Source organism: Pseudomonas luteola NBRC 103146, from assembly GCF_002091675.1.
Lineage (GTDB): Bacteria > Pseudomonadota > Gammaproteobacteria > Pseudomonadales > Pseudomonadaceae > Chryseomonas > Chryseomonas luteola.
Map to the genome: position 1 here is coordinate 1 of NZ_BDAE01000024.1, position 57671 is coordinate 57671.

A 57671-nucleotide genomic window follows, 5' to 3' on the forward strand; every position below is an offset into this window, starting at 1 on the left:
GCTTCGGCGCCCTGCAGGATTCCATATAGGAATCCGCTCGCTTTTTTCAAGTGGTACGCCCGATGAACGGTAACTGAACTGGACTATGCAACCGAAGGAATTGAGGGCTGTAAGCCAAGCAGCGTATCGATCCGCTCGCATTCTGTCTCACGGCGTATTTCGCCAAACAACGTCAGCGCCTCCTCATAATTACGGGAAAGCATACCCAACCACTGCTTGAAACGTCCCGGCGCATAGCGTGGCGCCATCTTCTGGCGCGCTTTGAGCCAGAAAATCTGTAGCAGCGCGAACAGCTCTTCCCACTGCATAGGCTCAACATGCTCACCCTTGACGCTGGCCACTATCTGTCGCGCCAGGTCAGGCCGGGAAACCAATCCACGCCCCAACATAACTTCCGCGATACCGCACACCTCACGGCACCGCCAGTAATCCTCCAGCGTCCAGATCTCGCCGTTAGCCAGTACAGGAACGTCGACGACTTCCGCAACCCTGGCAATCCACTCCCAGTGAGCGGGCGGTTTATAGCCATCTTTTTTGGTACGGGCATGCACAACCAACTGTTGCGCCCCGCCAGAAACCAACGCTTGAGCGCACTCCAGCGCGCCTTCAGGGCTGTCATAGCCCAACCGCATCTTGGCTGTCACCGGGATAGACGAAGGCACGGCACGACGAACATGCGAGACAATCGAGTGCAACAGCTCTGGCTCGTTAAGGAGAATGGCACCGCCCTTGGAGTTGTTAACAGTCTTGGCAGGACAACCAAAATTCAGATCAATGACCGGAGCACCCAGCGTACAGGCGTACGCCGCATTCTCTGCCAGACAGACAGGATCCGACCCTAGGAACTGGACTCGCATGGGTACTCCCGCTCGCGTCATCGAGCCGCTTGCCAACTCCGGAGCGTATTTTTCATACGTTGCTAGAGGCAATAGCCGGTTGGTAATGCGAATAAATTCCGTGACACACCAGTCGATGCCACCTACCTGCGTTAGCAGATCACGCAGAATCTCATCAACCAGCCCCTCCATGGGCGCCAAAGCGATTTGCATGTAGACCTCTGGAACACTTAAAGCGAATCAGGCAGCGCCTGACCGTAACCCTGAATGAAAGCCTCAGGCATACGCCGCGGCTTGCCTGACGAGAGCTCTATACATACGAAAGTCGTGACTGCACGCAGCAAGGTCATACCATCGGACGGGCGCATCAGTTGAAAACGACGTGTCATACGTAGCCGCCTGTCCCAATCAGTCAGCCATGTTCCCAGCAGCAACTGATCACCTTCGAAAGCACTTGCGAGATAGTCGATCTCGTGCCGAACTACCGCCATGGCGCGGTCCAACCGGTGAAACTCGTCAACACCAAGTCCTAAACTACTTGAATGCTGCCAGGCACATTGTTCTAGCCAGGCGACGTAAACAGCATTATTGGCATGCCCAAGCGCATCGATGTCAGTCATTGATACCTGCAACGATATGACGAACGGATTTTCAAGTTCCCAGTTCATATAGCCTCGCCGGAACATGTCTGCGTAAGTTTTTCAGGGCACAAAAACAAAGGGCTTGCATTTCTGCAAGCCCTTTGGGGTATGGCGCGCTCGAGAGGATTCGAACCTCTGACCGCTCGGTTCGTAGCCGAGTACTCTATCCAGCTGAGCTACGAGCGCGCAACTTGGTGCTTTTATATCCAGATCACCACTGGTAAAACCGGGTGCTTGTTAAACACCCTTCAAAATGGCGCGCTCGAGAGGATTCGAACCTCTGACCGCTCGGTTCGTAGCCGAGTACTCTATCCAGCTGAGCTACGAGCGCGCTGAGGGTGCACATTATAGGCTCATATCTTTTTGAGTCAAGCGAATTTCTTAATAGAATCAGAGGGATAGAACTCTGAATCGCTTTTCCCGGAGCCTGTAACGTAAATGGCGGTGAGGGAGGGATTCGAACCCTCGACACCCTTTTGAGGTGTACTCCCTTAGCAGGGGAGCGCCTTCGGCCTCTCGGCCACCTCACCGCGACGGGGCGTAATATACGCGATTTTTTCCCGTATGCAAGCAAAAAGTTAAATAAAAATCAGATGTTAGGTTCTTGGTCCTTTTCCTTTTGAATTCGCTGGTAGATTTCCTCACGGTGAACCGCCACTTCTTTAGGAGCATTCACCCCAATGCGCACCTGATTTCCCTTAACTCCCAAGACCGTTACGGTCACTTCATCACCTACCATAAGGGTTTCTCCAACCCGTCGAGTTAGAATAAGCATTCCTTTTCTCCTTTCGTTCAGGACCACAGTCTGCAAAAAAATCAGGATCAATTACGGGAACCCGCGATCCTTACTGATCTATTGACCAATACCGCCAGAAAGAAAGTTCCGGCGGCATGATCAAATCGATGGAAGGCATCCAAAAACGCCCTCCAGAGAGATTGGCTATTCGCTTACCCGAGCAGGCGCATCGAGTTCGAAAGCCGTGTGAAGGGCACGTACAGCCAATTCCAGGTATTTCTCTTCGATAACGACCGACACCTTGATCTCAGACGTCGAAATCATTTGTATGTTGATACTTTCTTTAGCCAGCGCTTCGAACATTTGACTCGCCACCCCGGCATGAGAACGCATACCCACCCCAACGATTGATACCTTGGCGATCTTGGTATCACCGGTTGCCTCACGTGCGCCGATGGTCGCTGCCGTCTGCTTTAGGATTTCAAGCGCATTCTGGTAGTCGTTACGGTGTACCGTAAACGTGAAGTCCGTGGTGTTATCGTGCGAAACATTCTGCACGATCATGTCGACCTCAATATTGGCCGCACTGATGGGACCCAGGATCTTGAATGCAACGCCCGGGGTGTCTGGAACACCGCGGATGGTCAGCTTGGCTTCGTCACGATTAAAGGCGATGCCGGAGATGATCGGCTGTTCCATGGATTCCTCGTCATCAAGAGTAATTAGGGTGCCTGGACCCTCTTTAAAACTATGAAGTACGCGCAGAGGCACGTTGTATTTGCCTGCAAACTCAACCGAGCGAATCTGCAGAACCTTCGAGCCGAGGCTGGCCATTTCCAGCATCTCCTCGAAGGTGATCTTTTCAAGACGACGTGCATGAGGCACTACGCGCGGATCAGTGGTATACACACCGTCCACATCGGTATAGATCTGGCATTCATCTGCCTTGAGCGCAGCTGCAAGCGCGACACCCGTGGTGTCGGAGCCGCCCCGGCCCAAGGTAGTGATATTGCCCTGCTCATCCACGCCTTGGAAACCTGCCACAACCACGACTCGCCCTGCCTTGAGTTCGGCACGGATACGATGTTCGTCAATGCTGACGATACGCGCCTTGGTAAAAGCGCTATCGGTCAGGATCCGGACTTGTCCACCGGTGAAGGACACGGCCGGAACACCCCGCTTGGTCAATGCCATGGCAAGCATGGCGATGGTCACCTGCTCACCTGTTGACACCATTACATCCAACTCGCGCGGGTTTGGCTGCGGCATGATTTGCTTGGCCAGGTCGATCAGACGATTGGTCTCGCCACTCATGGCAGAAACCACTACCACAATATCGTCACCGGCTTCGCGAAACTTCTTGACCTTTTCGGCCACCTGTTCGATGCGCTCGACAGTACCCACCGAGGTGCCGCCGAACTTCTGTACGATCAATGCCATTTGATTGCTGCCTAACGCGAGGGCGCTCATTTAACAATTCAGGTATACACCTGCCAAGGGCTCACAGAGCGCGATGCGAGCCCCATCGCTTATTCAATCACAATCCCGCTTCGGCAAAGCTGCGGGCCAACTCAAGTGCACCTTCCAGCGCAGCCGGATCGGTACCGCCACCCTGAGCCATATCAGGGCGACCACCACCCTTCCCGCCCACATGCGCAGCAGCCTGCCTCATCAGATCGCCCGCCTTTAGTCGACCGGTCAGATCCTGGGTCACGCCCGCGACCAGCACGACCTTACCGTCTTGCTCGCCACCCAGCAGAATCACGGCAGAGCCCAGCTTGTTCTTGAGCTGATCGACCATGGCCATCAGCGCCTTGCTATCCAGCCCATCAAGGCGAGCAGCCAGCACCTTAACGCCCTTGATCTCGACGGCAGACCCCGCCAGGTCATTACCAGCTGCGCTGGCGGCCTTGGCCTTGAGCTGCTCAAGTTCCTTTTCTAGCTGACGGTTACGTTCAAGCACACCGGAGAGCTTATCGAGAACATTTTCACGACTGCCTTTGAGCAGGCCTGCCGCTTCCTTGAGCTGCTCTTCCGCCTTGTTCAGGTATGCCAGCGCACCAGCACCAGTTACCGCCTCGATACGGCGTACACCCGATGCCACACCGCCTTCACTGATGATCTTGAACACACCAATATCACCGGTGCGGGCAACGTGAGTGCCGCCACAAAGCTCAATGGAGAAGCCGTCACCCATAGTCAGTACGCGCACGGTATCGCCATACTTCTCACCGAACAGCGCCATGGCCCCTTTGCGCTTGGCGCTTTCGATGTCCATTAGCTCGATTTGAACCGTCGTGTTCCGGCGAACCTCGGTATTGACGATTTCTTCCAACTCCTTGAGCTGTTCAGGTTTGATAGCCTCGAAGTGACTAAAGTCGAACCGCAGACGCTGACTATCAACCAGGGAGCCCTTTTGCTGGACGTGATCGCCCAGCACCTGACGCAGTGCGGCATGCAGGAGGTGAGTCGCCGAGTGGTTAAGTGCCGTAGCCTGGCGCACAGAGGCGTCGACTTGTGTTTCCAGCGTCTCGCCTACCTTGAGCGTACCAGCGGCAACCAGGCCATGATGCAGGAACGCACCGCCTGCCTTGGTGGTGTCACGCACATCGAAACGCTGGCCGTCAGCGAACAGATAACCGCTGTCACCCACCTGACCGCCCGACTCGGCGTAGAAAGGTGTCTGATCAAGCACCACGACACCCTCGTCACCTTCAACCAGTTGAGGCACCGGGCTGCCTGCCTTGAACAGCGCAACGATCTTGCCACTACCGGCGTGACTGTCATAACCCGTGAAGAGCGTCTCGCCCTCGACTTTGACCAGACTATTGTAGTCCACACCAAACGAGCTGGCCGAGCGGGCCCGCTCACGCTGAGCTTCCATTTCACGCTCAAACCCTTCCTCATCCAGGGTCAGGTTGCGCTCACGTGCGATGTCGTTTGTTAAATCAACGGGGAAGCCGTAGGTGTCATACAGCTTGAACACCACATCACCCGGGATCACGTCGCCTTCAAGGCCAGCCAGATCCTGCTCCAGAATCTTGAGGCCCTGCTCCAAGGTTTTGGCAAATTGCTCTTCCTCGGTACGTAGCACGCGCTCGATATGTGCCTGCTGATCCTTTAGCTCAGGGAATGCCTCGCCCATTTCAGCCACCAGGGCCGCCACGATCTTGTGAAAGAACGTACCCTTGGCGCCGAGCTTATTACCGTGACGGCAGGCACGACGGACGATACGACGTAGTACATAGCCGCGACCTTCGTTGGAAGGCAGTACACCATCGGCAATCAGGAAGCCACAGGAACGAATGTGGTCGGCTACAACCTTGAGCGAAGGCGCGTCATCATTGGCGCAGCCGATTGCCTGCGCAGAAGCCGCCAAAAGATTCTTGAACAGATCAATTTCGTAGTTGGAGTGAACGTGCTGCAGAACGGCACTGATACGCTCAAGCCCCATCCCCGTATCCACACTGGGCGCCGGCAACGGGTGAAGAACCCCGTCAGCCGTACGGTTAAACTGCATGAATACGTTGTTCCAGATCTCGATATAACGATCACCGTCTTCTTCTGGCGAGCCGGGTGGACCGCCCCAGATGCCTTCACCATGGTCGAAGAAGATTTCTGTGCAAGGGCCGCAGGGACCTGTGTCGCCCATTGCCCAGAAATTATCCGAGGCGTAAGGAGCGCCCTTGTTATCACCGATACGAACCATGCGCTCGGCAGGCACGCCAATGTCCTTGGTCCAAATGTCGTAGGCTTCATCGTCGGTGGCGTAGACGGTAACCCAGAGCTTTTCCTGCGGCAGACCCAGCCACTTGGGTGAGGTCAGGAATTCCCACGCATAACTGATGGCGTCACGCTTGAAATAGTCGCCAAAGCTAAAGTTACCCAGCATCTCGAAAAAGGTATGGTGACGTGCTGTATAGCCGACGTTTTCCAGGTCGTTATGTTTACCGCCGGCACGTACGCATTTCTGACTGCTGGTCGCACGGGTATAGGTGCGCTTTTCAAGGCCGAGGAAACAGTCCTTGAACTGGTTCATGCCTGCATTGGTGAACAGCAGGGTTGGGTCGTTCGCGGGGATCAGCGAACTTGAGGCCACTCGAGTGTGCCCCTTCTCTTCAAAGAAGCGGAGGAAGGCTTCACGGATTTCTGCGCTTTTCATAAATTCTTCCAGACAGATACAGGGCTACAGCGCGCCAGCAAAGTCTTGCAGTATATCGGGACGGAGCGCCGGCTGTCGTCAATTTGCGATATAGGCGTTGCCTATTTGATTCAAGTGGATTCAGGCCTTGCGATAGGCGGCGAATGCTTCCAGCACGGTTTCAATGTTTGCGCTGGACACATCCAGATGCGTCACCAACCTTAACCGTGCGGCCGGGCTGACTACAATGCCTCTTTCTCGCAGAAAAGAAGCGAGTCTGGGAGCCTTGTCACCCGCGGCAAGGTAAACCATATTGGTCTGCACCGGCTCGACAGTGTAGCCCAGCTTTTCAAGTCCTTCAGCGAGGCGAGCTGTGTTGGCATGGTCTTCTGCCAGTCGGGTCACGTTGTGCTGAAGCGCGTAAAGTCCTGCTGCCGCCAGGACGCCCGCCTGGCGCATGCCGCCGCCAACGACCTTACGCCAGCGAATGGCCTTATCGATCAATCCCTGGCTGCCACACAGAACCGATCCTACTGGCGCGCCAAGACCTTTTGAGAGGCACACCGATACAGAGTCGAAGTGACGTGTAATGTCTTTTGGTGGAACGCCCAGCTTGACGACTGCATTGTAGAGACGGGCGCCATCCAGATGGAGTGCCAATTCATGCTCGTGGGTAAAGCGGCGTGCATCAGCAAGATAGCTCAGGGGAAGCACCTTGCCGTGCATGGTGTTTTCCAGCGCCAGAAGGCGGGTACGTGCAAAATGAAAATCCCTGGGCTTGATGTAGGACGCTACGCGATCCAGATCCAGGCTTCCGTCAGCCTCCATCTCGACTGGCTGTGGCTGGATCGAGCCCAGAACAGCGGCCCCACCGCCTTCATATTTATAGGTATGCGCCAGCTGCCCTACCAAGTATTCATCACCTCGCTCGCAGTGCCCCATCAGCCCCAGCAGGTTGCTCATGGTCCCACTGGGCACAAACAAACCAGCCTCGAAACCCAGCTCATCTGCCAGATAATGCTGCAACTTGAGAACGGTAGGGTCCTCACCGTAGACGTCGTCCCCCACCTCAGCCTTCGCCATGATGTCGCGCATCGCTGGCGTAGGCTGGGTGACGGTATCACTTCTCAAATCGATGAGGCTCATGCAAACAGCTCCGGAAAGAGAAAATCCCGATGCTAATGCAAAGCCGCCTCGAAAATCACGAATTGTCTAAAGCTTTGGTTGGAACGATCAAAATCCCTGCGCGCAGACCGGGTCTTACGTTGGGATTTGGAAAGATGATCCTGGCGTCCGTTTCAGTGACTATCCACTTTTGAGAACCATCCTCTGCAAGCAGATAGCCTTCGGGCAGTGGACTGAAATTCGCGACATCGTCAGCCAGATGCAGGCGAAACGCTTCACTCTGCTTGATGATTTCTCGCGATACGTGAAACACCTTGAGCCGCTCCAGTGTTTGCGGCAACTCGGGCTCGCACTGCTCAATGATAGCCTTGAGTCGGGACTCGAGCTGACTGACATCGACTCCGGCATTCTGACCGAATGGACGAGCCTTTCCCAACTCAAGCGTAAAGGCTTCAGCCTGATGGGCCGCGTAGCTGTAAGCGCTGAAGGTGATACCAGGCTTGCTCTGCAATAGCACAGCGTCAATACCGGCGGCTTCGAGCCTGGCCATCTCGGCCTGCGAGTGCTCTCGCCCCTCGCTCCAGGGATACAGCGCAAACCGCTCAATGGCCGAACCACGGATCGCCGTATGCAGATCGTAATGCAGTCGAGCCCTGTCCGGCTCGCTGAAAAAGTGTGCGACCAAGCGCTCCAGCTGATCGGCCCGCTGAGCTTCGAATCCTGACGTCAGCACATGCTTACCGTTGAACAGGCGATTCATATCCTGCTCGACAAAGCGAACATTGCGCCGCATGGCTTCAGGATTGCCCAGAAGAAAGAGAATGCGAACACGAGGCTTTATCTCACCTCTCGCAATGCGTTTGAGCAGCCGATCCAGCATTTCGATAGGTGCTGTCTCGTTGCCGTGAATACCGGCTGAAAGCAGGAGGTCGACCCCTGCATCCGTTCCATTGGACGGCTTGACGAGCAAGGCGCCCTCACTCAACCACTGCAAGCGAATACCGCTGGAGGTGACCTGGATTTTTTCGGCTGGCTCTCGGCCAGCCAGTGTGAGTTCAAGCAGTTTGCCCAGAGAAAGACCGTACTGTTCCGTCATGATGATCCTGGCTGGCAAGTAGTGTTAGTCAGTGATCATGCCCACAACCACAATCTGGACCATGCTCATGGTCCTCTTCGACCGGCTCCAGACTGAGCGCCAGTCCAAACTGGTTCACTGCCTGCGGGCGTAACCCCAGTACCGGGGTCTCAGCCTCATCTTCAAAGGACTCGGCATAGATCGTAAGCCCACCCTGTCCGTCTGGCTCCAGCCAGAGGTCACGGCCATTGATTTGAACAGCAACGCGGGCAGCACGCGCTTCGCGGCGCTCGCCTTGGGTGTCTTCGAGAATAAGGGACAAGCTTTCGATCATGTCTGTACTCAATCGATCTGGAATGGATAAACCGAACCCAGCTTTAAGATTTGTGTAAGCTCATCCAGGGCTGTTCGGCACTCGAGTAGTAGCTGCGGATCAGCCAGATCAGATACGTTAAGGCGATCCCGGTAGTGAGTATCTACCCAGGTTACCAGTCGTGTATAGAGCTCGGACGTCATCAGCACACCAGGATTGACAGCTTCAAGCTCTGTCTGCTTCAGCGCTACACGTAGCCGTAGACAGGCTGGCCCCCCACCGTTCTGCATGCTCTGTTTGAGGTCGAATACCTTGACCTCGCGGATAGGCCCATCACTTTTGACGAGCTGATCCAGATATGTCCACACCTGAGCATTCTGGCGGCACTCTTCAGGCACGATCAGTAATGTCTGGCCATCCGGCTTGAGCAGCAATTGGCTATTGAACAGGTAAGACCGTACCGCGTCATTGACGCTTACCTGACTACGGGGTACGCATACGGCGCGCAGCGTTCCGCCACGTCGAGCCAGCTTGTCGGTCAACTCCTTGAGCACGTGATCGCTTTCGAGGAAAGCATCCTCGTGATAGAACAATACTTCAGCATTGCCCACCGCGATCACGTCATTGTGGAAGACCCCCTGGTCGATGACTTCAGGATTCTGCTGAGCATAGACCACACCCTCTTCCGTCAGTCCATGCAGCCGCGCTATGGCCTGGGAGGCTTCCAGGGTTTGACGCGCCGGATAACGCTGCGGCGCCGGGTAGCGGTTGTCGAAAGCACTCCGACCAAACACGAAGAACTCTACGCCAGCCTCGTCATAGTCGCGGCAGAAACGTGTGTGGTTGGCAGCCCCTTCATCACCAAACTGGTTTACGGCCGGCAAGGCCGGATGATGCGCAAAATGCGTTTCATCACGAAACATGGCTGCCAGTACACGGCTGGTCGTAGGGTGCTCGATGCTACGATGAAACTTACTGTTCAGGTTGGCTGCCGTGAAGTGCACCCGTCCATCTGCCGTATCTGCGCTAGGACTGATGGTAGCGGCATTGGCCGTCCACATTGAAGAAGCAGAGCTGACCGAGGCAAGCAGCGGCAAGGCTTCCCTGGCGGCGCGCTCTATGACCTGAGCATCTGTCCCGGTGAAGCCCAACTGGCGCAACGCAGCAACGTGGGGACGCTCCTGAGGCGCGAATACGCCCTGTTTGAAGCCGAGCTCCATCAACGCTTTCATTTTGGCCAGCCCCTGGCGAGCGGCTTCGCGAGGATTCGAAGTGAGCTGCCCATTGCTTTGAGAGGCTACGTTTCCATAGGAAAGCCCACCATAGTTATGGGTCGGGCCGACCAATCCGTCAAAATTGACTTCATAAGCGTTCATAGATGGACTCCAGGCAACAGTGTTGCCGGTAAATCAAGCGTGTCGGCTTCCAGCGAGGCGACCGGATAAGCGCAGTAGTCCGCCGCATAATAAGCGCTGGGACGATGATTGCCGGAAGCGCCTATACCACCAAAGGGAGCACTGCTGGCAGCGCCTGTCAAAGGCCTGTTCCAATTGACAATGCCCGCGCGCGACTCGATCAGGAATTGTTCGTACCTCGCGCTGGATGACGAGAGCAAGCCTGCCGCCAGGCCAAAGCGGGTAGCGTTAGCCTCGCGTACAGCCTCGTCGAAGCTCTCATAGCGAATGACTTGCAGCAACGGCCCGAAGAACTCCTCGTCAGCACGATCGGCAACGCTGGTCACATCCAGAATGCCAGGCGTGAGCAAAGCGTTCTCAGCGTTGGGCTGAGTCATGGTCAGTAGCGGCATTGCACCCTTGGCCAGGAAACGCTCTTGTGCTTCAAGTAGCTGGCGGGCAGCGTCCAGAGAGATCACAGCCCCCAGGAAAGGAGCCGGCTCTTCATCAAACCGTCCTACTTGCAGCCTGGCCGCTGCCTGTACCAGACGCTCCAGAATGATGTCGCCCTGCTCCGTATTCGGTACTAACAGACGGCGTGCACAGGTGCAGCGTTGCCCGGCCGAAATGAAGGCAGACTGTACAATATTATAGACCGCTGCATCGATCTGATCGACCGTGTCGACCACCAGCGGATTATTCCCTCCCATTTCAAGCGCCAGGATCTTGTGGGGAGCACCAGCAAACTGTTGATGGAGCAAGGCGCCCGTCCGGCTTGAACCCGTAAAGAACAGCCCATCGAGGTCAGGCTGCGCAGCCAAGGCAACACCAGTAGCGCGAGCCCCTTGCACCAGGTTGAGTACACCTTCCGGTAACCCCGCCTCGATCCAGCACTTGACCGTCAGCTCGGCGACAGCAGGCGTCATCTCACTGGGCTTGAAAACAACAGTATTTCCTGCCAGCAAAGCCGGCACGATATGCCCGTTGGGTAAGTGGCCTGGGAAGTTATAAGGACCAAATACCGCAACAACACCATGGGGCTTGTGTCGTAGCCGCGTTCTAGCCTCGCCCAAGACGCCCGCCTTTTCACCCGTGCGCTCATGGTAGGCCTGAATCGAGATGGCCACCTTGTTTATCATACTGGTGACTTCTGTCGCAGCTTCCCAAAGAGGCTTGCCGGTTTCCACACCAATGGTATTGGCCAGTTCCTGACTACGCGTCTTGAGTGTTGCTGCAAAGGCTTCGAGCACCTTGATACGCTCGTCCAGCGGCTTGCGAGCCCATGCAGGAAAAGCGGCGCGAGCAGCGGCTACAGCGTCCGATACCTGCTTGTCAGAGGCTTCGTTTCCATGCCAGATCACGGTTTGCCCGACAGGGTTGAGCGAAGTGAATTCGGCGCCTTCGCCAGCCAGCCATTGACCGCCAATGTAATGCGTACTCATGTCGTTTTCTCCTAGGGCGCTACTGACACTGCGCGGACCTGAGCGCCAGCAGACAGCTGCAGCCTTCTCGCCGTAACAGGGTCAACCACCAGTGTTCCAGAGGCTACCCGTGCAGGTGCAGCGGTAATTCGGCAGCCTTCTCGCTTACGGTTGTGAATTACATAGGGCTGGGCATCTTCGCCCGGCGTGCCGATGGACAAAACGAGTATCTGGCTATCCCGAATGGCACGAACCTTGTCGGTTTCGCATTCAATTGCCGGGCCCGCGTCGAAGATGTCCACATATCCCTGGTAGGCAAACCCTTCTGCATTGAGCATGCGAAGTGCAGGCTCGGTATCAGGATGGACGCGACCAATGACAGCCCGTGCTTGCTCTGAAAGGAAACACGTGTAAAGCGGAAACTTGGGCATGAGTTCGGCAATGAATGACTTATTGCCCACACCGGTCAGGTAATCCGCTTGAGAAAACTCCATCTTGAAGAAGTTACGCCCCAGGTTTTCCCAGAAAGGCGAAAGTCCTCGGCTGTCTGACACCCCACGCATTTCTGCGATCAGCTTATCTGAGAACAACGAGCGGAACTCGGCGATGAACAGAAAGCGCGCCTTGGACAACAGACGGCCGTTCAATCCGTTACGATGACCTGCGTGCAGAAATAACGAGCAGAGCTCCGAATTACCGGTCAGGTCATTGGCCATGAACAGCGTGGGAATCTGCTGATGGATATTGAGTTCGCGAGAGGCACTGACTGTCAGCCCCACCCGGTAGTTATACCAGGGCTCACGTAAACCTACGGCGCCGGCAATACCGGAAATACCGATAACGGTGCCGTCGTCCTGCTCGAGTACGAAGAGATAATCCGCATCGGCACGCTCGACGTCGCCGCGGAAGGTTTTTTCAGCCCATTCCACCCGGTGAGCCAGACGCTCTTCACTGGCAGGCAAAGTGGTAAGCCCGGCGCCTGTAGTGCGCGCAAGCTCGATTAGCGCGGGCAGATCCGCGCGGGTGACAGGACGAATGATCATATTCCCTCCGATGACCCAGGCCGGCGCTTCGCCGCGCCTGCGTCTGACGTGCCCTGGGCACGCACTACTCTCATGACGACAGCACGTATCATGGTTAAACAGCGACGAGCCGTACGGTATCGCCAGCCTTGACGTTGAGTGCGGCGGCGGCGGCACTCGACAGAACTGCCGGCGCTCCTGGCTCCCAATCGAGCTCGTGAACAATGGCACGGAAGTCCTGTAGCAGATCATTGCTGATCAGATAGGCACGGTTGCCGTCGACCGCATCCTGCACCTCCACCGCGACCACATGACTCCCTGCCATCGAACGGATGTTGTTGGTACGCGCATGCAACGTCGGACCGCCATCGAAAATATCGACGTAATTGTCAGTTTCGAAGCCTTCGCGGGTCAGGATATCGAAAGTGATCTGCGCACGTGGATGAACCTGGCCAATGGCCTCTTGGGCGGCATCTGTCAGCAACGGCACATAGATCGGATAGATCGGCATCAGCTCGGCCAAAAAAGTGCGACTCTTGGCACCGCAGATGCGCTCCGCTTCGGCATAGCTCACATCAAAGAAGTGACGGCCTACTGAGTCCCAGAACGGCGAATCGCCCTGCTCGTCACTCATGCCTACGATTTCGACCACGACAGACTCGGCAAATCGCTCGGGATGACCAGCCATGAACATCAATCGACCCCGTGAATTGAGCTCGGCGATAGGGGTATCCAGAAAATCACGATCGATATAGAAGCTGCTCAGCACACTGTTGCCCGTCAGGTCATGGCAAAGTGAAAGCACATGCGTCTTATTGTGAATCTTGAGCTCACGCGAGGCATGGATAAAGGTCTCGTTGCGAAAGCTGTAAAACGGTTCGGAGAAGCCAGCCGTGGCAATGATGGCTGAACAGCCAACCAGACGCCCCGTGTCTGAATCCTCCAGTACGAAGAAATAACTTTCCTCGCCATTGAAGCTTACTTCGGCGGCAAAAGAGGCTTCTGAAACCCGGATCTTTTCCTTGAGCCGCTCGATGTCATCCGGCAAAGAGGTGACACCTACCGGACTGTCCGCGGCCAGATGCTGCACATGGGGCAAATCAGCTGCCCGAGCAGGTCGCATCACCAGCATGAAGTCACTCCTTCTAATTTTTCTAATTGAAATCGCTCTTGAATACCGTGGCGCCTCCCTGCGCCACGTTCAGGCTCAAGCCTGGGTAATGCGGGCCACAGCGCGCTCTAGTCGCGCTAGGCCTTCATCAATGTCAGCCTCGCTGATGACCAGACTGGGAGCAAAGCGGATGACATCCGGACCGGCCTGAAGCACCATCAGCGACTCCTCGTTGGCTGCCGTCAGCACTTCCTTCGCCCGACCTTTCCAGGGCTCGCTCAGCGGAGCGCCAATCAGCAGGCCCATCCCGCGAACACCGGAAAAGATGCCGTACTTGCTGCCCATGGCCTCAAGCGCGGTACGGAAACGGTTATGACGAGTCTTCACACCCTCTAAAACCTCAGGCGTGTTGACTACGTCCAGCAGGGCGGAACCGATAGCACAGCCGAGAGGGTTACCACCGTAGGTGCTGCCGTGAGTGCCTACCGAAAGATGTGCCGCCAGCTTGTCAGTTGTCAGCATTGCCGCCAACGGGAAACCGCCACCAATGCTCTTGGCTGTAGTCAGTACATCAGGTGTGATGCCGTAGTGCATGTAGGCATAAAGGTGGCCGGTACGGCCTACCCCACTCTGCACCTCATCGAATACAAGCAGTGCGCCATATTGGTCGCACAGGTCACGTGCGCCTTGCAGATACGCCTGGTCACCCGGCAGTACTCCACCCTCGCCCTGGATGGGCTCGAGCACGACCGCACAGGTCTTTTCGGAGATGGCCGCCTTGAGTGCGTCCAGATCGTTATAAGGCACATGGGTGATACCTTCGATCTTTGGACCAAATCCTTCGGAATACTTGGGTTGCCCGCCCACGCTTACCGTGAACAGTGTGCGGCCATGAAAGCTGTTGGTTGCAGCAATGATTTCATAACGGCTTCCGCCACTGACGTCATGCCCATAACGACGGGCCAGCTTGAACGCAGCCTCGTTGGCTTCTGCGCCGGAGTTGGCAAAAAACACCCGATCGGCAAAGGTAGCGTCAACCAGCTTGCGAGCCATGCGTAATGCAGGCTCGTTGGTGTAGATGTTGGATACATGCCAGAGCTTGTTAGCCTGCTCCATCAAGGCCTGCATCAGGGCGGGATGACCGTGCCCCAGTGCGTTAACCGCAATGCCGCCGGAGAAGTCGATCAGCTCACGCCCGGCCTGGTCCCAGATGCGTGAACCTTCGCCTCGGACGGGAATGAATGCGGCGGGCGCATAATTGGGCACCATGATCTGGTCGAAGTCGGTGCGTTGCACCGAGAACTGCGGAGCAGACATCGAAAATTCTCCTGCCTGTTGTGGGCTAGCGATGGAAGGATTGTAGGGAGTAGATCACGCCGGGCATTGCCGCTATGCGACAACTATTTACAGCGCACAACCAGCCAGCGGAGCGGCTTACAGATATGCGACAGAAAACATCGGCAATACGCAGTCTAGGGTGTACGGAGAAATGCGGGAAGCATCAGTAGATGCTCATCTTTAATGCACAGCTAGGCAACAATGAGTGAAACGCTGAAATAATGGCCGCAGAAACGCTTTCTGCGACCACTGATCTTACTGGGCAGAATTAGGTGCCACACGGCTGGTGCCGTTCACTGTCACGATGCGTACGCGCTCGCCCACCCGGAACACCTCTCCCTTGCTGACTTCCTGTACATAGGCACGGGTGCTGCCGTCGTCTTCACGTACCGTCACTTCTACCCCGTTGGCACGAGTAAAACCTTCTTCGGTAGCGGCACCAAGCAGGCCGCCTGCTACGGCGCCCACGATAGCGGCGACATAGCTACCCCGACCGCCACCTACGCCACTGCCGGCGATACCACCTACCGCCGCACCGGCACCTGCGCCGATGGGGGTCTTGGTTCCTTCAATCTTAACGGGGCGCAAGGCTGTGATGGTCCCCATGCGTACGGTCTGAACCTGACGAGCCTCATCGCGTGAGTACACGTCACCGGTCTGGCTGGATACGCACCCGGCCAGCAGCGCGGAGGCAGTCAGTGCAGTAATAATTTGAGTGGTCTTGTTCATCATTCAACTCCAGTTCCTACAGGGCTGTTCTCGGCGGAACCCTATGGTGGACCCTCCGCCTTACAGGAATGTTCAGCTTTTATCATCCTCTCATATGGCCTCAAGGCAAACGGTTGAATCTTTTGATCCAGACAGCTTTCGTTCATCCGCTTCGCTTGCTTTACCTGAAATAGGACGACTCATCCTGTTCAACCTTCGCGTGATTGCCGGGCCAGACGCCAGACACGAGCAAGGTCGGTTGCGCGCGCGCGTAGCTCCTGTGCGGCGGTCCGACAGGCCTGCTCCAGCGTGACAGGGCCAGGCACCAGACTGAATGCTGCCTCAATTCCTGCCTCATATACCTGCTGGTAGTGCGCACCCAAGCTACCCACTAATGCAATGACAGGCACATCAGCCTCACGGGCGACCCTGGCAACTCCTATGGGCGTCTTGCCATGCAGGCTTTGGTAATCCAGTTGCCCCTCTCCGGTAATGACTAGATCCGCGTCCCGGAGCGCCTCTGCCAGCCCGGAAACTTCTGCAACCAGCTCGACACCCGATCGAAAATGCGCCTGAAGAAAGGCCCTAGCAGCAAAACCCAGCCCCCCTGCCGCTCCCACTCCTGGAAAGCAACTGTGATCTTCCCCGAGTACTTGAGCTGCAACCTGAGCGTAATGCCCAAGTGCTGCATCCAGCACAGCGACATCCTCAGGCGTTGCGCCCTTCTGAGGGCCAAAGACATGGGAGGCACCATGAGAGCCACACAAGGGGTTATCGACATCGGCAGCCACATCGATCTGAACGGTAGCAAGACGCTTATCCAGGCCGTTCAGCTCAATACGGGCAAGTTCGGCTAACGCAGCGCCCCCTGGCGGCAAAGGCTGACCATGTTTATCCAGGAACTTGACTCCCAAGGCGTTCAGCAACCCCGCACCGCCATCATTCGTAGCGCTGCCACCCAACCCCAGGATAATTCGTCGAGCTCCAGCATCCAGTGCAGCGCGGATCAACTCACCGGTACCGTAGCTACTGGCTCGTCTGGCATCCCGCTGCGCTTTTGGCACCCAGTGCAGGCCGCTGGCAGCCGCCATCTCGATCACGGCTGTCCCCTCGCCCAGCCATCCCCAGTGAGCCAATACCGGCTGCCCCAACGGTCCCTGCACGGTCAGCTCACGACGTTCTCCTCCAGTTGCAGCCAGCAAGGCCTCGACCGTGCCCTCTCCTCCATCGGCCATGGGTTTGAGTTCGATAGTGGCGGAGGGAAAAACCGCTCTCCAACCCTCTGCAATAGCCTGGGCGACTTCGGGTGCGCTCAGGCTTTCCTTGAACGAATCAGGTGCGATCACGAGTTTCATCAATGTTCTCCCGGCTGACGGTTCGCCTGTCGATGGGTATGGCTGCTCGTTACAGCAGGAAAAGACTTAAAAGCCATACCGTAGCCATCCCGGCAAGTCCTTGAATCAGGGTAGCGAGTGTCTGGGCACGGTACGCTGTGGCTACGCTCATACGGCTGAATTGAGTCACAACCCAGAAAAAGCTGTCGTTGGCATGTGAAACCGTCATCGCTCCAGCGCCGATCGCCATTACGGTCAACACACGCCCCATCTCACTGTCGAGTCCCAATTGGCCCAGCAGTGGTGCCACCAAAGCAGAGGTTGTCACCAGTGCGACCGTAGTCGAGCCTTGGGCTGTTTTCAGGGCGGCGGACACTACGAATGGCATGAACAGCCCAATCCCCAAGGCGGAAAGCGTGCTGCCAAGGTAATCGCCCAGTGGAGTGACTTTGAGCACGGCACCAAACGCCCCACCGGCGCCGGTAATAAGCAGGATGGGAGCCGCTGATAAGATGCCTTCAGCTACATGGTTCTGAAACTCCTGGCGCTTGTCATCGCCCTTGAGCAGCGAACAGGCCAGCACTAGGCCTACCAGCAGCGCCGGGACGGGTTGCCCAATAAAACCCAACAGCGTCAACACCGCCCCTTCTCCGAAAGGCTTGCTGGGAAAGGCAGCGATTGACCCCAGGCAAATCAATCCAATGGGAACAAAAATTGGGGCAAAAGCCTGCCAGGCGCTGGGAAGTACACCATAACTTTCACGTAATGCCGTGAAATCCGCCTGGGAAGGCATCGGCGTGCCATCGTCGACCAGCGGGATGTCTTTATCCAGGAAGCGGTTGGCCCACCAAAGCCCTGCCATGGCTGTCACGAATGACACGACAAGGCCAACGCCGATAACCAATCCGAGGCTTGCATCGAGCCCTAGATTACCTGCAGCCGCAATCGGCCCTGGCGTAGGTGGCACAAAGGTATGCGTAGCATAAAGGCCAGTCGCCAGGGCTACACTCATAGAAATCAGGGAGACCTTCATACGAGCAGCCAGAGCATTCTTAAGCGAGTTGAGAATCACGTAGCCGGAATCGCAGAATACGGGTATCGAAACCAAGTAACCGATGATCGACAAGGTCAGGGTTGGGAAGCGTTCGCCGAGTACGCGAATCACAGTTTCCGCCATGGTTATGGCCGCGCCGCTACGCTCCAGAATTACACCAATGATCGTGCCCAGCACAATGACGATACCGATATATCCCAGGATGCTGCCAAAGCCTGCTGTAAGGGTTTTGGTGATATCGGCGATGGGCACCTGATAGGCGAAACCGGCGAGAAAAGCCGCCAGGAGCAAGGCCAGAAATGGATGAAGCTTGAAGCGTGTGGTGGTCACGACGATGAATGCTATCAACGCCACCAGAATAAGGACGAGGCTCATGACAGGCTCCGGTTGTTATTGTGATCGGATAACTGTGGATGAGCTTATTGTGCTATCAGTTCCATGAGTTCCGCTTGGTACACAAGCACAAGATAAGCAGCTTATTTCACCCTATGTATTGTGCATCTGCACAATCAGACGCATTCCAGCAGACTGATTCCCAGCGACAGGTAAAGCCACTGCCCCAGCATATCGTGGCTGAGCCCAGTCAGCTCACAGATACGCTCGAGACGATAGCGCAACGTATTCCGATGGATATTCAAGGACGCGGCACAGGCAGATGCCTGCCCATGGTGCTCGCACCACGCCTGCAAGGTTTCTCGTAACACGCCATTTTCATCCTGCGCAAACAGCCGCTTCAATGGATCGAGCCACCCTTGCAAAAGCCAGCTCTGCCGCTGGCTGTAAAGCAGTGCCGTCAGCCGGTGCTCATCCAGTTTGAGTAGCCGCACATCAGGCAGGCACGCACGGGCATAGGCTTGCAGCAAGCGCAGTGATTGGCAGGCCTCTCGCAAGTCAACCAGACTTTCCAGCGGACCCGATGCTGTAACGCGTAATACGTTCAGCCCCTTGGCCTTTGCCTGATCAAGCCAGAGTTGTTCTTCATGAGGCCGCCCGAGCGGACGACACCAGAACCATTCCTGCATACCGACGGGGGCGCAAAAACTCTCCAGATTGGCAGACAACATGGCGCTCAACGCCTTAGCCGAACGGGAGTCTGAGGCCTCATTCAGCTCGATAAGGCATACCTGACGTGGCCAGCTCAGGGGTACCTGCTGTCGCTCAGCCTCAACAGAAAGCGTGTTCAGGCTTACCGAAGGGTCCAGCAATTGGCCGATCCAGCTGTCCAGTCGATGCCGCTGCCAATGACGCTCCAGATGCGATTGTCGCTGCTCCACCAACATTTCGGCCGCCATGCGGACCAGCTCGGCATATGGCCTGACAACCTCGGGCCTGCCCGTGATACCGAGGACCCCGATCAACCGCTCGGCATAGAGCAGTGGCATGTTGACCCCCGGCTTCACACCTCGCAGGCAAGAGGCGGCCTGATCGTCGATCTCGACGACTCGACTGTTGGCCAACACCAGCTGAGCGCCTTCGTGACGGGTATGCAATCGCAAGGGGTCACCGCTGCCGATAATCATGCCCTGCGCATCCATCACATTGACGTTGTAGGGAAGGATTGCCATGGAGCGATCCACAATGTGTTGCGCAAGGGTTGAATCAAGTTCAATCACGGCAATCCCTTCCTTTACATGAGCACTGTTTAAGGAGCCAAACGCTGGCGCTTCCAGCCCTCTCCTTCACGGCGGTAATCGAGCCGATCATGCAAACGGCTGGAGCGGCCCTGCCAGAACTCGACCCGCTCGGGAATCAGCCGATAGCCTCCCCAATGTGGCGGGCGCGGTGGCTCCTCATGGGCAAAGCGTGCCTGCACTTCAGCCACTTTCGTCTCAAGTTCTTCCCGACCGCCCAGCACCTGGCTCTGCGGCGAAGCCCAGGCGCCCAACCGACTACCCAACGGACGGACACGGTAGTACGCGTCGGACTCTTCAGGACTTACGCGCTCGACCACACCCTCGATTCGCACCTGACGCTCAAGTGTGGGCCAGAAAAAGGTCATGGCGGCCCTGGGCTGCCCAGCGAGCTGCTGCCCCTTGGCACTTTCGTAATTGGTGTAAAACACGAACCCCTTGGCGTCTACACCCTTGAGTAGAAGTACACGACAATGGGGTTGCTGCTCGGCATCAACCGTTGCCAGTACCATGGCATTGGCTTCTACAGGGGGCTGCTCGGTTTTAACAGCATCCTCAAACCATTGGCCAAATAAGGCAAATGGCTCGGCGGGCGCCTGCGCTTCGGTCAATCCGTCGCGGGTGTAATCACGACGCATGTCAGCCAGCGTCTGGGTCATGGCAAGCTCCTGATTGGGAATGGAACTTACAGCTTACCCAGTCATGCGCCAGGTTGCTTGACTCATGCCAGGTATATGGCGAATTGGCATCCGAAACCAAACGGTTCCGGATGCCTTTACTGACTCAGCGCTTGCTTTGCAGAGAGGCCAATACCACTGTACGTGGCTGGATAAGGACCTCGACACGACGGTTCTGAGCGCGCCCTTCAGCATTGTCGTTTGCTGCACGCGGCTGGGTATCGCTCAGACCACGAACGACCAGACGATTGCCATTAAGCCCGCTCAGACGAAAGATGGAGGCTACCGCCTTGGCGCGGCCGAGACTGAGCTGGTCATTAACCGCCTTGGAACCAGTGCTATCCGTGTGTCCCAGCACAATGACGGCGCTCTGGTCATCCTTGAATAACAGCTTGGCGGTACGGCCCAGCGGGCCGAGCATGGATGGCAGAAGCATCTCAGCACGATCAGGGTTGAAGGAGTCGTCAACGTTGGCGATCAGCAGTAATCCGTCCTCTCGGCGCTCCATTTGCATCTTGCTACCAGCGATGGCTTCGCGGATCGTTTTTTCATGCTGATCCAGCCAGTCCTTGCTGACTGTTATCTCTTGGGCTTTCGCTTGAGCCTTTGCCTCGGTTACAGTCTTGTCGCTCTTGCCAAACGGCCACCACCAATGTCCGCCGTCCGCTTTCGCCTGGGTTTCGGTCTTTTGCGTTTCTACCTTCTCCTGGGGGACTGGCTCCTTGGCAGTGGCAACGTCGCTTTCCTTGTGAAAATAACTGCAGGCGGAAACGCTCATGCAGAGAACGACAGTAGTAGTCTTGAGCAGCTTCATGCGTTTTTATCCCATCAGGCGCAAGCCCGCCGAATCGGCACCGACAGGCAAAGTTAAAGTGGTTTCTTAGATTGTGTCTTTAACTGATTATTTCGCAAGGGGTGTACGTTGTCCTTTTGTATCAACCGACAAGCGGTTGAGTAGACTCAGTGGCGAAACGGTCAGGTGAACGAGGGCGGCAAGGGTATCACGTCATAGACGGTGCTTATCAAACGATAGATAGCTCGCTATTGAAATTGCCATTGGCCATCACTACGCTGGGCGCGTCAATTTGTCCTCCCTTGCGTACACTCATGTCTATAAATACACCTAAAGAAATCGCAACACTGGCGATACAGGCTGGTATTGCCAAAAATCGGCTTTCCATTCCTACCCTATTCATTCTTGGCGTTATGGCCGGCGCGTTCATTGCGACTGGTTTTCTTCTCGATATTCACGTTATTGGCACCATGCCCGCCGAATGGGGCTCGTTTGCAGGCTTCGTTGGCGCAGCGGTTTTCCCGGTCGGCCTGATCATGACCGTGCTGGCAGGCGGTGAGTTACTGACGGGCAATATGCTGCTGCTTCCTCTGGCACGTTTTGCAGGCGGTATCAGCACGATGGGGGTGATTCGCAACTGGCTATGGGTCACGCTTGCCAACTTTGTCGGCAGCCTGGCTGTCGCGTACTTCTTCGGTCATATGCTGGGTCTCACCGAGGGTGCATTCCTGGGCAAGACCGTTGCCATTGCGCAGGCAAAGATGAACGCCGACTTCCTTCACGCCTTCGTTTCCGGTATCGGATGCAACTGGCTCGTCTGTCTGGGCGTCTGGATCGCGTTTGCCAGCAAGGATGTGGTAGGTAAAGTCGTGGGCATGTGGTTTCCCGTCATGGCCTTTGTTGCCATCGGTTTTCAGCATGTGGTTGCCAACATGTTTATCATTCCAGCCGCTATCTTTGCAGGCCAGGCTACCTGGGCCCAATGTCTGCCCAACCTGGTAGCGGTTTTCCTGGGTAATGCTGTGGGTGGCGCCGGCTTTGTAGGGTTGGCCTATTTTCTGGCCTATCGCCCTGCATCTGCGCAAGCGACGGCCGATCTGGCGTCAGCGCTACAAAAGACCCAGGCGGATCTTGCACCCACAACACCCACACTCAAGGCCGTGAACGACTGATAAGTTGAAGTGCATAGCGGATTGACCGGCCACCACTGCCGGTCAATCCATCCTATCCTGATGTCAGAGGCATTGCCCAACGGCTTCTGCCAGCTGCTGAGCTCGCGGGTCCATGAGAATATAAGGTCCCAATGTGTTGGTGGCGAAACCAAATGCTACCCTGCGCTCAGGGTCGGCGAACCCGATAGACCCACCCGCCCCTGGATGACCAAAGGCCTGCACGCCCAGGCCATAGGTTGCGTTGGCGTGGTCAGGCTGGTCCAGCATGAATCCCAGGCCGAAGCGTGTCGAGGTCATTAGCGTCCTGTCGTCACCCCGACTATGTTCCGTGAGCATGTGCTGCAAGACCGTCTGGTCCAGCAATCGACCGTCGAGCAGCCCCGCATAAAACCCTGCCAGTGAGCGCGCATTGCCATGACCGTTGGCGGCAGGCTGCTCGAAACGGCGCCACTCCGGTTTATTGGTGCTGGTCAGAATGCCCGGCGGGTTGGCAAAAGCACGGGTACTCAAGGCTTGGGGGTCGGTCATGGTGGTCTTCAAGAGACGCTGGGCGGCAGCATCCCCCATGTCGCCCTTGCCTCGAGCAATATGCGCAACCCGATACTCTTCGCTCTCAGGCAGACCGATATGAAAATCCAGCCCAAGCGGCCTGGCCGTTCGGGCAACAATAGCTTCCCCTGGTGAGCGGCCATCAATGCGGCGAATCAGTTCTCCCATCAGCCAGCCATAGGTCATCGGTGAATAGCCGTGGCTCTCGCCTGGCGTCCACCAAGGCGTTTCGGCGGCAAGGGCAGCCGTCATGGTGTCCCAGTCATACAGCGCACTGGCAGGCGATGGAGCACGCAAGGCAGCCAGTCCTGCCTGATGGCACAGTAACTGGCGCACCGTAATGGCGCCCTTGCCTGCAGCCGCAAATTCCGGCCAGTAGTGTTGTACTGGTTTATCCAGTTCAAGCCTGCCCTCTTGAACCAACTGCATGGCGGCCACGGCAGTAAAGGCTTTGGTGCAGGAAAATAGATTCAGTATCGTGTCCGTCTGCCACCCGCTCTGCGCATCCTTGTCCGCCGTGCCTGCCCAGAGATCCAGAACGGTTTCGCCGTCCACCTGAACGCACAGGGCTGCACCGCGGGTATGCACGCCTCGCCCCGGCTCGTCGAACAGAGCACTGAAGCGGTCCCTGACGATTTCAAAGGCCAGATCGAAATAACCTTGGATCTGCACAGCTGTCTCCTCATCGTGGTCATATTCAAGTCTCTCACACTGACGAGAAGAGACCTCTACTACTGCACTTCCAGCCGGAACGGCGGTAAGGTGCTCAGGATGGCCTTGCCATAACGCTGCGTAACGACACGACGATCCAGCAGGCTGATCGTGCCGCTGTCCGACTCGGTGCGCAGGAGACGTCCACAAGCCTGGATCAGGCGCAGCGAGGCATCGGGCACAGCGATTTCCATGAACGGATTGCCACCCCGTGCCTCGATCCATTCGGCCAAAGCAGCCTCGACAGGATCATCCGGCACCGCAAAGGGAATCTTGGCAATCACGACGTGCTCACAATAGGCCCCGGGCAGGTCGACCCCTTCGGCAAAGCTGGCCAGACCGAACAATACGCTGGGCTCGCCATCATCCACACGGGAGCGGTGCTTATTGAGCGTCTCCTGCTTGGACAGGTTGCCCTGGATCAGTACACGGCGGCGCCAGTCACGCTCCAGCCCATCGAAGACATCCTGCATCTGTCGCCGGGAAGAAAACAGCACCAATGCCCCCTTGGCCCCTTCCAGCATATCGGGCAGCTCTCGCACGATAGCCGCCGTATGGGCCGCAGAGTCTCTCGGATCCGCCTGCAGATTGGGTACGCGCAATAACCCTGCCTCGGCATATTTGAAGGGACTGGGCACAATTGCCGTGTTGGCGCTTTGAGGCAGGCCTGCCCGCATCCGAAAACGATCGAATGTCCCCAGCGCCGTCAAGGTGGCGGAAGTTACCAGCGCGCCATAAGCCACATTCCATAGCGTACGCCGTAGCGTTTCGGCAGCCAGGATGGGACTGGCATTGACCTCGATATCATGGAATGCACCGGACTCTACCAATGTCAGCCAGCGCGCCATGGGTGGTGAGTCGGTCGGATCTTCCAGCGTAAAGGCCGTCCACAGCTCCCAATTACCCTGGGACCGAGCCAGCAGGCTGCCAAACAACGGATACCATTCCTCAGCCTGATAGCTTGCAATGCCAATGCTTTTCTCCCCGTCCATGGCCTCTTTCAAGAGGTCCGTAAGACGAGTGAACAGGTCGGACAGCTGGGCAAAGCCCTTTTTGAGCTCAGTCCCCATTTCCCTTAAATCCGCTGGGACGAGGCCACCAACGAACCGATGGCGAGGCCGATCACGTCCCTCCATGTCTTCGCCGGCGCGAAACTCGGCCAGCTGCTCACAGGCTGTAAACATGAACTGCTGCTGGGTACGAATCTGTCTCGCCAGTTCGGGTACTTGCTCAACCAGCCGTCCCAGCTCGCCCGGCAAGGGATGTTGAGCCAGCAGCTTGGTTAGATTCTTGGCGATTTGCTCCAGCCACTCGGCCGTGGAGCGCAGGCGGGTAAAGTGAGCGAAGTGATTAATCGCCTTGTCCGGCAGGTGATGGCCTTCGTCAAACACATAAATGGTATCGCGCGGGTCGGGCAGAATAGCCCCGCCACCAAGCGCAAGGTCAGCCAGTACAAGATCATGGTTGGTAACGATCACGTCTACCTTGGTCATGCCTTCACGGGCACGGAAAAAGGCGCACTGCTGAAAATTCGGGCAGTGCCGATTGGTGCACTGCGTATGGTCAGTGGTTATTCGTGACCAGTGCTGGTCATCAATGGCTTCTGGCCAGCTGTCACGGTCACCGTCCCAGCGATTACTGGCCAGGCGCTCGATCATCTTCGTAAACAGCTTCTGACCAGCCTCATCGACGTCGATCGTAAAGCCATCATCCGCAAACAGCTGAGCGGTCGTATTCTGGGCTTCGCTTTCCTGCAACATGAGATCCAGGCGCGACAGACACAGGTAGCGCCCTCGCCCCTTTGCCAGGGCAAAATTGAACGACAGACCACTGTTACGCAGGATATCTGGAAGGTCTTTGTTGACGATCTGCTCCTGCAGAGCCACTGTTGCTGTCGCAATGACCAGACGCTTGCCGGCCGCCTTGGCCGCAGGAATGGCGGCGAGACTATAAGCAACGGTCTTGCCGGTACCGGTTCCGGCTTCCACAGCCACGACGGCAGGATCGCCAACGCGACGCCCTTCGTCATCCTGCTTGATCGCACCGAGCCCTTTAGCCGTCTCGGCAATCATCAGCCGCTGACCATAGCGCGGCTTGAGCGACTTGGCTTCGAGAAAGCGGGTATAAGCCCCCTGAATCTGGGACTTGAGTTCGGCACTAAGCATGGGGTTCCTCGACAGGGAAGCGTCATACGCTTCCGGCAGGCACCGCGGGTAGGCGGCCCTATCAGACACACAGGACTGTATAAATTATCAGTACTTGAACAGAAGCGCTATGATAACGCGCCTTCACGCCAGTGCCGAACGTATCATCCGATTTCGGCACCGATTTATCAGGAATGTTTGAATGACACCCTCTACCTGGCTCTATACCATCCATGTTCTTGCTGCCGTGCTTTGGGTAGGCGGCCTCTTTTTCGCCTGGGTCATTCTGCATCCGGTAGTTACTGCAATACTGGATATCCCGTCACGCGCCCGCTTCTGGAATACGCTATTTCCACGATTCTTTCGCTGGGTGTGGGGAGTCGTTATTGTACTACCGGCTACAGGAATTGGGATTCTTCAGCTTAATTTCAATGGCTTCGAAACTGCGCCCCGCTATATCCAGATCATGATGGGATTGTATCTGGCCATGGTGGCGCTGTTTCTCAAGATCCAGGCCGTTCAGCTGCCTCAGCTCAAACGGAGCGTATCAGATCAGGATTGGCCGACGGCCGCCCAGACGCTGAAGCGAATCCGGGCACTGGCAGGCTTTAACCTTTTGCTTGGCGTCATTGTGCTGATTGTCGCGGCGGCCCGTCTTAATACCTTTAGCTGAATCAATTTGCTGCAGCCACCGTAATCGGCAGGCGATACCAGTGGAAGACGCCAAACAGCAGCACCTGAAGCCGATCCAACCATGGGCTCGGTCGGTTTCTGACGCGTGCACCCACAGCAAGCACTTCGATGACATGCAAAATCAACAATGCCACTGCAGCGCCATTGATCAATAGCTGAAAGGGATAAGCGAAAGGTTCAAGAAGATTGGCCAGGACTGCCAACCAAAACACCAGAAACGCCACTTTGCCCACAATACTCAACAGCCTCATCACCGCCTCCTTTGTTTCAGACGATGACCATACCTGAGTTTGCTCCAGGTGCAAGCCTCTGGCAGGCACCTGGAATAGGCCTCAAGACAGGTTACTGACGCTCGACTAAGATCTCTACGCGCCGGTTGGTAGCACGACCTTCTGCCGTTTCGTTGGTAGCCACGGGCTGGCTTTCCCCAAGCCCTTGGACAGAGACGATACTGGCCGCCGGAACGCCCGACTGAACCAGGTAATTACGCACGGCTGCTGCACGACGCTCAGACAGGCGCTGGTTGTACTTTTCAGTACCCTTGCTGTCAGTATGTCCGTTAATTGTCAGCCGTGTCGTGGACGCTTCGTTTCGTAACCGGGAGGCTACGGTATCGAGCTGCGCACGGTCCGCCGGACTGATTTCGGCCGAATCGAAGGCAAAGTGCAAATCACGTACAACAATGGTCTCTTGGCGAGGAAGCGGCTCGGGTGCAGGCGTGGGAGTCGGCGCAGGCGTTACCGGTTCGACAGCAGCTACCTGCTCTTCACCCTGCCCACGAACATAGCAGTAAGCCCCCGCCGTGGCGCCGGCAACCAGCCCGCCCCACCCAGCATAGCTACTGCTTTCAATGGCGCCGACGGCCGCACCCGTGGCACCACCAATGGCGGCACACGCAGGCCAGTCCGTTTTCTTTACACCAGCGCAACCTGTTAAAACACTGCCCACCAGAATGAGGGGTAAAGCGGTCCTTATAATCGTCATTGTTGTCTCCTATTAAGGACTAGAAAAGCGACCTCGAAAAAGGAATTGGACATCGATTTCTCCGCTCCGTCAGACTGGCGGTACAGGCCTGATCTTGACAGTGCCGCTTGATTAGTCTCCACAACAACCGCCGAGGTTCCACATGACCGCGACATTATCGTCACGTACTCCGCAACAGGCCTTGGCCGCGCTATTGGATCACTACACCCCTACTCGCCTGCTGATGGTCAGTGCCAGCGAGATACCTGCCGTGCAGGCTTTCAAGGCAGCTCACCCTGACTGCGAGCTGACGCAGTCCCCTGCCGGATCATTACAGGAACCGGTATCCCACCAACGCTATGACCTGGCTATCCTGGCTGACTGTCTGGAACACCTGTCCGTACGTGAAGGTCAGCAACTACTGGGCGGAATCCGCAACCTCAACGCCAGTCGGCTGGCTGTCCTGGTCGATCTGGCCGCCAGCCAATGGCAGCCCAGGGACTTCTATGCCCTGGCCATGCAACAGAGCGAGCGCTTTCAGCGTGATCAGCAAACCCTGACGTTGTTCACGTATGATCTGCATGATTACAAGCAGGTACCGGACTGGCTGAACGCCCGCTTCTGGGCCCATCCTGAACTCTTTGGAAAATATTGGTGGTAACGATGGCATCTGCTCCTTGCCCATGCGGCAGCGACGAGCTACTCGACAACTGCTGCGGCCGCTATCATTCAGGTGCCTCAGCCCCTACAGCGGAGGCGCTGATGCGCTCGCGTTACAGCGCCTATGTGCTGGGGTTGATCGACTACCTGATCGAGACGACCTTGCCTGCACAACAGGCAGGACTGGACAGGGCAGCCATAAGCGCCTGGAGTGCCCAGAGCACCTGGCTTGGGCTTGAGGTTGAAGGCCATGAGCCTCTGGGAGGCGTGCCTGAGCACGCCTGGGTCATCTTTGTGGCCCGCTGGCACGATGCGCAGGGTGACCATGCCCACCGTGAGCGCTCGGCGTTTGTTCAACAGCAGGGGCGCTGGTATTTCCTGGATCCGACCGTGCCCATGACGGCAGGCCGCAACGACCCCTGCCCATGTGGCAGCACAACCAAATTCAAGAAATGTTGCGGCCCTTTCCTGCCATGAGTAGAGCCGCTACACCAGTTTGAGATGAGACGTATCGGGCACCTGGACGGCTGTCTGTGGCCTTTCCTCGCCCATGTCGCTTCCTACCGGTGCCAGTGTGAGCTTGCCCAGATCAACCTGGGGCGGAGCGACCTCGGCCTTCTGGTCCTGCAGATCCGCTCCAACCGGTGCCAAGCCAAAGTCCGGAGCATCCACATTGACGAACGCTGCCATGACCTCATCGCGCGGTGCGACGGAGACGCGACGTGCTACAGACGATGCGCCCGACTCCGCCTTTTCGGCATTGACTGGAGCTGGTGCAAGGTCGATCTCTTCGGCAATCGCCATTGACACGACTTCAACCCTGGCACCGGCATGGGTCAGCGCAGCCCGATATTTTTCAGCAGCGGCTGCATCCAGTCTATTCTTGATAATGACGCGGCGCCCGGAAAATAGCTGAGCGATACGCTTCTCGTCCGCCTGGAACAACCGAGCCAGATTGGCACGTACTTGCGCTTCGTCAGCACCTGTCACTACCTCACCGGAAAAGGCGATCTCGAAAAGGCTCATGTTCATCATCCTGTCTAGCTTGAGGGCTATGAGTTCTGTAGATTGCTTACCGCCTGAGGAGCGGCTAGCCCGTTTTTCAACCTGTATAAGTACAACATAATGGCCCAGGCACTTGCCGACTTCAGAATAAAATGAGCATGGCTCGCGTTTGGGTAAGGTCCAGCTTATGCCAGGCACGCCTGTGCAACAATCGGACCGAGCTATTTTTCGATGCGCCGACGCGCTGTAACCGCTGCCCTTCGTTATGGAGTCGTCACATGTTTTTTCGGGCATTCAACAGGAGAGTCCTGGGTCTCTCGCTAGGCGTCCTGATCCTGTTTGGAGTCAGTGGCTGTACGTGGTTCTCCAGGGGTTACGAAGACCCTGAAATACAGCTGACCCAGGTAGACCTGCTCAAAGCCAAATTATGGGGACAGGAATTCCTGTTGCACTTCAAGGTGGACAACCCCAACGATATTGATCTGCCCATTCGTGGCATGACGTATGCGATCTACCTGGAAGATATTCCCCTTGCCGAAGGCGAAACGGGGCGTAACTTCACGATCCCAGCCTCTGGCAGCACGGAGTTTACCCTCCCCGTGCAGACCAATATGTGGCGGTACGTCAAAGACATCGTCAAACTGATCAAACGGACCGACAAGCCCGTTCATTATCGTCTCGTTGGCGAAGTGAAGACCGGTTTGATGTTTGGCCGCAGCGTCTATATATCGCGCAGCGGCGAGATCGTACCGAACAATTTTTTACCGGAGTAATCAATGAACCAGCAACCCCACGTCCACGGCCCTGACTGCAATCATGACCACGATCACGGCCATCATCACCATGTTCATGGGCCGCATTGCAATCATGGTCCAGCTACCCCTGTTCGCAACCCACTCAAAGAGATCGGTCGCAACGATCCCTGCCCGTGCGGAAGCGAGAAAAAGTACAAGAAGTGCCACGGCGCTTCATGAATAAATGACGGCCCACTGATGTGGGCCGCTCTCGTTCATCGTTCCTTTCGAACTGTAAGCGTCCAGCCCGGTCACTCCTTTGGCAGTACCCTTTGCCCCGGAGAGCCTTGATGATCGATCTTTATTACTGGACTACCCCCAACGGCCACAAAGTAACGCTGTTTCTTGAGGAAGCCGAACTGCCCTACCGCATTCATCCCATCAACATCATGAAGGATGAACAGTTTGCGCCAGACTTTCTGAAGATTTCGCCCAACAACAAGATTCCTGCCATTGTCGATCAGAACCCGGCAGATAATGGCAGCCCCGTGACGCTGTTCGAGTCTGGCGCCATCCTGCTCTATCTGGCAGAAAAAACCGGCAAATTCATCCCGCTGAATATCCGCGGACGTCAGGAGGTCATGCAGTGGCTATTCTGGCAAATGGGCGGTCTGGGCCCTATGGCCGGTCAGAACCACCATTTCGGGCGTTTCGCCAAAGAGAAGATTCCTTATGCGATTGATCGCTACGTGAGCGAGACCGCGCGCCTTTACAGCGTACTGAACAAGCGACTGGAAGATCGGGACTTTGTGGCGGGTGGGGAATACACCATTGCCGACATGGCCATTTATCCGTGGATTGTGCCCTACGAATGGCAACAGCAAAAGCTGGAAGACTATCCCAATATCAAGCGGTGGTTTGAGACGATTAGCATGCGAACCGCTACTGTCCGCGCCTATGACCTCGTCAACAAGGTAAACCCGCCAGCGGCGAGCTGATTGCCAGAACGGGCGTCGGCAGCGCTATAGCGACCGACGCCTGTCATGATCACGTCAGCGGCTGACCGTCATCATCGTGGAAGCGCGCCTTTTCAACCGCTGGCGTGCGCCAGCCAGCCGACACACCCCACAGGAAAAACACCAGACCAATCACCGCCACTACCGCCAGATCCCATCCGTATGGCAGATAACCCTGGCCACCGAAACGGTCGCTTCCCGCCCAGGAGACCGCTGCCAACACCGGCAGGAAACACAGCAGCCATAGCGAGCCGAAGAAATGACGGCTGAAACCCTTCCACCCCTGCCTGGCCTGGTAATAGATGTATATGGGCAATGCCGCCACGATCAGCAGCATGATTTCACCTGTCCGAGGCCACTTGGCCCAGTAGAGAAGCTCAGTGGCGAAAATGAACGCCAGTGCGGCTAAAACAGACAGCCCTCGGATTCGCAAAGGGCGATAGAGCTCAGGCGCCGTCCGCCGCAATGCCATGACACTTACCGGCCCGGTCAGGTAGGAAATGATCGTGGCAACAGAAATAACTGCCGCCAGTGTGCCCCAGCCCCGGAAGAAAAACAGGAAGATGAAGGACACCGCAAGGTTCAGCCACATGGCCGGGCGGGGAATCCCGAACTTGGGATGTACATGCCCGAACATGGCCGGCAGGCTGCCGTTGCGCTGGATACCATAGATCATCCGCGCAGTGGTGGCGGTATAAGTAGCGCCTGTTCCGCTCGGGCTGACAAAGGCGTCCGCATAGAGCAGAAAGGCTAGCCAGTTCAGGTTCAAGGCCAGCGCCAGTTGGGCAGAAGGTGAGCTGTATTCAAGACCTGCCCATCCCTCGTGCAGATGCTCAGGAGGAACGGCGCCTAGAAAAGCGACCTGGAGCAGCAGGTAGATCACCGTGGCGATAATAATCGAACCGATTACCCCAAAGGGTACGCTACGGCCGGGATTATGCGCCTCGCCTGCAAGATTTACCGGACTTTGGAAACCATTGAAACTGAACACAATGCCGCTGATGGCTACTGCTGTCAGAACGGCCGAAATACTGATGGAGTGGTCTTCGCCGGTGATGCCAACGGTAAAATTCTCACTGTGAAAACCTGACAGCATGAGCGCTATGGCGGTCAGTGCCGGTACCAATAACTTAAATATCGTGATTGCACTGTTGCTGCGGGCATAGAGCTTGACGCCCCAAAAGTTGAGCAGGAAGTACACGACTACCAGGAGCGCGGCCAGTATCAGACCGGTTGTACTCAACTCGCCATGACCGCTGCTGACACTGTAAAGGTCCTGCGCCCATTGCCAGGGCCAGGACGCCATATACTGAACGGACGCCTCGGCCTCGACCGGGATGACCGATACAATCGCGATCCAATTGGCCCATCCGCCAATGAACCCGACCAGAGAGCCGTGCGAATAGTGCCCATAACGCACCATGCCGCCCGACTCTGGAAACATGGCACCCAGCTCGGCATAGGTCAGCGCGATGAAAAGAATGATTACTGCACCTAATAACCACGCATAGATAGCCCCGGGACCTGCCAGCTGGGCAGCATGCCAGGCACCGAACAACCAGCCGGATCCGATGATCGACCCCAGCCCAGTAAACATTAAAGCCAGAGGCCCTAAATCGCGACGGATCGCGCGCTCATTCGACATCGTCTACTCCTTGGTCAGCGCCTTAAAAGACGGGCTCAAGGCCGATGAACAGAGCAACAACGGGCCAAAAGTCGCCCGTCCAATTGGCGAAGCGACAAATCATGTCAGAATGTTTCTGTCGTGATAAGGATTAAATGTCGTTTTTAAACAAGAGTGATCCGCTTCACTGGTCAGAAAAATCACACCCGCTGGCGGAATGGACTGGACAGTGCTTGCCTGGATAACAACGCCTCACTAACGTAGCGCGCTTTTGAAACCCTGCTCCTCTGGAGACTGTCCGTTCATGGATTTTCCTGCTTACCGGCGCCATCTGGGTCGCCTTGGTCTTGTTTCAGTACTGGGGCTTGCGGGCTGCCAGACAACGTTTGATCAACGTGACACGGATAGCCTTCCACCCAGCTCGGGCGTTCAGCCCATCAAGGGACTTGCAGAAAACGCGTCGATTCGGCGAAGCGAACTGGGCGTGCCCCTGATCGAAACATCGACCTTTCACGATGCGCTGTTCACGCTGGGTTATGTCCACGCATCGGATCGACTGAGCCAAATGATTACCTTGCGCCTGCTGGCGCAAGGACGGCTGGCAGAAATGGCAGGGCCGGACGCATTGGACACCGATCGCCTTATGCGTGCGGTCAATCTCAGGAAAACGGCAGAAACTGCCTACAAGAATGCATCGCCACGCCTGAAGAAATTCCTAGAGGTCTACGCTCGCGGCGTTAACGCCTACCTGTTCCGTTACCGGAACAAGCTTCCAGCAGATCTGGCCGCCACCGGTTATCAGCCTGAATATTGGAAGCCTGAGGACTCCGCCCTGCTCTTTGCTCTGCTCGATTTCAGTCTGTCCGTCAATCTGAACGAGGAACTGGCCAGTCTGGCGTTGGCACAAAAGGTCAGCGCCGATACCTTGGCCTGGTTGCTGCCCAGCTATTTCGATGAGCCGATTCCCGTCGACGAAGCTGCCAAACTCAAGGGTTTGTCCTTGGCGGGACAAATCCCAGGGCTGGAGGCGTTGAACGCAGCCTCAACACGCCTCGCCCAGGTAAACGGATTGACGGTTCCCGCCGGAAGCAGCTGGGCCATTGCTCCGCAACGCAGTCGCAGCGGCAAGAGCTTGTTGGCAGGTGACCTCAGCCAATCGCTAGCCCTGTCATCAGCCTGGAGCTACGTACAGGTTCGTGCGCCCCGTTACCAGGCGGCAGGATTGTCCCTGGCGGGAACGCCGTTCATTCTTTCCGGCTACAACGGCAAGCTGGCCTGGTCGTTTTCTCCAGCCATGGGCGACACTCAGGATCTATATCTTGAACGTGTACGCACCCAGGGCAGCGGCTTGAGCTACGAGGTCAATAGAAAATGGACACCTGCAGCGGTCCGTTCCGAGACCTTTTTCATCAAAGGCCAGCGGCCGGTACGAGAGACTGTCTTCGAAACCCGGCATGGCCCGCTGATCAATCATCAAGTCGGCCAGCAAAGCGGTTATGGTCTGGCCTTGCGCAGGGCTACGCTCGATACGGACACATCCATGGATGCAGTATTCGACCTGAGCCGGGCCAAGGATGTTGACCGTGCATTCGAGATAACCCGAGACATCCGAGCGCTTGCGCTAAATATAGTCTTTGCCGACGCCGAACATGTTGCGTGGCAGGTGACCGGCCTATACCCCAACCGCCGCGAAGGACGCGGGCTGCTGCCCTCACCCGGGTGGACCGATCGTTATGAATGGGATGGTTTTGCCGACCCGATGTTGCATCCCTATGATCAGGACCCCTCCCAAGGGTGGCTTGGCAATGCTGGCAACCGTACGGTACCGCTGGGATATGGCATGCAGCTATCAAGCTCATGGCAGGCTCCTGAGCGGGCCGAACGTATTGCTCAGCTTGCAGGCTCGCAGACACGGCTGGAAGCTCGCAACCTGATGGCCATGCAGGCAGACCAGACCTCACCGTTGGTCGCCAAGGTCCAGGCCATGCTGAGCGCACCGGGCATGGCTCAGCCCCTCAAATCGGCCATCGAGGCCCTACCGGCTGAGCAACGCGCACATGCCAGCGAGGCCTTGCGCCGAATCGGCACGTTCGATGGGCGCCTATTGGCCACGTCAGCCGATGCGGCCGTCTATGAAGCATTTCTGCAGGCTACCGCTCGACTGACTTTTGCCGATGAACTGGGAGGAAGCAACAGCCCGGCGATGCAGGCCCTCAACCGGATCGCCACGCTCTCTTACTCGGCTCAGATCGATCATCTTCTGACCCGGGACGATAGTCCTTTCTGGAATGATACCCAGACGACAGCCAGGCACGACAAGCCGGCCATTCTTGCCCAGGCGCTTGCCTCAGCCATTGCCGAATGCGAGCAGGTCATGGGTAATGACCGAAACAGCTGGCAATGGGGGCGTCTGCACACGTATGACTGGCAGGGCGAAACCGAACAGACGGCCGCCCGGCCAGGTACCAGTACACGCTATCCCGCTCGCCGGGCATATCCAGGAGGCGGTGACTTCTCGACACTAGATCGCTCGGCCTATGGCTGGGGCAAAGGCTTTGGGGCACACAGTGCCAACAGCTTGCGCATGGTCGTGGATTTTGGTCAGCCGGAACCGTTTATGGCCATTGATGGCAAGGGGCAGTCGGATAATCCGGCCAGCCCTTACTACGGCAAGGGCATCGAACCCTGGCTGAAAGGTCAGTATTCCAGCTTCCCCTTCCAGCCGCACAATCTGGATCGTGTTTATGGCACGCGTCGTCTGACGCTAACGCCTGCCCAGTAAGCGAGCCGGCCCTGGCATATCACTTGCTTCATGTGTCTTCAGAAGCAAGTGCCAACGGCGGCATTTGCTGACCGTATATTCGACAATGGCGTCGTTCTGCGCCGATAACCCTTGTTATCGGCCTTAACGGCGCTTTTTTGTTTATGTTTTTGCCAAGGCTTGCTATGACGACGATTAACGCCCTCGCCTGGGTATTAGGCTCGGATGCACCAGAACGGAGCATTGTAAATCTGGGCTTCATGCCCCTGACCGACGCTGCCTCGCTGATCGTGGCAGCCACTCAAGGATTCGCTCAGCCCTACGGATTGACCCTGCACCTGCATCGTCAGCCGTCCTGGTCAGCCCTGAGGGATCGTCTACTCAATGGCGAGCTGGATGCGGCGCACAGCTTGTACAGCATGATCTATGGCCTGCAATTGGGGCTGGGCAGCTCGTCACCTACCGACATGGCTGTCCTGATGGGCTTGGCCCAGAATGGGCAAAGCATCAACCTCTCAGCCTCGCTCGCGACCGAAGGTGTCACTACAGCTGAAGCACTGGCACACCGTATTCAGCAGTCTTCGCAGGCTCCGCTTGTGCTGGCGCATACTCTACCCACCGGGACTCATGCGCTCTGGCTGTACTACTGGCTGGCCGCCAAAGGCATCCATCCGCTGGAAGATGTGAGCACCGCTGTGGTGCCTCCACCGATGATGGTGGAGCATTTACGCGCTGGCCGAATCGATGGATATTGTGTAGGCGAGCCCTGGGGCGCCTCGGCCATTGAGCAAGGCCTGGGCGTGACCCTGGCTACAACGCAATCCATCTGGCCGGATCATCCAGAAAAGGTGTTGGCCTGTACCCGTGCGTTTGCCGAGCAGAACCCCAACACGGCCCGCGCCTTGATCTGTGCCCTGCTCGATGCCAGCCGGTTCATCGAGGAAAGTCTCGAGAATCGTCGCAGCACTGCACAACTGATCAGCGGCGCCGCTTATGTCAATGCACCGGTAAGCGCCATCGAGCCGCGCATGTTAGGTCAGTACACAAATGGACTGGGGCAGCGCTGGCAGGATGAGCATCCCCTGCGCTTCTTTCATAAGGGTGCAGTCAATATGCCCTATCTATCAGATGGCATGTGGTTCATGACTCAATTCCGCCGCTGGGGTCTTTTGCGCAATGACCCTGACTACGTGGGAGTGGCCCGTCAGGTACAGCAGCTCTCGCTTTACGGCGAGGCGGCAGCGCGTGTAGGCGTGGAGGTTCCTGATCAGCCCCTGCGCAGCGCTACGCTCATTGACGGCCGGGTATGGGATGGACAGGATCCGGCAGGCTACGCCCGCAGCTTTACCCTGCATGCCCTGGCTGACGCCATGCTTAATCCACTGACTTGACTTCGAGGCGACAAGCACCATGCGCATTCTGCTTATCGACGACACCCCGAAGAAGGTAGGCCGCCTGAAGGCCGCCCTGCTGGAAGCCGGCTTTGACGTAATCGAAGAGTCCGGCCTGACCATAGACCTGCCCGCCCGAATCGAAGCGACCCGCCCCGATGTCATCCTGTTCGACACCCAGTCGCCCAGCCGTGACGTTATGGATCAGGTATGCCTGGTGACGCGAGACCGCCCTCGGCCAATCGTCATGTTTACCGACGAGCACGATCCAGATGTCATGCGCCAGGCAATTCAGTCAGGTGTGAGCGCCTATATCGTGGAAGGCATTCATGCCCAACGGTTGCAACCGATCCTCGACGTGGCCATGGCACGCTTCGAAACCGATCAGGCTCTGCGCGCCCAGCTGCAGGCACGGGAACAGCAACTAGCCGAGCGCAAGCGAATCGAGCTGGCGAAAGGCATGTTGATGAAAATGCGGGACTGCAATGAGGAACAGGCTTACACCCTGATGCGCCGCCAGGCCATGAGTAAACAGCAAAAGCTCGCTCAGGTAGCCGAGCAGATCATTTCCATGAACGAGCTACTCGGCATGTAAAGCCCCTCATTGACGTTGTTGCACGGCGTGCGCTGGCGAGGTTGGCAGCGCAGTGACCGTCTGACTCAAGCAGACCCGGTTGCGGCCCTCGCGCTTGGCTTCGTAGAGCGCCTTGTCGGCAGCCTGCAGCAGTTCCTCGGCCTTCTGACCGCTCTGCGGATACATGGCAATACCCAGCGAAATGGTGACCGGGCCCAGTGGCGTACCGCCATACATGACTTGCATACGGCTGACTGCCTCACGCAGCGCTTCGCAGCGTGCCACTGCCCCTGCCTGAGTACACTCGGGCAGCACCAGTGCAAATTCCTCCCCTCCAAAACGACAAGCCAGATCGCTGGCACGCACCAAACGTTTCATTTCTACCGCCAAGTGTCTCAGCACAGCATCACCCGCTTCATGGCCATGCGTGTCGTTAAATCGCTTGAAGTGATCCACATCGAGCAGAACGATAGCAGTAGTAGTCTGATTACGGCCCGCTCGTAACAGCTCACGACTAACCGTCTCATCCAGGAATCGTCGATTGTGGAGTCCTGTCAGGGAGTCGATGATCGATTGATGACGCAAGCTTTCTCGTAGTGCAAGGTTAGCGACACCAAGCGAGACCTGTTCAGCAAATGCCTCGGCTAGCTCAATGCCACTCTTAGGATGATTGCAAAGTGTCAGCACGCCAACGGGTTCGCCCTGAGCCATGAGCGGAACACACACGTATCCATTTGTGCTGAGGGAAAGCCCTGCCATATGGGGACAGATCAAATCCTTATTAATATCCTGCACATCATGTGTCTGCCCACGGCGTACGGACCAGCACTGATGCGGTTCAAACAAGGTCTTAACAGGGTCCCACCCGTTCCATGAACCGGCCATCTCCAGTACATCCCGTGAAGGATGATAAAGGTGTATGCACCCAGGTGCGTCACTGAAAAGCTGACTGCCAAAACGGGTAATGATGTCGTAGCACTCAGGAAAGTCGGTGGTAGAGTGCAGCGCACCTGCCATGCGGCTCATTAAAACCGTCTCGTGATTGCGATTTTCCAATGCCAGCATGCCGCGAGATAACTGTTCGGAAAGGTCAAGTAGGCGGCTTTCACTTGCCTTGGTCTCATTCAGTACGCGAAATGTAAACTTATAGAGAATAACGACCAACACGAGATCAAGCAGGGCAATAAAGAGCAGAGCGATACGTATAATCTGACGCCGAAGCTCGATTTCCTGGCCAACCAACAGGCTTTTTTGCTGAATACGGTTTTCAAGCATCGATACCTCCTGACGGACGGTATCCATAAGCCTTTTGCCTTCTCCTGTATTAATGCGTGCGATTGCCTGAGCCTGACCTCTATCCCGATGTAGCTGAATGACGCTATTCCAGTAGTTTCGCTGCTCCGTAATATGCCCTTGAAGCGCTATAAATTCTGGATACTCCTTAACGTCAATCTCATTTTTCAAGGACCCCAGAAGATGGTCCACTTCGGCGTAGCCCTGAAACAATGGAGTGAGGTAATCCTCTCGCCCAGTCAGAACAAACCCTCTTTGCCCCGTTTCTCCATCTTTGACGGCTGAAATGAGCCGCTCAATTTTTTGTAGTTGCGATTCCAGCGTTTCATACTCATCAATGCTTTCCCTGACCCAGGTAGTACTACCCAAAGGCACAAGGATATTAATCACCAGCAAAATGATGATGAGACTGAATCGGCTACGCAGCTGCGAAGCAGTTTTGGTCATTAATCGATTCCAAGAAAATCCATACCTGTTTTGATGAGCTGCAGCCTCATCAATATCAAGCTTAGATACTATAAGTTCTCTATATGCCGACCATATCGGTAGCGAAACGAATAAATTAAGAACTGACGGGTCCACTATAGTGTTACATTCATTTTCATGAAGAGCTTTTCCGCTCTGACTTGAAGGCGGCCCCTATCTAGGCTATAAGCCCGGAAACCCCGTATGGACATCATCATGCTCAAACACCTGATCGGTCTGTTCAAAGCGCCTTCGGAAGAAGAGCGGAAATTGGCGCAAACGATCAACAACTCGTACAAGTCCCTTCGGGTCGTGGGCCGCGGTACCATCCGAATTGATCCTGAAGAAGTGTTCGACTCGCCGGAGTTCAAGCAGGATCTCGACCGAGCCAAGCGCCTTATCAACGGCTAAATGTTTCTTCTCCTTCTTCTGCCTATCCTGGTTAGCGGATTTCTCGTCTGTCACAAGCACCCGCTTTTCTACTATCGCCTGCATCGCTACGAGGGACAGTACCTCTATTTGCAGAGCGCCCGGCTGGGTCTGTTTTGCGCGCTTCTTTCGCTGACCTTCAACCTCGCCCTGTTTCTGCTCGTGGCTCAGCATGACTGGACGGTGGCAGGTCGTACCTTTTCGCTCGATTACTTTTCCGGCCTGACAGGCCTGATCCTGCGAACCCATGCCATTGAGGAGGCAAGCCAGGCCGCCCAGCTCTCCTGGATTCTTATCCTCACCGTGACCGCACTCATGATCCCAAGACCCTGGGCATTTCTGGCCAAGGCTTACATCAAGCGGCGGCATGGGTTGAAGGAAGAGAACTATGCAATGTTTCTCATGGCCGGCATTCTCAAGGACAGCCCGCTGGATGACCTGCTGTTCAATGCCACGATCAACCGTGAAACCCTGATGCTCTCCCTGGAGGAGCGCAAGGTCTATGTAGGCAAAATCACGACCCTGGGCGAACCCAGCGAAACGGAAGGTGCCGATCAGGAGGTCTGCATCAAGCCGATTATGAGTGGCTATCGGGACAAGGACAAACTCTGGGTAACGTTCACGACCCACTATGCCGATGCGGACAAGGATATTTACCTCACGCTGAAGCAGAGCCAAATCCTGTCTGCAACCAAGTTTGACTTTGATGCCTACGAGCGCTTTGTCCGCAGTAAAAAGCCGGACCATGTAACGTCCTAACAAGACGATGCCTGTGCCCCATATCCGGGCATGTCTATCCACGATGCGCTGTAATGATTCAGACGGGCGGATGGTCTGACGGTAAAACCGCAGGCCAGAGCGCTTTGCTGACTTGGCGTGGCGTTTGCTAATCCATCCGTAACGGTAGCCAACGGCGGTTACCCACCTACGACAAAGGCGTCGCGTTGCTCCTGCTCCGGCAGAGGGCAACGTGGCGCCTTTGTCGTTTCTGCCCCAATGCCCGGGGCGGGTGGACGCTCCGCGGTTGTGCTGAATGCCTGGCATTTCACAACGCACGTCAGGCGCGTTCGCCTTGTGATGTTCGAACTGAGGCCCTGCCGCGTGGCGGGTACATCGTTGATTACGAGGTGCACGAATGAACACGAGTTTCTGGAAAGCCGGCCATGCGCCGACCCTGTTCGCCGCGTTTCTATATTTCGATCTGAGTTTCATGGTCTGGTACGTGCTTGGCCCGCTAGCCGTGCAGATCGCGGCCGACCTGCAACTGACGACTCAGCAACGCAGCATGATGGTCGCCACGCCCATTCTGGCAGGCGCCGTGCTGCGTCTGATCCTCGGCTTTGTGGCTGACACGCTCTCGCCCAAGACCGCAGGCATTATTGGCCAGATCGCCGTTATCGCGGCGCTATTCGTGGCGTGGCAGATGGGTATCGACAGTTACGAGCAGGCTCTGCTGCTGGGACTCTTCCTGGGTTTTGCCGGCGCTTCCTTTGCCGTCGCCCTGCCACTGGCCTCACAATGGTATCCGCCGCAGCATCAGGGCAAGGCCATGGGCATTGCAGGTGCCGGCAACTCGGGAACGGTCTTCGCGGCGCTGTTCGCTCCTGGCCTTGCAAAACTGTTCGGCTGGACCAACGTCTTTGGCTGGGCGTTGATTCCGCTGGTCGCTACGCTCGTCTTCTTCATATTGTTTGCACGCAATGCACCGCAGCGGCCTGCGCCGAAGAAACTAGCCGACTATGCCAAGGCCCTGGGTGACCAGGACAGCTGGTGGTTCATGTTTTTCTACAGCGTGACCTTTGGTGGTTTTCTCGGCCTTGCCAGTACCCTGCCGGGTTACTTTCATGACCAATATGGCCTGGAGCCCGTCGTTGCCGGCTATTACACCGCTGCCTGCGTCTTTGGCGGTAGCCTGATGCGGCCGCTGGGTGGCGCGCTGGCTGATCGGATTGGCGGTATCCGCTGTCTGTTGGGCATGTATACCGTGGCAGCTGTCTGTATTGCCGCAGTAGGCTTCCATCTACCCAGTGCAACGGCCGCCCTGGGGCTGTTCGTAGTCGCCATGCTGAGCCTGGGCGCAGGCAATGGCTCGGTCTTCCAGCTGGTGCCGCAGCGCTTTCGCAAGGAGATCGGCGTCATGACTGGCTTGATTGGTATGGCAGGTGGTATTGGAGGCTTTGTTCTGACGGCGGGCCTTGGTGCCATCAAGCAATCTACCGGTGATTATCAGCTGGGCCTCTGGCTATTCGCCTGCCTGGGCGTACTGGCCTGGTTTGGTCTGCTGAGTGTGAAGCGGCGTTGGAGAACCACCTGGGGATCGGCGGCCGTGTCTGCCGCACGCGTTTAACTCGAAGCGCCCGTCAAACGACGGGCATTTCGCTTCTAAACCTCTCTACTTCCTGACCGAATCCATGCCCCTTACCTTGAGCATCGGTGAAGCCACGGCCACCGGTCCACGACCGGAAAACCAGGACGCCCTGCGTAGCGTCACGCCGGCTCCCGCTCTGGCACTCAGCAAGGGGCATCTGTTTGCCCTGGCCGATGGAGTAAGCCACTGCGCCGACGGCGGATTGGCTGCCCGCTCAACCGTACAGGCGGTGGCGATGGATTATTACTCAACGCCCGAAACCTGGCCTATTGCACAGTCACTGGATCGTCTGCTCCTGGCACAGAACCGCTGGCTACAAGCCGGGGCCCAAGGCCAGCCGTTACTGACGACGCTGACGGCCCTTGTGCTCAGAGGGCACCGCTACACCCTTGCCCATGTAGGCGATTGTCGGGCCTATCACCTTAGAGGCCAGACACTCTCCTGTCTGACAGAAGACCACGTCTGGCAACAGCCCGGCATGCAACATGTTCTGACACGTGCTCTGGGGCTGGAAGCTCATCTGATCGTGGACTTTCATGAAGGTGATCTGCAAATCGGTGATTGCTTCCTGCTGGTCAGTGATGGGGTCTGGGCCTGCCTGGGTGATGCGGCTATACGACGTATATTGCTGGATGAAGCCAACCCCATGTCAGTGGCCCATGCCTTGATCAACGCAGCCCATCTGGCGGGCAGTCAGGACAATGCCAGTGCATTACTGGTACGTATTGACGCCCTGCCTGACAAACCCTTGGCGGATGCCCTCGCCGAGGTAGCGGGCTGGCCTGTTCCACCACGACTCAAAGAGGGCCAGATGTTCGAGGGCTGGCAGGTCGAACAGCGCTTGGCGATCTCTCAGCAGTCCTGGCTGTATCGCGTGCGTGACGGCGCCGGGCGGTCCTGGCTGCTCAAGACTCTCGCCCCAGGTCAGCAAGGTGATACCCAGGCCATGCAGGCGCTCCTGATGGAGGAGTGGTTTCTGCGCCGCGTCGCCGGAAGAGCTTTTGTCGAACTGCATCCACTGTCTCAACGTCAGCACCTGTATTACGTACAGCGTGAATACCCGGGCCGCACGCTGGCTATCCAATTCAAACAGGCCGGTCCATTTCCGCTTGGCGAGTGGCTGGATACCGCAACCCGCCTCCTGCGCGCCCTGGGTCAACTGCATCGGCGCAATATTCTGCACCGGGATATCAAACCCGAGAATCTGCACCGGGGCGATGATGGCGAACTCAGGCTACTGGACTTTGGCCTTGCCTATTGCCCTGGCCTTTCCCATGAATGCGAGGGCGCGGTGCCGGGTACGCCCAGCTATCTGGCGCCCGAAACGTTCGAAGGTGCCGCACCAGGGCCGCAGCAGGATCTCTTTGCAGTAGGTGTTACGCTCTATTACCTGCTGACAGGCCATTATCCCTACGGAGAAATAGAGGCCTTCCAGCGACCGCGTTTTCAACAGCCGGAACGTGTGCTGCGCTATCGGCACGACGTACCGCTCTGGCTGAATGACTGGTTACTGCGCGGTGTAGCGGTCGATCCAGCCCAGCGTTTCGAGACGGCAGAGGAAGCCTTATTACTTTTGGAGCAAGGCGAGCGGCAACCTGCATTACCGCCCAAGGCATTGCTAGAGCGCGAGCCACTGAAATTCTGGCGTACAGTGGCCTGCGTTTCGTTACTGATCAACCTCGCCGCTGTGCTGCTCTGGTTGTATCGCCATTGATCGATCTGACGAGCCAGCCCGCCAAGGCCAGCTCGCCTGTTTCAGTTGAGCTTGTTCGCGGGCGGTTGCGTTGACGGGCTCGTACTGGCCACGGTTGCCCCTGAGAGCTGACGGCAGCTGGCAAACAAATCCAGCTCTGCGTTATAGACCTGGGTATGGACACGCAGGAGACCCAACATGGAATGGAACAGGTTGTCCTGGCTGAGCGAGTCATTCCGGTGGACCGCTACACACTGGCTATTCACCCCCATCGACTGCTGATACGGCTGAGAAAACCACGCTACGCTGGCGATATGCTTCTGCTGATCCGGCGCTACGGCGTACGGCATGCCATGAAGAAATACATTGTATTCACCCAATGACTCACCATGATCGGACAGGTAAAACATGGCGGTACTCACCTTGTCCTGATTGGCGCGCAAGGTATTTATCAGGCTCGCCAGGACATGATCGGTGTAGCGAATGGTGTTGTCATATCCATTCACGATACTTTCCCGGGAGCACTGGCTCAGCTCGTTGTTCTTGCATACCGGGGTAAAGTACTCGAAGGCCGCCGGGTAGCGTTTGAAGTAGGCCGGACCGTGGCTGCCCATCTGGTGGAGCACTAGCACAGTGTCGCGCTGCATGTGATTGATGATGCCCTGTATATCCTTGAGCAGGATTTCATCATGACATTCGCCATCGCTGCAGAATGCCGGGTCCTGAGCCTTTGTCAGGCTTTCAAAGGCCACACGGTTACAGGTTTCCTTGCAGCCGGCCTGATTGTCGCGCCAGATCACGTCATATCCAGCCCGCTTAAGCACATCAAGCAGGTTCTCCTGACTTTTGGCCACATTGTCGCTGTAATGCGCGCGGGTCAGATTGGAGAACATGCAGGGTACGGATACTGCCGTCTCGGTGCCGCAGGAATGCATATCGGTAAAGCTGATCACGCCCTCCTCCTGGCGCAGCTCGGGCGTTGTATCGCGGCCATAGCCATCCAGGCCAAAGTTGTCGGCACGTGCGCTTTCCCCAACGACCAGAACAGTCAATGTCTTGTGCGCACCGGCGCTGACGGGCGCCAGGCGTACAGCATCCGTACCGATCTCGCGCAGCGGACCCTTGGGTTTGGCCGTCGCGTCATGAACATAGCTGATCAAGGCACCCACAGAATTGCTGGGCGTCAGCTGCATATGGATCTCATGATGGTTACGGAACAGGGAAGACAGGCTTTGATAGTTGAGCATGGCCACGCCGACTATAACCGCGGCGGTTAAACCGCTGGCAATGGATTTACTCAACAGCTCGCGCGGCCACCGGCGATACTGAACCGGTGTCTTCCAAAGCAGCCAGACCGGCAGCGCGCCGAGCAGGAGCAGATAGGCAGCCAGCTTGAATGACAGCAGATCCACCACTTCGGCCGTGTCGGTCTCCAGCATGTTACGGAGCATCTCCGTATCGATCATGACACCGTACTGGTTCATGAAATAGGCAACCCCTGCGGCACTCAGAAAGAGCACACTTAGCAGCGGCTTGAAAACCCAGCGAAAGGCAAAAAAGGTCAGAATCAGGTTGAACGCTGCCAGGAACAGAACAGCCACTGCGCCTAAGGTGAGCACACCTTTCATATCGAGAGGTGTCACCACGTCGAACAGGTGAGTCCACAGTGGGACGTTGTAAAAAATCAGGAAAGCCGCACTCACGATCAGCGTGAGCCACTCGGGACGAACCGGTCTCAACTTCAGCATCTCGTACAACTCTTGAAATAAGATGACAAAAGTGTGGTGAGGGGCTCGTCAACGTTTTGTGAAGAAAGCCTTGTAAAAACGTTTCACTTAATTGCTTCTCAAACTGCCCCTCAAGGGTGTAAAAGAGAGAAGGAACCGTGATTCCAGACGGCATGCTTGCTAAGCTCCAAGCATAACCCTCAATAAGAAGATCATAGGGAGCTCCTCATGGCCCGCATCGAACTCAATCTTCCAAGCGACCAGTTTTATTTTACTACCCATCAAACGGTCCGCAGTACCGACATCAATGCCGGTGGCCACTTGAGTAACGAGTCGATGATTTCCATGATTTCAGAAGCTCGTACACGCTTCATGTTTTACTACGGTATCCGGGATGGTGCCGAGGATGGCATCGGTACCATGGTGACGGATCTTGCGACCGTTTATCTGGCTGAAGCCTTTGCAAGGGACAAGCTGCAATTTGACATTGGGGTCATGGACTTCAATAAATACGGGGGCGATATCATCTTCCGCATTACTCGGCCGGATACCGACACCACCATTGCGCTCGCCAAGTGCGGTTTTGTCTTTTACAACTATCGCGAAAAGCACATCGAGCCTATGCCCAAACCTTTCCACCGTATTTTCCCCAAGGTCAACTGGGTCAGCGATCGGCCAGCGTCCAGCACGCAGAACGTCACGCCTATCAAGGAAAGTTCGCACGGATAGTGTGCAATGCGCTTCAAAGTGGTGCACAAAAGCTCAGAATAATCAGGATCTCCTGACAAAAAATAGAGCGAGTTCAGGCAGTTACATTCTTGGCACGTCCCCTGCTTAGTCTCTAGGCAGACATCAAGCGCAGCCTTCAACGGCGAACGGCAGCGCTCCCCCGACAGGCCTATGCAGGCCGATAACGGGACCGGACAAAGGCGTCCTCGCATTCATGTGCGGGACGCCTTTTTTGTTGCCTCGATTTCAAGCACGCCCGGTGGGCAGCTTGCGGAGACGCCTGATGAAAAAGCTCAAGCTGGTACTGATCGGCAATGGCATGGCTGGGGTACGCACCCTGGAAGAACTGTTCAAACTCGCCCCTGACCTGTATGACGTAACAGTCTTTGGCGCAGAACCACACCCGAACTACAACCGCATCCTGCTATCCCCCGTTCTGGCTGGCGAGCAGACCTTTGAGGAGATCGTCCTGAACGACCTCAACTGGTACGCCGAGCACGCTATCGAGCTGCATCTCAATCGCAGGGTTACGGAAATCGATCGCCAGAACCGCCGCGTCATAGCCGAAGACGGCACCGTGGCAGAGTATGATCGACTCATCATTGCTACCGGCTCCAACCCCTTCATCCTGCCCATTCCGGGCAAGGATCTGGAGGGTGTGATTGGTTATCGTGACATTGCCGATACCCAAGCCATGATCGATACGGCAGCCACGCATCGCCACGCAGTGGTTATCGGCGGTGGCCTCCTGGGTCTGGAAGCGGCCAACGGCCTCAAGCTACGCGGCATGGACGTCACCGTCGTTCATATCGGTGACTGGTTGATGGAGCGCCAGCTGGACAAGACGGCTGGCAACCTTTTGCAGACCGCCCTGGAAAGCCGTGGCCTCAACTTTCTGCTGCCCAAGCAGACCGCCGAGCTGCTCGATGACGGCAACGGTCGTGTCTGCGCCGTTCGTTTCGCCGATGGTGATCAAATACCTGCTGATCTGGTCGTGATGGCTGCCGGCATTCGTCCCAACTATACGCTGGCCGAATCAGCCGGATTGACCTGTAACCGCGGCCTGACCGTCGACGATACGATGCGCACCTCCGATCCAGACATCTTCGCCGTAGGAGAATGCGCAGCGCACCGAGGCATTGCCTATGGCCTGGTAGCCCCCTTGTTCGAACAGGCCAAGGTGTGTGCCAATCATCTGGCCCTTCAGGGCACCGCCGAATATCACGGCTCGGTGACGTCTACCAAACTCAAGGTCACGGACATCGACCTGTTTTCTGCCGGGGACTTCATAGGCGGTGAAGGCTGTGAGGAGATCACCCTCTCCGATCCTATCGGCGGTATCTACAAGAAACTGGTGATAAGAGACGACATTCTCGTCGGCACGTGCCTGTACGGCGATACGGCAGATGGCGGCTGGTACTTCCGCCAGATTCGTGAGAATCACAATGTTAGCGAAATCCGTGACCTGCTCATGTTTGGCGAGCATGCCATAGGCGATGCGGGCCATCAGGGGCAGGACAAGGCCATGCTGATGAGCGACGAGATGGAGGTCTGCGGATGCAACGGCGTCTGCAAGGGCACTATCGTCAAGGCCATTACTGAAAACAACCTGCTCTCCGTGGATGAGGTGAAAAAGCACACCAAGGCGGCCAGCTCCTGCGGCTCCTGTACCGGTCTGGTGGAGCAGATCCTGATCAATACGGTGGGCGGTGCGGCCGATGTAAAGCCCAAGAGCGAAAAACCGGTATGTAACTGCACTGACCATACCCATGGCTTCGTTCGTCAGGCAATCCGTGAGCAGCACCTGACGACCATTCCCGAAACCATGACGGCCCTAGGCTGGAAAACGCCTAATGGCTGCGCCACCTGCCGCCCGGCACTCAATTACTACCTGATCTCCACGTGGCCGAGCGAAGCCAAGGACGATCCGCAGTCCCGCTTCATCAACGAACGCGCACACGCCAACATTCAGAAAGACGGCACCTATTCGGTTATTCCCCGTATGTGGGGCGGCGTAACCAGCGCAGCGGAACTGCGTCGTATCGCGGACGTGGCCGACAAATACAAGGTGCCCATGGTGAAAGTCACCGGAGGTCAGCGTATCGACCTGCTGGGTATCAAGAAACAGGATTTGCCCGGGGTCTGGAAGGATCTGGACATGCCGTGCGGCCATGCCTATGGCAAATCCATCCGCACCGTAAAGACCTGCGTGGGCAGCGAGTTCTGCCGCTTTGGCACCCAGAACTCGACCCAGATGGGAATTGATCTGGAACATGCCCTGTTCGGCATGTGGTCACCGCACAAGGTCAAGCTGGCCGTCTCCGGGTGCCCGCGCAACTGCGCCGAATCCGGTATCAAGGACGTGGGCATCATTGGTGTGGACTCCGGCTGGGAGCTGTATATCGGTGGTAATGGCGGCATCAAGACTGAAGCTGGCGAATTCTTTACCAAGGTGAAAACGGCTGAAGAGGTCATGGAGTACAGCCTGGCCTTTATCGAGCTGTACCGCCAGGAGGCCTTCTACCTCGAACGGACCGTGCACTACATGCAGCGCGTGGGCCTTGAGCACATCAAGACTGCCATTCTGGACGATGCCGAGCGGCGCAAAGCCCTCTATCAACAGCTGATGTTCGCCCTGTCGCTGGAGCAGGACCCCTGGAAGGCGCGCATCGAACAGACGGCGCTCAAGAAGGAATTCGAACGGATTCCGGTGGCGGCGCTATAGACGTCTCTTGATCGATGGGTATCGCTTCGCTCACCACCCTCCTGCGGAGCGGCCCATCGCGTATCCCTTTTACGCGACTTGAACAGGATTACCTCATGAACTGGCTGAACATCTGCGCATTGACCGATATCCCTCAACTGGGCGCGCGGGTCATCGAAGGTCCCAAAGGCGACATTGCTCTCTTCCGCACGTCTTCTGACGATGTCTTTGCTCTGGATGATCGTTGCCCGCACAAGCACGGCCCGCTGTCTCAGGGCATCGTCTTTGGCAAGACCGTGGCCTGTCCATTGCACAACTGGCAGATTGCTCTCGACTCCGGTGAAGCCCTGGCCCCGGATGTAGGGTGCGCCCACCGGTATCCGGTCAGAGTAGAAGACGGACGCGTCTATCTCGCTCTGGAAAAGACGCGCCGCAGCGCTCACATCATTGCCAGCACGACTGCCGCCTAATCGTTTGACCTGGCTCGCCGCCGGGCCCGCGTGAACAGAATGGAGCACACCATGACCATCCATCCTCACGAGCCGCGTGATGGCGCTGCTACTCAGATCACTGCTTCAACCTGCTGTTATTGCGGCGTAGGGTGTGGCGTGCTGATCGAACATGACGGTACTCGCATCCTGAATGTGACGGGCGATCCGGCTCATCCAGCCAATTACGGAAGGCTCTGTAGCAAAGGCGCTACGCTGCACCTGACCGGCGATCTGGATGCACGTGCGCTCTACCCCGAACTACGCCTGGGCAAGACGCTGGCACGCAGCCGGACCGATTGGGACAGCGCGCTTGACCACGCTGCCACCGTCTTTGCCGACACCCTCCGCGAGCATGGCCCGGACAGCGTGGCCTTCTATATCTCCGGCCAGCTGCTGACCGAGGACTACTATGCCTTCAACAAACTGGCCCGTGCCCTGATCGGTACCAACAACATCGACAGCAACTCCCGGCTATGCATGTCATCCACGGTGGTCGGTTACAAGCGCAGCCTGGGAGCCGATGCGCCACCCTGCTCTTATGAGGATATCGAACACGCACAGACCCTGCTGATTGCAGGCAGCAACATGGCCTATGCCCATCCGGTCCTGTTCAGACGCCTGGAAGAAGCAAAGGCCCAGCGACCCGACATGAAAATCATTGTAGTCGACCCGCGCCGTACTGACACCTGCGAGTTGGCCGACCTGCACCTGGCCATTCAGCCGGGCACCGATGTTGCACTCTTCCACGGCATCCTGCACCTGCTGCTCTGGGAGGGTTGGACCGACCGTCGCTATATCGATGCCCATACCGAGGGGTTTGATGCCTTGAAAGCGTTGGTGCGAGACTATAACCCCAGCATGGTGGCAGAGCTGTGCGGCATTACCGTAGAGGCATTGACGACCTGCGCCCGATGGATTGGCGAGTCGCCCGCGTTTCTGTCGCTCTGGTGCATGGGGCTAAATCAGTCCACTGCAGGCGTGGCCAAGAACTCAGCCTTGATCAATCTGCACCTGGCAACAGGCCAGATCGGCAAACCCGGTGCCGGTCCCTTCTCGCTGACCGGCCAGCCCAACGCCATGGGAGGACGTGAGACCGGCAGCCTGTCGAATCTGCTTCCTGGTCATCGTGAGGTAGCCGATCCTGTTCACCGTAGCGAAGTCGCGGCTTACTGGGGTATCGATGCGCTGCCTGAAACGCCCGGCCTTTCGGCTATCGAACTGTTCGATGCGGTGCACAGCGGCAAAATCAAGGCACTCTGGATTGCCTGTACCAATCCGGCTCAGTCCGTACCAGATCAGGCCAAAATTCATGAAGCCCTGGCCCGCTGTCCGTTTGTAGTGGTTCAGGAAGCCTTTTTCACGACCGAAACCTGTCGCTATGCCGACCTGCTGCTTCCTGCGGCCAGTTGGGGCGAGAAGGAAGGAACGGTAACCAACTCCGAGCGACGCATCAGCCATGTGCGCCGCGCCATCTCCGCACCGGGTGAAGCACGCCCGGACTGGGCCATCACGCTTGACTTTGCCCGCCGGCTGGAAAGCCGCCTGTACCCTGAGCAAAGCAGCCGATTCGCCTTCCCGACACCTGAAGCGCTCTTTGAGGAATACAAGCACCTGACGACAGGACGTGACCTGGACCTTTCCGGTATCAGCTATTCGCTGATCGATGCCCATGGGCCCCAACAATGGCCGTTTCCCACCGGCGCCAGCCAGGGCACGCCCCGCCTGTATGAAAACGGTGTGTTTCCCACAACGTCGGGGCGGGCACGCTTTGTTGCCGACGAGTACGCCGCGCCGAAAGAGAAGCGTGATGCCCGCTATTCGCTGACCCTCAATACTGGCCGCCTGCGCGACCAATGGCATGGCATGAGCCGTACCGGCACGGCGGCGCGGTTATTCAGCCATGTGGAGGAGCCGCTTCTCTCCCTGCACCCGGACGATATGCGCCGCCGTCGGCTGATGAGCGGCCAGCTGACCCGCGTTAAAAGCCGTCGCGGCAGTCTTCTGGTCCGTGTCGAGTCAGACGAGAACATCAGACCGGGTCAAGCGTTCCTGCCCATGCACTGGGGGGATCGCTTTCTCAAAGGGCTCGGTATCAATGCCCTCACCCTCTCGGAATTCGATCCGCTCTCCAAGCAACCGGAGCTCAAACATGCCGGCATTGAAGTGGAAAGGGTAGAACTCCCCTGGGAGCTGTACGCACTGGTAGAAGGCCATGTACAAATGCGCTTCGAAACCCTACGCCCTCTGTTTGAGACCTTTAGCCATGCCAGTCTTACCCTGACTGGTCGCGACCGTCCGGCCCTGCTTATTCGCGCTGCACATGGGGAGTCACCCGACAAGGCCCTGCTTGCACAGATCTATGATGGCCTTAACCTGCTGGACGGACCGGTCATGGCCTATGACGATGCACGCCGCCAGGTGGGTAAGCGGGTTCGTGTCGAGGCGGGCCGTATTACCGCGCTCTGCCTGACAGGTGAAACAGCAGCACGGCGCTGGCTCAAGAGCCTGTGGGAAGAAGGTCGAGCGGATCAGGACCTGCGCCGTTGGTTGTTGGCGCCCCTCAGCACGCCCCCTGGCAGCCAGACCGGGGTTAGTTGCAAAACGCTTTGCAACTGCATGAATGTCAGCGAAGCCGCCATTCGCGGCGGTATCGCTGAAGGACTTGACTTGAACGGGCTGAAGGAGTCGCTGGGCTGTGGTACGCAGTGCGGCTCCTGTGTTCCGGAGATCAAGCGCTTACTGGCACGTACACCTGTCCATACCTGAAACGTCGGCAATAAGGCGCACCGTTCAGGTGCACCAGTACCTAAACCTGTGCAAGAACACGGTAATGGACACTCATGATCATGATGAAAAGTGCTCTACACACCCACTTTCAATACTTGGCATAATCACTGCACTGATTTGTCTGACATAGGATGCGGCGCTCAACGGCGAGTGCGGCATTTTCTGAAGAGGCCTGCAAGGCCCGAACAGAACCGGACAAAGGCGTCCCTGCTGGTTACAGCGGGTGCGCCTTTTTTGTTTGTCCTGATTGAGTAGAACACGAGGGTATGTTCATGAATGCAAAAGTCTGGCTGATCGGTGCAGGCCCAGGTGATCCAGAGCTCTTGACCCTCAAGGCCGTTCGCGCATTGGGCGAGGCACAGGTAGTCCTGATTGACGACCTGGTCAATCCTGCCGTGCTGGAGCACTGCCCGCATGCACACATCATCAAGGTAGGCAAACGGGGCGGCTGCCGCTCAACGCCTCAAGCGTTCATTCATCGCCTCATGCTGCGTTATGCACGCCAGGGTAAGGTCGTGGCGCGCCTCAAAGGCGGCGATCCGTGCATTTTTGGCCGAGGCGGTGAAGAAGCCGAATGGCTGGCGAACCATGGCATTCAAAGCGAAATCGTCAACGGCATCACTGCCGGTCTTGCAGGTGCGACGAACTGCGGCATTTCACTGACTCATCGCGGCATTGCCCGTGGCGTTACGCTGGTCACAGCCCATACCCAGGACGACAGCTCATTGAATTGGGACGCCCTGGCCCAAAGCGGCACGACCCTTGTCATCTATATGGGCGTTTCGCGACTAAACGATGTTCAGCAGGGACTCCTGGCAGGCCAGATGGCTGCCTCTACCCCGGTCGCCATGATCGAAAACGCCTCCCTGCCGGAACAGCGAGAATGCCGAAGCACACTGGGCACCCTGTTAGCCGACGCGGCCCTCTTTCAGCTCAAGAGCCCAGCCATTCTTGTGATTGGCGAGGTCGCGTCTGCTGCCGAATCGCTTCGCCTGCCGCTTGAGCCTGTTCAGAAGACACTTACCGGGTGACCAGAGAGCGCCTGTTCGTCATTGGGCAGGCAAGTATTTCCCTTCAAGTCACTTTGTACGTTCAAAGACTATATTCGTAGCATAATGCTACTATCAACTTTGCCAGCCTGCTGTCGATAACACGACTAGGACTTCACCTCAGTCTCAGGCCCTGCCCCTTGTTCGATCTTGCTACCGAGCTGCTCATGTCTCTGAAGACCTTTTTCTACTCACTGCATAAAAGGCATTTCAGAGACGTTGCCAGCATCATTGCCTTGGGTGTCTTACTGCTTGTCGTGATGATCGAATGTGATTTCTTCGAGCATCTTGTGGCTTTCAGCGCCAGACACGAACACTGGCAAGTCGACGAATGCATAACGGCATTTATCATCATTGGGTGGTGCGGCTTCTTCTTCGGATTCCGTCGCATCGCGGATATGCGCAAGGAAATCGAAGCACGCAAGCAGGCGCAGGAGGAGGCCTATCACCTGGCCAATCATGACAACCTCACGCACCTGCCGAATCGCCGCGCGTTGAATGAGCATTTCGCACAAGCGATACGCGGCACGCGAGAGCCCTTCTTCCTAGCCATTTTTGACTTGGATGGGTTCAAGGCCATCAATGATATCTACGGCCATATTACGGGCGACCGGTTGCTCGAAGAGATTTCGCAGCGTGTGGCTACGGCTCTACCTAAAGGAGATTTTATTTGCCGCCTGGGTGGAGACGAGTTTGCTGTTCTGCTGCATTCCGCCAAGAGCGAGACCGCAGCCCACGCCATTCTGAAAGGACTGGCGGGTCTGGTTGCAACCCCGATGGTCCATGGTTCGACTGCACTGATGACGGCGGCCACATTTGGCGTTTCCCATTACCCCAATGATGGGCAGGACATCAGTACGTTGCTTCGTCGCGCCGATGTTGCGCTCTACCAGGGCAAACGCAACGGCAAGAACATCATTCGCTTCTTCGACATGGCCCAGGATCATATGCTGGAACAGCAATCCATGATTGCTCAGGCATTGCGCGAGTCCATCGAACAGGGCTACGTCCGGCCCGAGTACCAGCCAATCGTTGCCTTGGATGGAATGACCATTGCCGGTTTTGAAGCGCTGGCTCGGCTTGATCATCCGATCCATGGCTCCATCGTTCCCGACAAGTTCATTCCGGCGGCCGAGGAAAGCGGCCTGATGACCGAGTTGACGGATTATCTCCTGCGAAAAGCCTGTATCGATGCCAAATACTGGCCTACAGGCATTTATCTGTCCTTCAACCTGAGCGCGATCGATCTGCGCGATCCTCTGCTGCCGGACCGCATTGAACGTATTCTGCTTGAGACCGGCTTTGCGGCCTCGCAGCTGGAAATAGAAATCACCGAAACCGCCATCGTCAAGGATATCCGGCAGGCCAAGCTCAACCTGGATCTGCTACGGGAGCTAGGCGTACGGGTCGCTGTCGATGACTTTGGCACGGGCTACTCCAGCATGGCGCAGATTAGCCGCTTTACCTTTGATAAGTTGAAAATCGATCGCGAGTTCATCGACTCCATGGCCATCAATGACAAGGATGACAAGATTGTGCGCTGCATGCTGGGGCTGGGGCATGGTCTGAACATGCCATCCATTGCCGAAGGGATCGAACACGACTATCAGGTCCAGTGGCTACGCGAGGCAGGATGTGAATTTGGTCAGGGGTTCCTCTTCAGCCGGGCGGTGCCCAATTCCGAGGTTCCTGAGCTGCTGGAACGCCACGGTTGCTATAGGTCGGACACCTCCCGCGCAGAGCCGGTGATTTAGGCCTGCCCTTTCAGGTCACAAGGCGAGCGCAGCCCGCTCGAACTGATCCGCCCCGTTCCGCTCTTACTAGATAAGCCCATCAAGAGCGACACCATGGATCTTGTCATCGCCCGACCCGAAGGTCTCTATTGCCCTCCAGGAGATTTCTATATCGATCCCTGGCGCCCCGTCGAACGCTCCGTCATTACCCATGCCCATGGCGATCATGCACGTGGGGGGAATCAGCATTACCTGGCATCAGCGCCCAGCGAAGGCATTCTTCGCTCCCGACTGGGGCAAGACATCAATCTGCAAACGCTGCACTACGGCGAAGTCATTGATCACCATGGCGTCAAAATCAGCCTTCACCCGGCTGGGCATGTTCTGGGCTCAGCCCAGGTCCGCCTGGAATACCAGGGTGAAGTCTGGGTGGCCTCGGGGGATTACAAGGTAGAACCGGACGGCACCTGTGACGCCTTCGAACCCGTGCGCTGCCACACCTTTATTACCGAATCCACATTTGGCCTGCCTATTTATACCTGGCAGCCGCAGGCAGAGACTTTTGCGCAGATCAATGCCTGGTGGCGGCAGAATGCAGCGGAAGACCGCGCCAGCGTGCTGTATTGCTACGCCTTCGGCAAGGCACAGCGCATCCTGCACGGAATCGATGCGAGTATCGGCCCTATTCTGACTCACGGCGCTGTGGAACCGCTCAACCGGGTCTACCGTGAAGGCGGTGTGTACATCCCGGATACCCACTATGCAGGGGACTTCAAGAAGAACGACCCTCTTCTGCGCAAGGCCCTGATCATTGCGCCGCCCTCGGCTGGCGGAAGCACCTGGATTCGCCGATTCGGCGAGCATAGCGATGCCTTCGCCAGCGGCTGGATGATGCTACGCGGTACGCGTCGGCGCCGTGGCGTGGACCGTGGCTTTGTGCTCTCCGATCACGCCGACTGGCCTGGCCTGCTCTGGGCCATTGAGCAGACAGGGGCTGAACGGGTCATGGTGACCCATGGCTCTGTGGGAGTGTTGGTGCGCTACCTTCGTGAACAGGGACTGGATGCCCAAGGCTTTACCACGGAATACGGTGATGAAGACGACGAGCCCAACAACGAGAAGTCCGCCTAAAAAAAAAGAATATGCCCGTGCGCCTTTTGCTTGCGCCAATCAATGCTTCAGCGCAATGTCATCAGGCAAGCGACTGTATCGAATCAAGGCGACCCGTTCATCATGCGGAACCCGCTTTATCAATGCATTCACCGAGTCGGCCAGCTTTTTGAGCACGGAAGGATTGGTCTGGCCAAAATGGTGGATCTGCTCAAATGCAAGCCCTACCGCCAACTCGAATGTCAGAGGGCGTTCGATCAACCGAATCTTTCCGTCGTCACCGCAATGTGTCCAGCAAGGCTTACGCTGCCCCAGGAACGTCAGTGTTTCACAAAGCCGGTCAATGGCTCGAAATGCCGTAGTAGGATCATTGATGGAAGGCGATAACGCCTTGATCGCGATATCTGCCATTTCTATCAGCCAGTACTCGATATCCTGCTCGGGCGTACGATCCGATCCAAGAATGAACTTCTTTCTCAGCTCCGCCATGACAGTTGCATCAACCGCCTCGGCAGGCCAGATAGAGGCAATTGGATCACCGGGCAGGATAAAGCTTCCGGTGCGGTGTTCCACACGAACCACCAGACTCTGCTTGTGCGCCAGCCTGAGCAGCCCCTTGCGGTCGACAGCCTGCAGATACCCTCCCCGCTGCGTACACAAAGGGTACCCGTTCTTATCCAGCGCCTCGCCCACATACGCATCGGGTTCGGCCCGGGGCTCATCGAGAGGCGCGAAGGCCTGTTCAATCTGTTCGTTGGCGCGGTGAGTCACCTGCTGCAGGATGACGGCAATCTGCATGGAGCGGGAGGCGTGATCGATGAAATAGATGATCAAACCAACGCTGACCAACGCCAGCACTATGCCCAGCGCGATAGCGATCTGTGGAACGAAGGGCGCGGATGAGGGCGAGGCTGAGCGGATCATGCTCATGACAATCAAGGTGTACGTGAAGGTCCCGATCAGCAGGCCCAAGACCACTTGATTGGCTCGATCAGAAGTGAAGTTTCTGAGTTGACGCGGCGAGAACTGACTGCTGGACAGCTGAAGTGCAACGATCATGATGGAAAAGACTGTACCCGTGACCGTCACCACGCTGGTTCCAATCGCCGACAGCACTGAACGAGCCCCCTCCCCTGTACTACCCGCCAGCCACACCAGCCGATCACCTGCATTGATGATGCCCAGGCGCTCCAGGGACACGAGCGCCACGGCCAATCCGGCCGCCAGGAGCGCTATCACCATCGGGATAAACCAGAGACTGTCCCGGCAGGCGATCCAGATGAAGCGGATATGTTGGCCCATCTACTGCAACCTCATTGTCAGACAATCACTTAGAAGGCTGTAGTGGTCCTCCTGTTCCACGTCGCCTGATAAACCGGACAGGGGACCAGGAACACACCACATCACGAACTCCTTTCCCCATAACAGGCTCATAACAACAGCGAAGCGATATCGGATTAACAGAGGCTCGCGAGCGGCCCGTTACTGATTGCTTCTGAACGCTGTGTAGAAAGCGAGACCATGATGAAAGCCTTCGCCGATCTCTATGCCCGCCTGGATGCAACAACCTCAAGCAATGCCAAGCTCCAGGCCATGCAGGATTACTTCAACCAGGCCGAGCCTGCCGATGCAGCCTGGGCCGTTTATTTCCTGGCCGGCGGACGCCCGCGGCGAACGGTGCCCACGCGCCAGCTTCGAGAGCTGACGATTGCCGCCTCGGGCCTTCCGGAATGGCTGTTCGAGGAG

50 protein-coding genes and 3 tRNA genes (1 of these 53 running past the window's edge) are annotated in these 57671 nt (G+C 56.9%); 22 read left to right on the forward strand and 31 right to left on the reverse strand.

From position 1 onward, the window contains the following. Positions 1 to 83 precede the first annotated feature (83 nt). The 22 genes from PLU01S_RS20335 to PLU01S_RS20440 all read right to left on the reverse strand — a co-directional run bounded on the left by PLU01S_RS20335 (position 84) and on the right by PLU01S_RS20440 (position 21371). On the reverse strand, positions 84 to 1049 hold the full coding sequence (locus PLU01S_RS20335) for a tRNA dihydrouridine synthase (RefSeq protein WP_074823833.1): 966 nt from the start codon (positions 1047 to 1049) through the stop codon (positions 84 to 86). Positions 1050 to 1066: 17 nt separating this feature from the next. Further along, complete coding sequence (locus tag PLU01S_RS20340) at positions 1067 to 1504, reverse strand: acyl-CoA thioesterase (RefSeq protein ID WP_019365431.1); 438 nt, start codon at positions 1502 to 1504, stop codon at positions 1067 to 1069. An 82-nt stretch (positions 1505 to 1586) separates the two neighbouring features. Then, positions 1587 to 1663, reverse strand: a tRNA-Arg gene (locus PLU01S_RS20345). Between the two features lie 68 nt (positions 1664 to 1731). Further along, positions 1732 to 1808 (reverse strand) — tRNA-Arg (locus PLU01S_RS20350). A 108-nt stretch (positions 1809 to 1916) separates the two neighbouring features. Continuing rightward, a tRNA-Ser gene (locus tag PLU01S_RS20355) sits at positions 1917 to 2007 on the reverse strand. A 59-nt stretch (positions 2008 to 2066) separates the two neighbouring features. Beyond that, positions 2067 to 2252, reverse strand: a complete 186-nt coding sequence (gene csrA, locus PLU01S_RS20360) for a carbon storage regulator CsrA (protein ID WP_010794953.1) — start codon at positions 2250 to 2252, stop codon at positions 2067 to 2069. Between the two features lie 165 nt (positions 2253 to 2417). Further along, positions 2418 to 3653, reverse strand: a complete 1236-nt coding sequence (locus PLU01S_RS20365; protein WP_010794954.1) for an aspartate kinase — start codon at positions 3651 to 3653, stop codon at positions 2418 to 2420. A gap of 97 nt (positions 3654 to 3750) precedes the next feature. After that, a complete protein-coding gene (gene alaS / locus PLU01S_RS20370) occupies positions 3751 to 6375 on the reverse strand; it encodes an alanine--tRNA ligase (protein WP_074823829.1) in 2625 nt (874 codons plus the stop codon). A gap of 120 nt (positions 6376 to 6495) precedes the next feature. Continuing rightward, positions 6496 to 7500 carry a low-specificity L-threonine aldolase gene (gene ltaE / locus PLU01S_RS20375; protein WP_074823825.1) on the reverse strand — a complete coding sequence of 335 codons (1005 nt, stop codon included), beginning with the start codon at positions 7498 to 7500 and terminating at the stop codon, positions 6496 to 6498. A 55-nt stretch (positions 7501 to 7555) separates the two neighbouring features. Then, positions 7556 to 8575 (reverse strand): succinylglutamate desuccinylase, encoded by a 1020-nt coding sequence (astE, locus tag PLU01S_RS20380; RefSeq protein ID WP_074823822.1) that lies wholly within the window; start codon positions 8573 to 8575, stop codon positions 7556 to 7558. Between the two features lie 28 nt (positions 8576 to 8603). Then, positions 8604 to 8888: a hypothetical protein gene (locus tag PLU01S_RS20385; protein WP_010794958.1), complete on the reverse strand. Its 285-nt coding sequence runs from the start codon at positions 8886 to 8888 to the stop codon at positions 8604 to 8606. An 8-nt stretch (positions 8889 to 8896) separates the two neighbouring features. Beyond that, positions 8897 to 10243: an N-succinylarginine dihydrolase gene (gene astB / locus PLU01S_RS20390; protein ID WP_074823819.1), complete on the reverse strand. Its 1347-nt coding sequence runs from the start codon at positions 10241 to 10243 to the stop codon at positions 8897 to 8899. Continuing rightward, on the reverse strand, positions 10240 to 11703 hold the full coding sequence (astD, locus tag PLU01S_RS20395) for a succinylglutamate-semialdehyde dehydrogenase (protein ID WP_074823816.1): 1464 nt from the start codon (positions 11701 to 11703) through the stop codon (positions 10240 to 10242). Before astD ends, astB begins: the two co-directional genes overlap by 4 nt. 11 nt (positions 11704 to 11714) lie before the next feature. After that, positions 11715 to 12725 carry an arginine N-succinyltransferase gene (astA, locus tag PLU01S_RS20400; RefSeq protein ID WP_010794961.1) on the reverse strand — a complete coding sequence of 337 codons (1011 nt, stop codon included), beginning with the start codon at positions 12723 to 12725 and terminating at the stop codon, positions 11715 to 11717. Between the two features lie 94 nt (positions 12726 to 12819). Further along, the gene (gene aruF, locus PLU01S_RS20405; RefSeq protein WP_010794962.1) at positions 12820 to 13836 is read right to left on the reverse strand and encodes an arginine/ornithine succinyltransferase subunit alpha; all 1017 of its coding nucleotides are present in this window, start codon (positions 13834 to 13836) and stop codon (positions 12820 to 12822) included. 75 nt (positions 13837 to 13911) lie between these two features. Beyond that, on the reverse strand, positions 13912 to 15132 hold the full coding sequence (locus PLU01S_RS20410) for an aspartate aminotransferase family protein (protein WP_074823813.1): 1221 nt from the start codon (positions 15130 to 15132) through the stop codon (positions 13912 to 13914). Between the two features lie 276 nt (positions 15133 to 15408). Continuing rightward, the gene (locus tag PLU01S_RS20415) at positions 15409 to 15882 is read right to left on the reverse strand and encodes an outer membrane lipoprotein (protein ID WP_010794964.1); all 474 of its coding nucleotides are present in this window, start codon (positions 15880 to 15882) and stop codon (positions 15409 to 15411) included. Between the two features lie 188 nt (positions 15883 to 16070). After that, positions 16071 to 17216, reverse strand: coding sequence for a glycerate kinase (locus PLU01S_RS20420; RefSeq protein ID WP_010794965.1), 1146 nt, complete (start codon positions 17214 to 17216; stop codon positions 16071 to 16073). Between the two features lie 49 nt (positions 17217 to 17265). After that, positions 17266 to 18624, reverse strand: a complete 1359-nt coding sequence (locus tag PLU01S_RS20425) for a GntP family permease (RefSeq protein WP_074823810.1) — start codon at positions 18622 to 18624, stop codon at positions 17266 to 17268. A gap of 134 nt (positions 18625 to 18758) precedes the next feature. Then, positions 18759 to 19862, reverse strand: a complete 1104-nt coding sequence (locus PLU01S_RS20430; RefSeq protein WP_074823806.1) for a sugar diacid recognition domain-containing protein — start codon at positions 19860 to 19862, stop codon at positions 18759 to 18761. Positions 19863 to 19891: 29 nt separating this feature from the next. Further along, positions 19892 to 20539, reverse strand: a complete 648-nt coding sequence (pdxH, locus tag PLU01S_RS20435) for a pyridoxamine 5'-phosphate oxidase (RefSeq protein ID WP_074823803.1) — start codon at positions 20537 to 20539, stop codon at positions 19892 to 19894. Between the two features lie 124 nt (positions 20540 to 20663). Then, positions 20664 to 21371: an OmpA family protein gene (locus PLU01S_RS20440; protein WP_074823800.1), complete on the reverse strand. Its 708-nt coding sequence runs from the start codon at positions 21369 to 21371 to the stop codon at positions 20664 to 20666. A 293-nt stretch (positions 21372 to 21664) separates the two neighbouring features. Here PLU01S_RS20440 and PLU01S_RS20445 point away from each other — a divergent pair, with 293 nt between their 5' ends. Next, positions 21665 to 22522 carry a formate/nitrite transporter family protein gene (locus PLU01S_RS20445; protein WP_010794970.1) on the forward strand — a complete coding sequence of 286 codons (858 nt, stop codon included), beginning with the start codon at positions 21665 to 21667 and terminating at the stop codon, positions 22520 to 22522. Positions 22523 to 22585: 63 nt separating this feature from the next. On the opposite strand, the gene PLU01S_RS20450 is transcribed toward PLU01S_RS20445, so the two are convergent. Then, positions 22586 to 23743 (reverse strand): serine hydrolase domain-containing protein, encoded by a 1158-nt coding sequence (locus PLU01S_RS20450; RefSeq protein ID WP_074823797.1) that lies wholly within the window; start codon positions 23741 to 23743, stop codon positions 22586 to 22588. Positions 23744 to 23802: 59 nt separating this feature from the next. After that, positions 23803 to 25947: an ATP-dependent DNA helicase DinG gene (dinG, locus tag PLU01S_RS20455; protein WP_074823795.1), complete on the reverse strand. Its 2145-nt coding sequence runs from the start codon at positions 25945 to 25947 to the stop codon at positions 23803 to 23805. A gap of 181 nt (positions 25948 to 26128) precedes the next feature. Between dinG and PLU01S_RS20460 the strand changes: the two genes are divergently transcribed. Then, positions 26129 to 26599, forward strand: a complete 471-nt coding sequence (locus PLU01S_RS20460; RefSeq protein ID WP_074823792.1) for a CopD family protein — start codon at positions 26129 to 26131, stop codon at positions 26597 to 26599. A gap of 1 nt (position 26600) precedes the next feature. Here the strand turns inward: PLU01S_RS20460 and PLU01S_RS20465 are convergent, their stop codons facing one another. Beyond that, positions 26601 to 26870 carry a DUF1145 domain-containing protein gene (locus PLU01S_RS20465; protein ID WP_010794974.1) on the reverse strand — a complete coding sequence of 90 codons (270 nt, stop codon included), beginning with the start codon at positions 26868 to 26870 and terminating at the stop codon, positions 26601 to 26603. A gap of 91 nt (positions 26871 to 26961) precedes the next feature. Continuing rightward, on the reverse strand, positions 26962 to 27603 hold the full coding sequence (locus PLU01S_RS20470) for an OmpA family protein (protein WP_074823789.1): 642 nt from the start codon (positions 27601 to 27603) through the stop codon (positions 26962 to 26964). Between the two features lie 142 nt (positions 27604 to 27745). On the opposite strand from PLU01S_RS20470, the gene PLU01S_RS20475 reads away from it, so the two are divergent. After that, positions 27746 to 28243: a DUF6231 family protein gene (locus tag PLU01S_RS20475; RefSeq protein ID WP_010794976.1), complete on the forward strand. Its 498-nt coding sequence runs from the start codon at positions 27746 to 27748 to the stop codon at positions 28241 to 28243. Positions 28244 to 28245: 2 nt separating this feature from the next. Continuing rightward, on the forward strand, positions 28246 to 28719 hold the full coding sequence (locus PLU01S_RS20480) for a YchJ family protein (protein ID WP_074823786.1): 474 nt from the start codon (positions 28246 to 28248) through the stop codon (positions 28717 to 28719). A 9-nt stretch (positions 28720 to 28728) separates the two neighbouring features. Here the strand turns inward: PLU01S_RS20480 and PLU01S_RS20485 are convergent, their stop codons facing one another. Further along, positions 28729 to 29268, reverse strand: coding sequence for a hypothetical protein (locus PLU01S_RS20485; protein ID WP_074823783.1), 540 nt, complete (start codon positions 29266 to 29268; stop codon positions 28729 to 28731). A 257-nt stretch (positions 29269 to 29525) separates the two neighbouring features. Between PLU01S_RS20485 and PLU01S_RS20490 the strand changes: the two genes are divergently transcribed. The 3 genes from PLU01S_RS20490 to PLU01S_RS20500 all read left to right on the forward strand — a co-directional run bounded on the left by PLU01S_RS20490 (position 29526) and on the right by PLU01S_RS20500 (position 30979). Then, complete coding sequence (locus tag PLU01S_RS20490; protein ID WP_074823781.1) at positions 29526 to 30020, forward strand: LEA/WHy family protein; 495 nt, start codon at positions 29526 to 29528, stop codon at positions 30018 to 30020. 3 nt (positions 30021 to 30023) lie between these two features. After that, positions 30024 to 30221: an SEC-C metal-binding domain-containing protein gene (locus PLU01S_RS20495; RefSeq protein WP_010794980.1), complete on the forward strand. Its 198-nt coding sequence runs from the start codon at positions 30024 to 30026 to the stop codon at positions 30219 to 30221. A 110-nt stretch (positions 30222 to 30331) separates the two neighbouring features. Further along, positions 30332 to 30979 carry a glutathione binding-like protein gene (locus PLU01S_RS20500; RefSeq protein WP_074823778.1) on the forward strand — a complete coding sequence of 216 codons (648 nt, stop codon included), beginning with the start codon at positions 30332 to 30334 and terminating at the stop codon, positions 30977 to 30979. 49 nt (positions 30980 to 31028) lie between these two features. Here the strand turns inward: PLU01S_RS20500 and PLU01S_RS20505 are convergent, their stop codons facing one another. Then, on the reverse strand, positions 31029 to 32642 hold the full coding sequence (locus PLU01S_RS20505; RefSeq protein WP_074823776.1) for an APC family permease: 1614 nt from the start codon (positions 32640 to 32642) through the stop codon (positions 31029 to 31031). 283 nt (positions 32643 to 32925) lie between these two features. Between PLU01S_RS20505 and PLU01S_RS20510 the strand changes: the two genes are divergently transcribed. The 3 genes from PLU01S_RS20510 (at position 32926) to PLU01S_RS20520 (ending at position 37368) form a co-directional block, all read left to right on the forward strand. Beyond that, complete coding sequence (locus PLU01S_RS20510) at positions 32926 to 35403, forward strand: penicillin acylase family protein (protein ID WP_074823773.1); 2478 nt, start codon at positions 32926 to 32928, stop codon at positions 35401 to 35403. Positions 35404 to 35567: 164 nt separating this feature from the next. Further along, positions 35568 to 36773, forward strand: coding sequence for a CmpA/NrtA family ABC transporter substrate-binding protein (locus tag PLU01S_RS20515; protein WP_074823770.1), 1206 nt, complete (start codon positions 35568 to 35570; stop codon positions 36771 to 36773). 19 nt (positions 36774 to 36792) lie between these two features. Next, positions 36793 to 37368 (forward strand): ANTAR domain-containing response regulator, encoded by a 576-nt coding sequence (locus PLU01S_RS20520; RefSeq protein WP_074823765.1) that lies wholly within the window; start codon positions 36793 to 36795, stop codon positions 37366 to 37368. Between the two features lie 6 nt (positions 37369 to 37374). Here PLU01S_RS20520 and PLU01S_RS20525 read toward each other — a convergent pair whose 3' ends face one another. Beyond that, entirely contained in the window at positions 37375 to 39087 is a 1713-nt protein-coding gene (locus PLU01S_RS20525) for a diguanylate cyclase (RefSeq protein WP_074823750.1), read from the reverse strand. A gap of 222 nt (positions 39088 to 39309) precedes the next feature. Between PLU01S_RS20525 and PLU01S_RS20530 the strand changes: the two genes are divergently transcribed. From PLU01S_RS20530 to PLU01S_RS20545, 4 genes are all read left to right on the forward strand, one after another. Further along, a complete protein-coding gene (locus tag PLU01S_RS20530) occupies positions 39310 to 39516 on the forward strand; it encodes a hypothetical protein (protein WP_169715109.1) in 207 nt (68 codons plus the stop codon). Further along, positions 39517 to 40293 (forward strand): hypothetical protein, encoded by a 777-nt coding sequence (locus tag PLU01S_RS20535; protein WP_074823747.1) that lies wholly within the window; start codon positions 39517 to 39519, stop codon positions 40291 to 40293. A 376-nt stretch (positions 40294 to 40669) separates the two neighbouring features. Beyond that, positions 40670 to 41881: a nitrate/nitrite transporter gene (locus PLU01S_RS20540; protein ID WP_074823745.1), complete on the forward strand. Its 1212-nt coding sequence runs from the start codon at positions 40670 to 40672 to the stop codon at positions 41879 to 41881. A 64-nt stretch (positions 41882 to 41945) separates the two neighbouring features. Beyond that, a complete protein-coding gene (locus PLU01S_RS20545; protein WP_074823743.1) occupies positions 41946 to 43616 on the forward strand; it encodes a bifunctional protein-serine/threonine kinase/phosphatase in 1671 nt (556 codons plus the stop codon). 41 nt (positions 43617 to 43657) lie between these two features. Here the strand turns inward: PLU01S_RS20545 and PLU01S_RS20550 are convergent, their stop codons facing one another. Next, complete coding sequence (locus PLU01S_RS20550; protein WP_074823740.1) at positions 43658 to 45343, reverse strand: phosphoethanolamine transferase; 1686 nt, start codon at positions 45341 to 45343, stop codon at positions 43658 to 43660. 207 nt (positions 45344 to 45550) lie between these two features. On the opposite strand from PLU01S_RS20550, the gene PLU01S_RS20555 reads away from it, so the two are divergent. The 7 genes from PLU01S_RS20555 (at position 45551) to PLU01S_RS20585 (ending at position 55946) form a co-directional block, all read left to right on the forward strand. After that, entirely contained in the window at positions 45551 to 46051 is a 501-nt protein-coding gene (locus PLU01S_RS20555; protein ID WP_074823733.1) for a thioesterase family protein, read from the forward strand. A gap of 283 nt (positions 46052 to 46334) precedes the next feature. Then, the gene (gene nirB / locus PLU01S_RS20560) at positions 46335 to 48776 is read left to right on the forward strand and encodes a nitrite reductase large subunit NirB (RefSeq protein WP_074823731.1); all 2442 of its coding nucleotides are present in this window, start codon (positions 46335 to 46337) and stop codon (positions 48774 to 48776) included. Between the two features lie 95 nt (positions 48777 to 48871). Beyond that, on the forward strand, positions 48872 to 49225 hold the full coding sequence (gene nirD, locus PLU01S_RS20565; RefSeq protein WP_010794994.1) for a nitrite reductase small subunit NirD: 354 nt from the start codon (positions 48872 to 48874) through the stop codon (positions 49223 to 49225). Positions 49226 to 49276: 51 nt separating this feature from the next. Then, positions 49277 to 52012 carry a nitrate reductase gene (locus PLU01S_RS20570; RefSeq protein WP_074823728.1) on the forward strand — a complete coding sequence of 912 codons (2736 nt, stop codon included), beginning with the start codon at positions 49277 to 49279 and terminating at the stop codon, positions 52010 to 52012. A gap of 293 nt (positions 52013 to 52305) precedes the next feature. Beyond that, positions 52306 to 53064 carry a uroporphyrinogen-III C-methyltransferase gene (gene cobA, locus PLU01S_RS20575; protein WP_074824385.1) on the forward strand — a complete coding sequence of 253 codons (759 nt, stop codon included), beginning with the start codon at positions 52306 to 52308 and terminating at the stop codon, positions 53062 to 53064. Between the two features lie 185 nt (positions 53065 to 53249). Continuing rightward, positions 53250 to 54836 (forward strand): putative bifunctional diguanylate cyclase/phosphodiesterase, encoded by a 1587-nt coding sequence (locus PLU01S_RS20580; protein ID WP_139208727.1) that lies wholly within the window; start codon positions 53250 to 53252, stop codon positions 54834 to 54836. Positions 54837 to 54929: 93 nt separating this feature from the next. Next, the gene (locus tag PLU01S_RS20585) at positions 54930 to 55946 is read left to right on the forward strand and encodes a ligase-associated DNA damage response exonuclease (RefSeq protein WP_074823723.1); all 1017 of its coding nucleotides are present in this window, start codon (positions 54930 to 54932) and stop codon (positions 55944 to 55946) included. 39 nt (positions 55947 to 55985) lie between these two features. Here PLU01S_RS20585 and PLU01S_RS20590 read toward each other — a convergent pair whose 3' ends face one another. Further along, on the reverse strand, positions 55986 to 57227 hold the full coding sequence (locus PLU01S_RS20590; RefSeq protein WP_074823720.1) for a DUF2254 domain-containing protein: 1242 nt from the start codon (positions 57225 to 57227) through the stop codon (positions 55986 to 55988). A 222-nt stretch (positions 57228 to 57449) separates the two neighbouring features. Between PLU01S_RS20590 and PLU01S_RS20595 the strand changes: the two genes are divergently transcribed. Beyond that, positions 57450 to 57671: the 5' portion of an ATP-dependent DNA ligase gene (locus PLU01S_RS20595; protein WP_074824382.1), read on the forward strand. Its footprint extends 1497 nt past the window's final position; 222 of the gene's 1719 nt are visible here — the first part of the coding sequence; the start codon lies at positions 57450 to 57452; its stop codon lies beyond the right edge, outside the window.

Bases quoted from the DNA above. Each gene is read 5' to 3' on its own strand.
- PLU01S_RS20335 (WP_074823833.1), bottom strand. From the start codon at position 1,049: ATGCAAATCGCTTTGGCGCCCATGGAGGGGCTGGTTGATGAGATTCTG.
- PLU01S_RS20340 (WP_019365431.1), bottom strand. From the start codon at position 1,504: ATGAACTGGGAACTTGAAAATCCGTTCGTCATATCGTTGCAGGTATCA.
- csrA (WP_010794953.1), bottom strand. From the start codon at position 2,252: ATGCTTATTCTAACTCGACGGGTTGGAGAAACCCTTATGGTAGGTGAT.
- PLU01S_RS20365 (WP_010794954.1), bottom strand. From the start codon at position 3,653: ATGGCATTGATCGTACAGAAGTTCGGCGGCACCTCGGTGGGTACTGTC.
- alaS (WP_074823829.1), bottom strand. From the start codon at position 6,375: ATGAAAAGCGCAGAAATCCGTGAAGCCTTCCTCCGCTTCTTTGAAGAG.
- ltaE (WP_074823825.1), bottom strand. From the start codon at position 7,500: ATGAGCCTCATCGATTTGAGAAGTGATACCGTCACCCAGCCTACGCCA.
- astE (WP_074823822.1), bottom strand. From the start codon at position 8,575: ATGACGGAACAGTACGGTCTTTCTCTGGGCAAACTGCTTGAACTCACA.
- PLU01S_RS20385 (WP_010794958.1), bottom strand. From the start codon at position 8,888: ATGATCGAAAGCTTGTCCCTTATTCTCGAAGACACCCAAGGCGAGCGC.
- astB (WP_074823819.1), bottom strand. From the start codon at position 10,243: ATGAACGCTTATGAAGTCAATTTTGACGGATTGGTCGGCCCGACCCAT.
- astD (WP_074823816.1), bottom strand. From the start codon at position 11,703: ATGAGTACGCATTACATTGGCGGTCAATGGCTGGCTGGCGAAGGCGCC.
- astA (WP_010794961.1), bottom strand. From the start codon at position 12,725: ATGATCATTCGTCCTGTCACCCGCGCGGATCTGCCCGCGCTAATCGAG.
- aruF (WP_010794962.1), bottom strand. From the start codon at position 13,836: ATGCTGGTGATGCGACCTGCTCGGGCAGCTGATTTGCCCCATGTGCAG.
- PLU01S_RS20410 (WP_074823813.1), bottom strand. From the start codon at position 15,132: ATGTCTGCTCCGCAGTTCTCGGTGCAACGCACCGACTTCGACCAGATC.
- PLU01S_RS20415 (WP_010794964.1), bottom strand. From the start codon at position 15,882: ATGAACAAGACCACTCAAATTATTACTGCACTGACTGCCTCCGCGCTG.
- PLU01S_RS20420 (WP_010794965.1), bottom strand. From the start codon at position 17,216: ATGAAACTCGTGATCGCACCTGATTCGTTCAAGGAAAGCCTGAGCGCA.
- PLU01S_RS20425 (WP_074823810.1), bottom strand. From the start codon at position 18,624: ATGAGCCTCGTCCTTATTCTGGTGGCGTTGATAGCATTCATCGTCGTG.
- pdxH (WP_074823803.1), bottom strand. From the start codon at position 20,539: ATGACCCAGACGCTGGCTGACATGCGTCGTGATTACACCCGCGACGGA.
- PLU01S_RS20440 (WP_074823800.1), bottom strand. From the start codon at position 21,371: ATGAAGCTGCTCAAGACTACTACTGTCGTTCTCTGCATGAGCGTTTCC.
- PLU01S_RS20445 (WP_010794970.1), top strand. From the start codon at position 21,665: ATGTCTATAAATACACCTAAAGAAATCGCAACACTGGCGATACAGGCT.
- dinG (WP_074823795.1), bottom strand. From the start codon at position 25,947: ATGCTTAGTGCCGAACTCAAGTCCCAGATTCAGGGGGCTTATACCCGC.
- PLU01S_RS20460 (WP_074823792.1), top strand. From the start codon at position 26,129: ATGACACCCTCTACCTGGCTCTATACCATCCATGTTCTTGCTGCCGTG.
- PLU01S_RS20465 (WP_010794974.1), bottom strand. From the start codon at position 26,870: ATGAGGCTGTTGAGTATTGTGGGCAAAGTGGCGTTTCTGGTGTTTTGG.
- PLU01S_RS20470 (WP_074823789.1), bottom strand. From the start codon at position 27,603: ATGACGATTATAAGGACCGCTTTACCCCTCATTCTGGTGGGCAGTGTT.
- PLU01S_RS20475 (WP_010794976.1), top strand. From the start codon at position 27,746: ATGACCGCGACATTATCGTCACGTACTCCGCAACAGGCCTTGGCCGCG.
- PLU01S_RS20480 (WP_074823786.1), top strand. From the start codon at position 28,246: ATGGCATCTGCTCCTTGCCCATGCGGCAGCGACGAGCTACTCGACAAC.
- PLU01S_RS20485 (WP_074823783.1), bottom strand. From the start codon at position 29,268: ATGAGCCTTTTCGAGATCGCCTTTTCCGGTGAGGTAGTGACAGGTGCT.
- PLU01S_RS20490 (WP_074823781.1), top strand. From the start codon at position 29,526: ATGTTTTTTCGGGCATTCAACAGGAGAGTCCTGGGTCTCTCGCTAGGC.
- PLU01S_RS20495 (WP_010794980.1), top strand. From the start codon at position 30,024: ATGAACCAGCAACCCCACGTCCACGGCCCTGACTGCAATCATGACCAC.
- PLU01S_RS20500 (WP_074823778.1), top strand. From the start codon at position 30,332: ATGATCGATCTTTATTACTGGACTACCCCCAACGGCCACAAAGTAACG.
- PLU01S_RS20505 (WP_074823776.1), bottom strand. From the start codon at position 32,642: ATGTCGAATGAGCGCGCGATCCGTCGCGATTTAGGGCCTCTGGCTTTA.
- PLU01S_RS20510 (WP_074823773.1), top strand. From the start codon at position 32,926: ATGGATTTTCCTGCTTACCGGCGCCATCTGGGTCGCCTTGGTCTTGTT.
- PLU01S_RS20515 (WP_074823770.1), top strand. From the start codon at position 35,568: ATGACGACGATTAACGCCCTCGCCTGGGTATTAGGCTCGGATGCACCA.
- PLU01S_RS20520 (WP_074823765.1), top strand. From the start codon at position 36,793: ATGCGCATTCTGCTTATCGACGACACCCCGAAGAAGGTAGGCCGCCTG.
- PLU01S_RS20525 (WP_074823750.1), bottom strand. From the start codon at position 39,087: ATGACCAAAACTGCTTCGCAGCTGCGTAGCCGATTCAGTCTCATCATC.
- PLU01S_RS20530 (WP_169715109.1), top strand. From the start codon at position 39,310: ATGGACATCATCATGCTCAAACACCTGATCGGTCTGTTCAAAGCGCCT.
- PLU01S_RS20535 (WP_074823747.1), top strand. From the start codon at position 39,517: ATGTTTCTTCTCCTTCTTCTGCCTATCCTGGTTAGCGGATTTCTCGTC.
- PLU01S_RS20540 (WP_074823745.1), top strand. From the start codon at position 40,670: ATGAACACGAGTTTCTGGAAAGCCGGCCATGCGCCGACCCTGTTCGCC.
- PLU01S_RS20545 (WP_074823743.1), top strand. From the start codon at position 41,946: ATGCCCCTTACCTTGAGCATCGGTGAAGCCACGGCCACCGGTCCACGA.
- PLU01S_RS20550 (WP_074823740.1), bottom strand. From the start codon at position 45,343: ATGCTGAAGTTGAGACCGGTTCGTCCCGAGTGGCTCACGCTGATCGTG.
- PLU01S_RS20555 (WP_074823733.1), top strand. From the start codon at position 45,551: ATGGCCCGCATCGAACTCAATCTTCCAAGCGACCAGTTTTATTTTACT.
- nirB (WP_074823731.1), top strand. From the start codon at position 46,335: ATGAAAAAGCTCAAGCTGGTACTGATCGGCAATGGCATGGCTGGGGTA.
- nirD (WP_010794994.1), top strand. From the start codon at position 48,872: ATGAACTGGCTGAACATCTGCGCATTGACCGATATCCCTCAACTGGGC.
- PLU01S_RS20570 (WP_074823728.1), top strand. From the start codon at position 49,277: ATGACCATCCATCCTCACGAGCCGCGTGATGGCGCTGCTACTCAGATC.
- cobA (WP_074824385.1), top strand. From the start codon at position 52,306: ATGAATGCAAAAGTCTGGCTGATCGGTGCAGGCCCAGGTGATCCAGAG.
- PLU01S_RS20580 (WP_139208727.1), top strand. From the start codon at position 53,250: ATGTCTCTGAAGACCTTTTTCTACTCACTGCATAAAAGGCATTTCAGA.
- PLU01S_RS20585 (WP_074823723.1), top strand. From the start codon at position 54,930: ATGGATCTTGTCATCGCCCGACCCGAAGGTCTCTATTGCCCTCCAGGA.
- PLU01S_RS20590 (WP_074823720.1), bottom strand. From the start codon at position 57,227: ATGGGCCAACATATCCGCTTCATCTGGATCGCCTGCCGGGACAGTCTC.